Origin of the sequence: Acinetobacter sp. YH12068_T (assembly GCF_024606005.1) — a bacterium.
Lineage (GTDB): Bacteria > Pseudomonadota > Gammaproteobacteria > Pseudomonadales > Moraxellaceae > Acinetobacter > Acinetobacter amyesii.
Window position 1 is genome coordinate 230,686 of sequence record NZ_CP094555.1, and the last position, 57,671, is coordinate 288,356.

General features: G+C 42.4%; 53 protein-coding genes, 5 tRNA genes and 1 riboswitch (2 of these 59 only partly in view). Of the genes, 31 read left to right on the forward strand and 27 right to left on the reverse strand.

Annotation, left to right across the window (positions count from 1 at the left end; all coding sequences use genetic code 11):
* On the forward strand, window positions 1-423 hold the 3' portion of the coding sequence (locus MST18_RS01085; protein ID WP_078192597.1) for a VTT domain-containing protein. Its footprint begins 123 nt before the window's first position; only the last 423 of its 546 coding nucleotides appear in the window; its start codon lies beyond the left edge, outside the window; the stop codon is at window positions 421-423.
* Between the two features lie 62 nt (window positions 424-485).
* On the opposite strand, the gene MST18_RS01090 is transcribed toward MST18_RS01085, so the two are convergent.
* The 4 genes from MST18_RS01090 to MST18_RS01105 form a co-directional block, all read right to left on the reverse strand.
* Window positions 486-704 carry a hypothetical protein gene (locus MST18_RS01090; RefSeq protein ID WP_078192596.1) on the reverse strand — a complete coding sequence of 73 codons (219 nt, stop codon included), beginning with the start codon at window positions 702-704 and terminating at the stop codon, window positions 486-488.
* A 142-nt stretch (window positions 705-846) separates the two neighbouring features.
* The gene (locus MST18_RS01095; RefSeq protein ID WP_180133265.1) at window positions 847-1,485 is read right to left on the reverse strand and encodes a hypothetical protein; all 639 of its coding nucleotides are present in this window, start codon (window positions 1,483-1,485) and stop codon (window positions 847-849) included.
* Window positions 1,486-1,524: 39 nt separating this feature from the next.
* Window positions 1,525-1,932, reverse strand: a complete 408-nt coding sequence (locus MST18_RS01100; RefSeq protein ID WP_180133264.1) for a DNA polymerase III subunit chi — start codon at window positions 1,930-1,932, stop codon at window positions 1,525-1,527.
* Entirely contained in the window at window positions 1,925-3,373 is a 1,449-nt protein-coding gene (locus MST18_RS01105) for a leucyl aminopeptidase (RefSeq protein WP_180133263.1), read from the reverse strand. Before MST18_RS01105 ends, MST18_RS01100 begins: the two co-directional genes overlap by 8 nt.
* 159 nt (window positions 3,374-3,532) lie before the next feature.
* Here MST18_RS01105 and lptF point away from each other — a divergent pair, with 159 nt between their 5' ends.
* The 4 genes from lptF (at window position 3,533) to MST18_RS01125 (ending at window position 8,568) form a co-directional block, all read left to right on the forward strand.
* On the forward strand, window positions 3,533-4,633 hold the full coding sequence (gene lptF / locus MST18_RS01110) for an LPS export ABC transporter permease LptF (RefSeq protein WP_180133262.1): 1,101 nt from the start codon (window positions 3,533-3,535) through the stop codon (window positions 4,631-4,633).
* A 1-nt stretch (window position 4,634) separates the two neighbouring features.
* Window positions 4,635-5,705 (forward strand): LPS export ABC transporter permease LptG, encoded by a 1,071-nt coding sequence (gene lptG / locus MST18_RS01115; protein ID WP_180077180.1) that lies wholly within the window; start codon window positions 4,635-4,637, stop codon window positions 5,703-5,705.
* A gap of 122 nt (window positions 5,706-5,827) precedes the next feature.
* A complete protein-coding gene (gene gpmI / locus MST18_RS01120) occupies window positions 5,828-7,375 on the forward strand; it encodes a 2,3-bisphosphoglycerate-independent phosphoglycerate mutase (RefSeq protein WP_180133261.1) in 1,548 nt (515 codons plus the stop codon).
* A gap of 17 nt (window positions 7,376-7,392) precedes the next feature.
* Window positions 7,393-8,568, forward strand: a complete 1,176-nt coding sequence (locus MST18_RS01125; RefSeq protein ID WP_180126981.1) for a S41 family peptidase — start codon at window positions 7,393-7,395, stop codon at window positions 8,566-8,568.
* Between the two features lie 22 nt (window positions 8,569-8,590).
* Here MST18_RS01125 and MST18_RS01130 read toward each other — a convergent pair whose 3' ends face one another.
* From MST18_RS01130 to MST18_RS01140, 3 genes are read right to left on the reverse strand one after another with little or no spacing between them, the layout of a single operon-like run.
* Window positions 8,591-10,018: a sigma-54 dependent transcriptional regulator gene (locus tag MST18_RS01130; RefSeq protein WP_180133260.1), complete on the reverse strand. Its 1,428-nt coding sequence runs from the start codon at window positions 10,016-10,018 to the stop codon at window positions 8,591-8,593.
* Between the two features lie 19 nt (window positions 10,019-10,037).
* Window positions 10,038-11,603, reverse strand: coding sequence for a PAS domain-containing sensor histidine kinase (locus tag MST18_RS01135; RefSeq protein ID WP_180133259.1), 1,566 nt, complete (start codon window positions 11,601-11,603; stop codon window positions 10,038-10,040).
* 22 nt (window positions 11,604-11,625) lie between these two features.
* Window positions 11,626-12,261, reverse strand: a complete 636-nt coding sequence (locus MST18_RS01140) for a response regulator (RefSeq protein ID WP_180024243.1) — start codon at window positions 12,259-12,261, stop codon at window positions 11,626-11,628.
* A gap of 212 nt (window positions 12,262-12,473) precedes the next feature.
* On the opposite strand from MST18_RS01140, the gene MST18_RS01145 reads away from it, so the two are divergent.
* Entirely contained in the window at window positions 12,474-13,523 is a 1,050-nt protein-coding gene (locus MST18_RS01145; protein WP_143221671.1) for a serine hydrolase, read from the forward strand.
* Window positions 13,524-13,647: 124 nt separating this feature from the next.
* On the opposite strand, the gene thrC is transcribed toward MST18_RS01145, so the two are convergent.
* The 4 genes from thrC to xerD form a co-directional block, all read right to left on the reverse strand.
* Window positions 13,648-14,787 (reverse strand): threonine synthase, encoded by a 1,140-nt coding sequence (gene thrC / locus MST18_RS01150; RefSeq protein ID WP_078192584.1) that lies wholly within the window; start codon window positions 14,785-14,787, stop codon window positions 13,648-13,650.
* 62 nt (window positions 14,788-14,849) lie between these two features.
* Window positions 14,850-16,154 (reverse strand): homoserine dehydrogenase, encoded by a 1,305-nt coding sequence (locus MST18_RS01155; RefSeq protein WP_078192857.1) that lies wholly within the window; start codon window positions 16,152-16,154, stop codon window positions 14,850-14,852.
* Between the two features lie 130 nt (window positions 16,155-16,284).
* Window positions 16,285-17,097 (reverse strand): DsbC family protein, encoded by an 813-nt coding sequence (locus MST18_RS01160; protein WP_180133258.1) that lies wholly within the window; start codon window positions 17,095-17,097, stop codon window positions 16,285-16,287.
* Between the two features lie 96 nt (window positions 17,098-17,193).
* On the reverse strand, window positions 17,194-18,111 hold the full coding sequence (gene xerD, locus MST18_RS01165; RefSeq protein WP_180133257.1) for a site-specific tyrosine recombinase XerD: 918 nt from the start codon (window positions 18,109-18,111) through the stop codon (window positions 17,194-17,196).
* Window positions 18,112-18,283: 172 nt separating this feature from the next.
* Between xerD and MST18_RS01170 the strand changes: the two genes are divergently transcribed.
* From MST18_RS01170 to ftsW, 5 genes are all read left to right on the forward strand, one after another.
* Window positions 18,284-18,547, forward strand: coding sequence for a FeoA family protein (locus MST18_RS01170; protein WP_078189444.1), 264 nt, complete (start codon window positions 18,284-18,286; stop codon window positions 18,545-18,547).
* Window positions 18,544-20,406 (forward strand): ferrous iron transport protein B, encoded by a 1,863-nt coding sequence (gene feoB / locus MST18_RS01175; RefSeq protein WP_180093144.1) that lies wholly within the window; start codon window positions 18,544-18,546, stop codon window positions 20,404-20,406. The genes MST18_RS01170 and feoB overlap by 4 nt, the downstream gene beginning before the upstream one ends.
* A 39-nt stretch (window positions 20,407-20,445) precedes the next feature.
* Entirely contained in the window at window positions 20,446-20,697 is a 252-nt protein-coding gene (locus MST18_RS01180) for a DUF6587 family protein (protein WP_180133256.1), read from the forward strand.
* 159 nt (window positions 20,698-20,856) lie between these two features.
* Window positions 20,857-22,203, forward strand: a complete 1,347-nt coding sequence (gene murD / locus MST18_RS01185) for a UDP-N-acetylmuramoyl-L-alanine--D-glutamate ligase (protein WP_180049850.1) — start codon at window positions 20,857-20,859, stop codon at window positions 22,201-22,203.
* A 21-nt stretch (window positions 22,204-22,224) separates the two neighbouring features.
* Window positions 22,225-23,421: a putative lipid II flippase FtsW gene (ftsW, locus tag MST18_RS01190; protein WP_078192579.1), complete on the forward strand. Its 1,197-nt coding sequence runs from the start codon at window positions 22,225-22,227 to the stop codon at window positions 23,419-23,421.
* On the opposite strand, the gene MST18_RS01195 is transcribed toward ftsW, so the two are convergent.
* The 7 genes from MST18_RS01195 to MST18_RS01225 form a co-directional block, all read right to left on the reverse strand.
* Entirely contained in the window at window positions 23,410-23,670 is a 261-nt protein-coding gene (locus MST18_RS01195; protein WP_078189439.1) for a zinc-ribbon domain-containing protein, read from the reverse strand. The genes ftsW and MST18_RS01195 overlap by 12 nt on opposite strands.
* An 85-nt stretch (window positions 23,671-23,755) precedes the next feature.
* On the reverse strand, window positions 23,756-24,673 hold the full coding sequence (gene gluQRS / locus MST18_RS01200; protein WP_373683684.1) for a tRNA glutamyl-Q(34) synthetase GluQRS: 918 nt from the start codon (window positions 24,671-24,673) through the stop codon (window positions 23,756-23,758).
* A 4-nt stretch (window positions 24,674-24,677) separates the two neighbouring features.
* On the reverse strand, window positions 24,678-25,205 hold the full coding sequence (gene dksA / locus MST18_RS01205; RefSeq protein WP_078189438.1) for an RNA polymerase-binding protein DksA: 528 nt from the start codon (window positions 25,203-25,205) through the stop codon (window positions 24,678-24,680).
* A gap of 209 nt (window positions 25,206-25,414) precedes the next feature.
* Window positions 25,415-26,218: a 3',5'-cyclic-AMP phosphodiesterase gene (gene cpdA / locus MST18_RS01210; protein WP_180024249.1), complete on the reverse strand. Its 804-nt coding sequence runs from the start codon at window positions 26,216-26,218 to the stop codon at window positions 25,415-25,417.
* Window positions 26,219-26,228: 10 nt separating this feature from the next.
* Entirely contained in the window at window positions 26,229-26,849 is a 621-nt protein-coding gene (locus MST18_RS01215; RefSeq protein WP_078192575.1) for an NUDIX domain-containing protein, read from the reverse strand.
* A gap of 76 nt (window positions 26,850-26,925) precedes the next feature.
* Window positions 26,926-28,821 carry a phosphomethylpyrimidine synthase ThiC gene (gene thiC, locus MST18_RS01220; protein ID WP_078189435.1) on the reverse strand — a complete coding sequence of 632 codons (1,896 nt, stop codon included), beginning with the start codon at window positions 28,819-28,821 and terminating at the stop codon, window positions 26,926-26,928.
* A 116-nt stretch (window positions 28,822-28,937) separates the two neighbouring features.
* A riboswitch (TPP riboswitch) is annotated at window positions 28,938-29,064 on the reverse strand.
* Between the two features lie 102 nt (window positions 29,065-29,166).
* The gene (locus MST18_RS01225; RefSeq protein ID WP_180004716.1) at window positions 29,167-30,153 is read right to left on the reverse strand and encodes a hypothetical protein; all 987 of its coding nucleotides are present in this window, start codon (window positions 30,151-30,153) and stop codon (window positions 29,167-29,169) included.
* Window positions 30,154-30,467: 314 nt separating this feature from the next.
* Here MST18_RS01225 and MST18_RS01230 point away from each other — a divergent pair, with 314 nt between their 5' ends.
* Together MST18_RS01230 and phoU are read left to right on the forward strand one after the other, a co-directional pair.
* The gene (locus MST18_RS01230) at window positions 30,468-31,823 is read left to right on the forward strand and encodes a TolC family outer membrane protein (RefSeq protein ID WP_180133255.1); all 1,356 of its coding nucleotides are present in this window, start codon (window positions 30,468-30,470) and stop codon (window positions 31,821-31,823) included.
* A gap of 83 nt (window positions 31,824-31,906) precedes the next feature.
* Window positions 31,907-32,623, forward strand: coding sequence for a phosphate signaling complex protein PhoU (gene phoU, locus MST18_RS01235; RefSeq protein WP_078189433.1), 717 nt, complete (start codon window positions 31,907-31,909; stop codon window positions 32,621-32,623).
* 58 nt (window positions 32,624-32,681) lie between these two features.
* On the opposite strand, the gene MST18_RS01240 is transcribed toward phoU, so the two are convergent.
* Window positions 32,682-34,478, reverse strand: coding sequence for an ABC transporter ATP-binding protein (locus MST18_RS01240; RefSeq protein ID WP_180133254.1), 1,797 nt, complete (start codon window positions 34,476-34,478; stop codon window positions 32,682-32,684).
* Between the two features lie 172 nt (window positions 34,479-34,650).
* On the opposite strand from MST18_RS01240, the gene MST18_RS01245 reads away from it, so the two are divergent.
* Complete coding sequence (locus MST18_RS01245) at window positions 34,651-35,277, forward strand: alpha-ketoglutarate-dependent dioxygenase AlkB (protein ID WP_180026531.1); 627 nt, start codon at window positions 34,651-34,653, stop codon at window positions 35,275-35,277.
* 230 nt (window positions 35,278-35,507) lie between these two features.
* Here the strand turns inward: MST18_RS01245 and MST18_RS01250 are convergent, their stop codons facing one another.
* Window positions 35,508-36,284, reverse strand: a complete 777-nt coding sequence (locus tag MST18_RS01250; RefSeq protein ID WP_180062785.1) for an IclR family transcriptional regulator — start codon at window positions 36,282-36,284, stop codon at window positions 35,508-35,510.
* A gap of 463 nt (window positions 36,285-36,747) precedes the next feature.
* Here MST18_RS01250 and MST18_RS01255 point away from each other — a divergent pair, with 463 nt between their 5' ends.
* Genes MST18_RS01255 through MST18_RS01265 form a run of 3 tightly spaced genes read left to right on the forward strand, consistent with a single transcriptional unit; the run spans window position 36,748 to window position 40,084 of the window.
* Complete coding sequence (locus MST18_RS01255; protein ID WP_180133253.1) at window positions 36,748-38,847, forward strand: FUSC family protein; 2,100 nt, start codon at window positions 36,748-36,750, stop codon at window positions 38,845-38,847.
* Window positions 38,840-39,046: a DUF1656 domain-containing protein gene (locus MST18_RS01260; protein WP_168378210.1), complete on the forward strand. Its 207-nt coding sequence runs from the start codon at window positions 38,840-38,842 to the stop codon at window positions 39,044-39,046. Before MST18_RS01255 ends, MST18_RS01260 begins: the two co-directional genes overlap by 8 nt.
* 33 nt (window positions 39,047-39,079) lie before the next feature.
* Complete coding sequence (locus tag MST18_RS01265) at window positions 39,080-40,084, forward strand: HlyD family secretion protein (protein WP_180133252.1); 1,005 nt, start codon at window positions 39,080-39,082, stop codon at window positions 40,082-40,084.
* A gap of 105 nt (window positions 40,085-40,189) precedes the next feature.
* Here MST18_RS01265 and ruvX read toward each other — a convergent pair whose 3' ends face one another.
* Both ruvX and MST18_RS01275 read right to left on the reverse strand, forming a co-directional pair.
* Window positions 40,190-40,633, reverse strand: a complete 444-nt coding sequence (ruvX, locus tag MST18_RS01270; protein WP_078192570.1) for a Holliday junction resolvase RuvX — start codon at window positions 40,631-40,633, stop codon at window positions 40,190-40,192.
* A complete protein-coding gene (locus MST18_RS01275; RefSeq protein ID WP_180022050.1) occupies window positions 40,626-41,180 on the reverse strand; it encodes a YqgE/AlgH family protein in 555 nt (184 codons plus the stop codon). The genes ruvX and MST18_RS01275 overlap by 8 nt, the downstream gene beginning before the upstream one ends.
* Before the next feature lie 307 nt (window positions 41,181-41,487).
* Between MST18_RS01275 and MST18_RS01280 the strand changes: the two genes are divergently transcribed.
* Window positions 41,488-42,213: a hypothetical protein gene (locus MST18_RS01280; protein ID WP_180126959.1), complete on the forward strand. Its 726-nt coding sequence runs from the start codon at window positions 41,488-41,490 to the stop codon at window positions 42,211-42,213.
* A gap of 94 nt (window positions 42,214-42,307) precedes the next feature.
* Here the strand turns inward: MST18_RS01280 and recN are convergent, their stop codons facing one another.
* The gene (gene recN / locus MST18_RS01285; RefSeq protein ID WP_180133251.1) at window positions 42,308-43,969 is read right to left on the reverse strand and encodes a DNA repair protein RecN; all 1,662 of its coding nucleotides are present in this window, start codon (window positions 43,967-43,969) and stop codon (window positions 42,308-42,310) included.
* A 599-nt stretch (window positions 43,970-44,568) separates the two neighbouring features.
* Between recN and MST18_RS01290 the strand changes: the two genes are divergently transcribed.
* The 3 genes from MST18_RS01290 to MST18_RS01300 all read left to right on the forward strand — a co-directional run bounded on the left by MST18_RS01290 (window position 44,569) and on the right by MST18_RS01300 (window position 46,755).
* Entirely contained in the window at window positions 44,569-44,892 is a 324-nt protein-coding gene (locus tag MST18_RS01290) for a pyrimidine/purine nucleoside phosphorylase (RefSeq protein ID WP_067763086.1), read from the forward strand.
* A gap of 175 nt (window positions 44,893-45,067) precedes the next feature.
* A complete protein-coding gene (gene rlmB / locus MST18_RS01295; RefSeq protein ID WP_180133250.1) occupies window positions 45,068-45,826 on the forward strand; it encodes a 23S rRNA (guanosine(2251)-2'-O)-methyltransferase RlmB in 759 nt (252 codons plus the stop codon).
* 8 nt (window positions 45,827-45,834) lie between these two features.
* Window positions 45,835-46,755: a DMT family transporter gene (locus tag MST18_RS01300; RefSeq protein WP_373686666.1), complete on the forward strand. Its 921-nt coding sequence runs from the start codon at window positions 45,835-45,837 to the stop codon at window positions 46,753-46,755.
* 14 nt (window positions 46,756-46,769) lie between these two features.
* Here the strand turns inward: MST18_RS01300 and coaE are convergent, their stop codons facing one another.
* The 4 genes from coaE to pilB are packed head-to-tail and all read right to left on the reverse strand — an operon-like array spanning window position 46,770 to window position 51,210.
* A complete protein-coding gene (coaE, locus tag MST18_RS01305; RefSeq protein ID WP_180133248.1) occupies window positions 46,770-47,372 on the reverse strand; it encodes a dephospho-CoA kinase in 603 nt (200 codons plus the stop codon).
* Window positions 47,373-47,381: 9 nt separating this feature from the next.
* Window positions 47,382-48,242, reverse strand: coding sequence for an A24 family peptidase (locus MST18_RS01310; RefSeq protein WP_180133247.1), 861 nt, complete (start codon window positions 48,240-48,242; stop codon window positions 47,382-47,384).
* Window positions 48,242-49,468, reverse strand: coding sequence for a type II secretion system F family protein (locus MST18_RS01315; RefSeq protein WP_078192563.1), 1,227 nt, complete (start codon window positions 49,466-49,468; stop codon window positions 48,242-48,244). Before MST18_RS01315 ends, MST18_RS01310 begins: the two co-directional genes overlap by 1 nt.
* 32 nt (window positions 49,469-49,500) lie before the next feature.
* Window positions 49,501-51,210, reverse strand: a complete 1,710-nt coding sequence (gene pilB / locus MST18_RS01320; protein ID WP_180133246.1) for a type IV-A pilus assembly ATPase PilB — start codon at window positions 51,208-51,210, stop codon at window positions 49,501-49,503.
* Between the two features lie 275 nt (window positions 51,211-51,485).
* Here pilB and tpiA point away from each other — a divergent pair, with 275 nt between their 5' ends.
* The 10 genes from tpiA to infB all read left to right on the forward strand — a co-directional run.
* The gene (gene tpiA, locus MST18_RS01325) at window positions 51,486-52,277 is read left to right on the forward strand and encodes a triose-phosphate isomerase (RefSeq protein WP_180133245.1); all 792 of its coding nucleotides are present in this window, start codon (window positions 51,486-51,488) and stop codon (window positions 52,275-52,277) included.
* A gap of 13 nt (window positions 52,278-52,290) precedes the next feature.
* Window positions 52,291-52,620, forward strand: coding sequence for a preprotein translocase subunit SecG (gene secG / locus MST18_RS01330; RefSeq protein ID WP_078192560.1), 330 nt, complete (start codon window positions 52,291-52,293; stop codon window positions 52,618-52,620).
* 52 nt (window positions 52,621-52,672) lie between these two features.
* Window positions 52,673-52,757 (forward strand) — tRNA-Leu (locus MST18_RS01335).
* Between the two features lie 48 nt (window positions 52,758-52,805).
* A tRNA-Met gene (locus tag MST18_RS01340) sits at window positions 52,806-52,882 on the forward strand.
* Between the two features lie 73 nt (window positions 52,883-52,955).
* A tRNA-Met gene (locus MST18_RS01345) sits at window positions 52,956-53,032 on the forward strand.
* A gap of 58 nt (window positions 53,033-53,090) precedes the next feature.
* Window positions 53,091-53,167, forward strand: a tRNA-Met gene (locus MST18_RS01350).
* 90 nt (window positions 53,168-53,257) lie between these two features.
* Window positions 53,258-53,334, forward strand: a tRNA-Met gene (locus MST18_RS01355).
* Between the two features lie 216 nt (window positions 53,335-53,550).
* Window positions 53,551-54,075: a ribosome maturation factor RimP gene (gene rimP / locus MST18_RS01360; protein ID WP_078192559.1), complete on the forward strand. Its 525-nt coding sequence runs from the start codon at window positions 53,551-53,553 to the stop codon at window positions 54,073-54,075.
* A gap of 35 nt (window positions 54,076-54,110) precedes the next feature.
* Window positions 54,111-55,595, forward strand: a complete 1,485-nt coding sequence (nusA, locus tag MST18_RS01365) for a transcription termination factor NusA (protein WP_078192558.1) — start codon at window positions 54,111-54,113, stop codon at window positions 55,593-55,595.
* Between the two features lie 10 nt (window positions 55,596-55,605).
* Window positions 55,606-57,671, forward strand: partial view of a translation initiation factor IF-2 gene (gene infB, locus MST18_RS01370; RefSeq protein WP_111884116.1) — the 5' portion only. It continues 628 nt past the right edge of the window; 2,066 of the gene's 2,694 nt are visible here — the first part of the coding sequence; its start codon is at window positions 55,606-55,608; its stop codon lies off the right edge, out of view.

Consider the following 57,671-nt stretch of genomic DNA (forward strand, 5'->3'; position numbering starts at 1 on the left):
TTCCTGCCAGGAGACAGCCTGTTGCTTGCCATCGGCGCATTATGCTCAACGACGGAAGTGGTGCATTTACACACTATGGGGCTGCTGTTATTTGTCGCATCGGTCTTGGGCTACTGCGTCAATTACTACACGGGCAGCGTGCTAGGCATTAAGTACTTTAATAAGCACACACGTTACTTTAAGCCCGAATATATGGTCAAAACCAATAAATATTTTATGAAGCATGGTGGTAAAACGATTTTAGTCGCACGCTTTGTACCCTTTGTACGTTCTTTTGCGCCTTTTGCTGCTGGGTCTGCACGCATGAACCTTGGCACATTTATGTTCTATAACGTGCTAGGTGGTTTCATCTGGATTGGATTATTACTCGGTATCGGTTATTTCCTAGGACATACCGTTTCTGCAGTTGCAGATTTGGTCTAAGCCAAACTTAGACATAAAAAAAGCCCACAGTTGTGGGCTTTTTTTATGGAGTAGATGACCACTTAGTGTTTTGTAACGGTCACTACATCAAGGGTTTGAAAAATCGAGCTGTGGGGCGGTTGCTGAATGCTAAAACCACCTTTTTCTGATTCACGGCTGAGATAAACCGAAATACTGTGAAAGTCTGAATGACTCAGCCAAAGATCTTTGGCACGAATGTCCCATTGTTCTCCAGCAGATAGAGAGGATATTTTCTGGGTAATCTGGTGAATGATGTCCATATTGAATTCCCATCTGGATGCATGATTATATTTTTAGGATGCCTGAAGCATTGTGTTCTGAGGGACAATGCTTGAGCCATATGAACATCATGTTGCAAATACATGTCAGTTTAATGACAGTGACCAGATTTCGATGGACGGCTTAAGATGCTTGGGACGATGTAGATTCTGTCGAAAAATTGGAGTTTTCTAAGATATAGTCAATTTCCTCTTGTGCGGCAGCTTTCAATTTTGCACGGAAATCACTGACTGCCATTTCGATTTGCGTTTCTGCCTCAAGTTCCAAGCGCACGCGTACACTTTCAAGTTCTGACAACATTTGTCCTTCGCTGACCGATAAGCTTTGGCTTAATCCCGCTAAACCCGTTTCAGGATTTTTATGATAGCGAGCGGCATAGTGTTGTACTTCACGATTAAGATTATGCTGCATCATGGTGAGCGCTTGCGTTTGTACAGCAAAGCGTAACTCTTCGTCACGTTTCAGTTGTTCTGCATAGGCCTGTTCAGCTTCACGTTTTTCTTCTAAGGCTTTTTCTAAAGCCAGTTGTTTACGTATACGAGCATCTTCTATCAACTGTGCTTTTAAATCTGCATAGGCAGACTCAATTTTGTCAAAAGACACTTGCTGCTGCTGTTGGTCATTGACCAGCCATTGTTGAATGTCTGTACTGGGATTGAGTACATCGCAAACGCGACCAAGGTCATCAATAAAGGTCTGACGAATAGCTTCAGGTACTTTTAACCAGCGCTGTTTAAAGTCTGGACCGACATTCAATGCCATGGTGCATCTCCTTGCAAATAGGGTAAAACCAATATCACGTTAAAGTTTATGGGTCTGTGGTTGAACGCCCAAACGTCGATATTGTTTATATTTTTCACGCCCGGTAATTTTAGCGGGTTCGTTATTTTCAATAATTTCGATAATGTGACTAAAACTTGCGAACTGTTCAAGTGCTTGAACGTTAAAATTAAACACAATCCAGTCGGCTTGCTCAGGCAATTGGGCAGAAATACAGACCGTTGCCTCGGGTTGATCGATACCATGGGGAATGAAACCTGTGTGATCGAAACTCCACAGGCGTTCATCAAGTTGTTGCTGTAAGTCTGGGTCAGCACAATGTAGCCAAATACGTACAGGCTGACGCAGGATCTTACGGCATAAACGACAAGTGCTTTCGACTTGTCGTTCAGGACTTTTTTCAAATAAATAAAAGCTAACTTTAGCCATTCGCTTGAGCACGATTCGCTAAGAATTGCATTAATAATGGTACAGGACGACCTGTTGCGCCTTTATTTGCACCAGAGTTCCATGCAGTCCCAGCAATGTCTAAATGCGCCCAACGGTATTCACGCGTAAAGCGTTGAAGGAAACATGCAGCGGTCACAGAGCCTGCTTTTGGACCACCAATGTTGGCAATATCTGCAAATGGAGAATCAAGTTGTTCTTGATAATCTTCAATCACTGGCATGCGCCATACGCGGTCAAAGCTATGTTGACCCGCAGCAGTCAATTCAGCCGCAAGTTCATCATCAGGGGTGAACATACCGGTAAGGACTGAACCTAATGCCACAACACATGCACCAGTGAGGGTTGCAATATCAATCACCAGTGCAGGGTTAAAGCGTTTTACATAGGTCAAGGTATCGCACAGAACCAAACGACCTTCGGCATCGGTATTTAAAATTTCAACGGTTTGACCGCTCATGGTTGTCACGATGTCGCCCGGGCGAGTGGCATGACCAGACGGCATGTTTTCTGCAGCAGCAATTGCGCCGACCACATGAATCGGCAATTTCGCTTCACACAGCGCACGGATGGTACCCAAAACTGATGCAGAACCGCACATGTCGAATTTCATTTCGTCCATGCCTGCACCCGGTTTAAGTGAGATACCACCAGTATCAAAAGTCACGCCTTTACCAACAAGCACTACAGGGGCTTCTTCACGATTTGAAAGGTATTCGATGGTAATAATACGGCCTGGACGGTCAGAACCTTTACTCACAGCAAGGAAAGCACCCATACCGAGATCAGCCATTTGCTGTTCATCGAGTACAGTCACTTTGAGTTGATCTGGGAATTCAGCTGCAAGTGCTTGAGCTTGTTCGGCTAAATATTCAGGGAAACAGATATTGCCCGGACGGTTACCTAAGTCACGAGTAAAACTTTGACCTGATTGCACTGCAGAAATTAATTCAAGCTGTGCAGTGGTTAATGGACTTTCAGCAGCGATTAAATGGATCTGCTCCAAAACAAATTCATTTTTCTTAGACTTGTATTCATCAAATGCATAAGCCGCTTGGGTCAGGCTAAGTGCAAATAAATAATGTTGTTCTTGTGGTAGGGCAGAGATATCGACACTGATCTGTTTGAATTTTTTTTGTGACGCTTTAATAATGGTTTGTGCAATTTTTGCAAATTTATTGACCTGTAATTCAGCAACTTTGCCGAGGCCTAAAAGTGTGCTGTTACGACAAGCGGCAATGTTCGCCACCAAAGGCAGGCTTTCATTGAGTGCTGCTTTAAATTGAGTCGCGTCAATTAAATTATCTAAATCATTGATTTGATATGAAGTAGCTGCATTTGTAACGTGCTCAGAATCTACTAATATCAATAAATATTGGCTGGACGCATTCGCTTGGAATGACGTATTAATAGAAAGTTTCATGTGCGGTATTTATGCCTTTTTAAATTTATAAACCATTAAACCATTGAAACATTTATATGAATAGAGTTTCAATGAGCAACAAGGGTATAGGTTTTATATTTTCTACATTCGGGTAAACTAACGCTAGTTTTTATTGGCCCTATTTTTGGAAGAATTAATTTGATTATTCGGCGTTATCTGGTCAAGCAAGTGGTGTCGACATCACTGGTTGTGATTGCCTTATTGACCTTGATCATGATGGGTGGTCGGTTGATCAAGTACTTTGGTGTGGCGGCACAGGGTCGTTTAGATGCAAGTATTTTATTTAGCATCATTGGCTACCGTTTGCCTGAGTTTTTAACCTTAATTCTTCCGCTCGGTTTTTTTATTGGTCTGATGTTGGTCTTTGGTCGTCTGTATGTCGATCATGAAATGGCTGTGCTCAATGGTAGTGGTGTCAGTCGAAATCAATTGTCACGTTTATTGGTGCCGATGACTGTGGTCTTTATGGCTGTTCAAGCATTTTTGATGCTGTGGGCTTCGCCTTGGGGCATCCGTCAGTTTGAAGCATTAACGACTTCGCAAGCGGTACGAACAGGCTTTGACTTGGTTCGACCAAAAGAGTTTATTTCCTCTGGGCCCTATACCATTTATGCAGGGGACTTGTCAGAAGACCGTAAAAACTTAAAAGATATTTTCTTTTATCAGCGTGCAGAAAAGGAGGGTAAGCCTGATGTCATTATTTTGGCAAAAGAAGCGACCCGCGTCGAAGTGCCAGATGACAATGCCAATGTCGTTGATTTAGTTGAAGGCCGCCGTTACGAAATCTATCCAGGGCAACCGCGTTATTCTCAAGCTGAATTCCAAAGTTATCGTTTACGTTTAGAAAATGATAAAGAAGCAAAATTTGAAAGTACCGAAGTAGAAGCTTTACCTACCTCGAAGTTATGGGATAACCGTAACGATCCTGTGGTTGCCAGCGAACTCGGTTGGCGGATGTTTGTGCCGTTCGCTATTTTGGTGGCGTTATTACTCGCTACCGCTTTGTCTGAAGTGAGTCCTCGTCAAGGGCGTTACCTGAAACTGTTCCCAGCTTTACTTATTTTTGCCAGTTTAATCGTAGCCTTAATGGCGATCAAAACGCGGATCAGTAAAGATGAAATGGGCATCTGGGCTTATCCACTGGTCTTAGTGATTTACGGCATTGCAGCAGCATTGTTCTCGCGTAAACAAAAATTAGCGCCCAAAATTAAGAAACAAATTCAGCGAGTGAGGTCTTAAAATGTTGGCACGTCGTATAGTTGCAAAACATGTGACCAAAACTACTGCTTTAGCCATGCTTGGTGCGACAGCGGTATTGGCTGGCTTACAAGTGCTTTTTACTTATTTAGGTGAATTGGGCTCGCTGAAAGAAGGCTATAACGCATGGAATGCTTTGCAGTATGTGTTATGGAGTTCACCGAATTATTTATATGAAATTTTACCGATTTCAGCCTTGATTGGCGCGGTACTGGGTTTAGGGACTCTAGCTTCAAACAGTGAATTGATTGTCATGCGTTCGGTCGGCATCAGCCTTTGGCGGATTGTGGGCTGGGTGATTCGTTCGGCACTCATTTTGGTGGTTTTATCCTTTGCATTAAGCGAATGGGTCATTCCCTATACTAATGAACAAGCCAAAAGCGTCAAAAGTCACCGCACTGCGGCTGAGTTGGGTGAAGTCAAAGGCTATTGGTCGCGTGAAGGTCAGCGCTTTATTTATATTGACTATGCCAATTCGCAAGGTCAAATTAAAGATGTTCAGGTTGTTGATTTTGATGAAAAATATCGTTTGCGAGGCACTTTGGATGCGGAGCAAGGGAATTTTGTCCAAAATGGTTCTTGGTCGCTACAAAATTCAACCCAAGTGGATCTATTAGCGACGGGTGATGCTGTAGCGAAGCAAAATGCTGAACAACCGCTTTCATTGGCCTTGCAACCCAAATATGTGCATATGGTTACCATTGACCCTGAAGACCTATCACCGAGTCAATTGGTGAGCTTTATGAGCTATATGCATGAATATAGCCAAGTCCCGAAAACTTACCAATTGGCGTTTTGGCAAAAGTTTGGTTCGCCCTTTGCTTTAATTGCCTTGGTGGTAATTGCGTGTTCATTTATTTTTGGACCTTTACGTCAACAGTCGATGGGTTTCCGCTTGGTGATTGCCTTATTTGCTGGACTGGGCTTTTACTACTTACAAGATTTCTTAGGTTATGCAAGTTTGGTGTACGCACCATCGCCTGCATGGTTCGTCTTTATACCAATTATTTTGATGTTTGTAGCGGGTGGCTATCTGCTGCACCGCGCACGTTAACTGCATGCAAGATTGAGTAAAACAATGTTGATGACCTAGATAAACCATGGTTGTCACATAGAGTCTTCACCGAAAATTCGGTAAGATAGTATGATTAATTTATAAACGAAAGAGTGTTCATTATGACGGATGCAACTGCTGGCAAAATCCCACACGTATTGGTAATTATGGATGGTGTGGGTCATCGCGAAGCGGTCGAGGACAATGCCTTTTTAGCAGCAAAACGACCTAACTTGACTGCAATGCAGGAAAAGCATCCGCATGGATTGATTTCAGGCTCTGGCGAAGACGTTGGTTTACCTGATGGACAAATGGGTAACTCTGAAGTGGGCCACATGAACCTTGGTGCAGGACGTGTGCTGTATCAAGACTTTACTCGTATTACCAAAGATATTCGTACCGGTGCATTCTTTGAACATGATGTTTTAGTTGATGCGGTTGAAAAAGCCAAAGCTGCCAATGGTGCAGTGCACATCATGGGCTTGTTGTCTGAAGGTGGTGTGCATTCACATGAAGATCACATTGTCGCGATGGCTGAATTGGCATTAAAACGCGGTGCAAAAGTTTATCTTCATGCATTCCTTGATGGTCGTGATACACCGCCAAAAAGCGCACAACCTTCGCTTGAAAAGTTAGATGCGCTGTTTGCTCAGTATCCGGGTCAAGGTCGTATTGCCACCATGATTGGTCGCTACTTTGCAATGGATCGTGACAACCGTTGGGATCGTATTGAGCAAGCCTATCGTCTTTTAACTGAAGGTGAAGCTGTGCGTACAGCAGCGACTGCTGTTGAAGGTTTAGAGCAGGCTTATGCTGCTGAAGAATCAGATGAATTTGTGAAAGCGACGCGTATTGGTGATTTAGCACCGATTCAAGATGGTGATAGCGTTGTCTTTATGAACTTCCGTGCTGACCGTGCGCGTGAAATTACCAAAGCATTTGTGGAAAAAGATTTTGCAGGTTTTGAACGTAAAGTGGTTCCCGCTTTATCAAAATTTGTCATGTTGACACGTTACCAAGCGACAATTGATGCACCTGTGGCCTATATGCCAGAAGCGTTGCATAACTCGATTGGTGAATACCTGTCTAATTTGGGTAAAACACAACTGCGTATTGCTGAAACTGAAAAATATGCACACGTGACTTTCTTCTTCAGTGGTGGTCGTGAAGATGAATATCCGGGTGAAAAACGTATTTTAATTCCATCACCAAACGTTGCGACTTATGACTTAAAACCAGAAATGAGTGCTTATGAAGTCACTGATGAGTTGGTTGCCGCAATTAACTCAGGTGAGTACGACTTACTGGTTGTGAACTATGCCAATGGTGATATGGTTGGCCATACTGGTGTGTTTGATGCAGCAGTCAAAGCAGTTGAGGCCGTAGACACGTGCTTAGGTCGTGTATATGAAGCTGTGATGGCAAATAAAGGTCACATGCTCGTGACCGCCGATCATGGTAACGTAGAGCAAATGCAGGATTACCAAAGTGGTCAGGTGCATACTCAACATACCACTGAACTTGTGCCATTTATCTATGTTGGTCCGACCAATGCAACAATTGCAGAAGGTGGTGTTTTGGCTGACGTAGCGCCGACACTGTTAACGCTTATGCACATTCCTGTACCAACAGAAATGCAAGGTCGTAACTTGATTACTCTTGAAGCTTAAAATGTAAGGAAGCATGAATGACTAAAGCACACTGGACGTCAGTTGTAAGCCTTACAGCCTTGCTGCTGTGTTTTAGTCATTCGACATGGGGAGCCGACAAAGCAAAGTCGGCTTTCGATGAATTTGATGGCAGCTATGAACAAAGTTATGCCGAAGTACCTGTCGAATCGATCCAACAATTTGTTCAAATCTATGGCATTGTCAAAGAAAATTATGTAGTTGAAAAAAATGACGATGCATTATTCCAACAAGCCATCAAAGGCATGGTCAGTGGTTTAGACCGCTATTCACGATATCTTTCACCTGAAGATTATAAGCAGCTTTTGCAATACACTGAAGGGGATATTGCGAGTGTCGATTTCAATTTGCGCTTTGATGCAGGTCTACAGCAATGGGTCATCACCAATTTAAAGCCTGATGCAGATTCTGCAAAGCTAGGTCTGAAAAATGGCGCGGCGGTGTTTAAAATTGATGATCAAGAACTCAAAAAACTCAATCAAGATCAAGTGCGACACCTGCTTACCGGCAGTATAGGCTCGACGCTGAATCTACAGCTGATAACTGCAAGTCAACCGGTCAATTTGGTCAGAAACACTAAAGTTGAAACAGATATAGAATCTAAATTATTAAATAATCAGGTTTTAGTTTTACACGTTAAAGTTTTTCAACAAGATACAGCCAATGAAATTAAGCGTTTAATTGAAAGTCATGGTTCACGTGTCAAAGCTGTATTGTTTGATTTAAGAAATAACCCCGGCGGGTTATTGTCCGCAGCAGTGGAGTCTGCCGATTTATTTTTGAATCAGGGCATTATTGTGTCGACTCGAAGTCGATCTGAGGGTGACCAACAGTTTCAGGCTTTACCGAGTTTTGAATTTCAAAATATGAAAGTTGGTATTTTAATCAACAATCGTTCTGCTTCTGCCGCAGAGGTCTTTACCGCAGCATTAAAAGAGCATAAACGTGCATGGGTAGCGGGTGAGAAAAGTTATGGTAAAGGTGTGGTTCAAAAACTATTTCCATTGAGTAATGGTGCAGCTTTACAAATGACGGTGTCGCAATATCTGACACCGAATGGCAAAATGATTGAAGGAATTGGGGTGCAGCCAGACTATAACTATCCGCTGCAACATGATGCACGTGAAGATCACTATGTCGATCATGTTGCAGAGTTATTGCTGAATCAAAAATAAACAGCAATACGCTGGAAAACTTTTACTCTTCGTCTTCGGTATCTAAGCCGAATTTTTTCAAACGATAGCGCAATGAACGGAATGACATACCTAATTTTTTGGCGGCAAGTGTTCTGTTCCAGTGGGTGAGATTCAACGCATTCATGAGCACTTCTTTTTCGATATTTTCTAAAAAGAGTTCTAAACCTTCTTCAGGTAGTTTACGAGGAACCACACTCTGTTCGTTGCTGTTTGCAGCAAGCTGTGCAGAATCATTCGTTGTTGGAGCGGAATTGAACTGAGTACTCGGTTGTCTTAATGGCGCACTTTGCAGATGTTGAAGATCAATTTGCTCATCATCGCAGAGGGTCATGGCACGTTCGATAATATTGCGGAGTTCACGGACATTACCCGGATAATATTGGTTGAGTAGGAAGTTTTTCGCTCGTTCAGTCAGAGGCTTAGTGGCAATTTCCCATTCATGGCTAATTTTTTGAATAAAATGTTGTGCCAATAAGAGGATATCTTCGCCACGTTCACGTAAGGCAGGCAACACTAAATCCATCACATGGATACGGAAGAATAAATCTTGGCGGAATCGACCTTGTTGGACGAGAGCTTCTAAGTCCTGATGACTGGCACTGATCACACGGAAATCAACATCAATTTCACAGTCTGAACCTACAGGACGAATACGTTTTTCCTGTACTGCCCGTAGCAATTTAACTTGCATGGCTAAAGGTAGTTCGGCAATTTCGTCCAGAAATAAGCTACCGCCATGTGCAGATTGAATCAGACCTTGCTTGTCTTGGGTGGCACCACTAAAGCTGCCTTTTTTATGGCCAAAAAGTTCACTTTCCATTAACTCGGTCGGAATTGCCCCACAGTTAATAGCAATAAAGGGCCCTTCATTACGGTTGCTTAAACGGTGAACCAGATTGGCTACGACCTCTTTACCCGTACCAGATTCACCCGTAATAAAAACTGGTGCTTGTGAACGTGCAATTTTCTTTAATGTTCGACGCAATTGCTGGATTGGAAGTGATTCACCAATCAACATTTTATGTTCTAAAGCATCTTGCGAAGTAATGTCTTCGGCCAAAGGCTTATTCAGGGCTTTTTGTAGCAGTTGTTCAAGATGTTTTGGATTGATCGGTTTGCTGACAAAATCGAATGCTCCCGCCTTTAATGCGGCAATGGCAATGTCCATGTTGCCATAGGCTGTTAGCACAGCAACAGGCAGGGCAGGACAGTGTTCATTCATCCAATCTAAGAGCTGTAGACCATTACCATCGGGTAAGTTGAGATCGGTTAGACAGGCATCGTAGCTATAGGTAGACAAGGCTTTTTTAGCTTCATCGAGGCGATGTGCAACATGCGTTTTAACCCCCATCCTTGATAAAGACATTTGCATCAGCATACATAAGTCTTCTTCGTCATCAACTAATAATACCAGTGGTTGTGAATCCACAGTTTTCCCCTAAAAACAATTAAATAACAGCTTGTAAGCACTCAATCCTAAAGCAAGCTCCCTGTTTTTGTTCTACATAGGAAAGCTGTGCTTGATTCGCTTCACAGAAGCTATGAGCAAGATATAATCCTAAACCAGTTCCGGTAATTTCGGTACTAAAAAATGGTTGAAATAACTGTGCGCGGTTTTGTAAAGCAACCCCATGACCGAAATCTCGGACATCGATCTGGACTTTTTTCTGATCCGTACGCGCCACCACTTCGATATACGACATGTCCGGATTGTTATGGCGAATCGCATTACGAATCAGGTTGATTAAAATTTGTCTGAACTGTGCCTCATCAAAATCGATAAAGGTTTTGGCTTGTACATTGAGTCGAATGTTCTGTTGAATGTCTGCCAGATCTTCTTGAAGGAACAACGGTAAAAATTGTTCTAGATTTAGACGAGTCGGATGGGTTTCCTTATTGCGCACCATATTTAGGGTGTCTTGAATAATTCGGTCAATCCGCACTGCTTGACGTGAAATCATATGATTCAACATGTGCTGTTGTTCGGTATCACTTTGCGGATATAAATCATTGGCATGCACAATTGCGGCTAAAGGATTGCGAATTTCGTGGGCAATACTGGCGGAGAGTTGACCTAAAGCGGCTAATTTTAGTTGTTGCACTTGCTGATTGAGTTTTTGTGCATCTTGTAAAATCAGCAAGGTCAGCATTTGATGCGGCACAACGAGTTTTTGTACCAGTACCTGAATGTGGTATTGGCTTTGTTGGGATTCAAATTGGAATTTTTCACCGCTTTTTAAATCTTCAAATTTGAGTAATTCAAATAAATCGGGCTGCGTGGTATACAGTGGATATTGATCATGATGATAAAAATTTGGCATGCCGAGTAAATGGCAAGCAGCAGGATTACTCAGCACCACATGACAGTTTTCATCCAACACCAAATAGCCCGTATCAATCTGCTCCAAGATATAGCGGTTAATGTTTTGTAGCCGATGGAGCTCTAAGGATTGCGAAAAATTCAGATTTTCCAATAACTGGAAACGTTTCACGGCAATTTGCGCACTGCCATACACTACACAAAATAAAAAAGCCAAAATCGCACTGTTGGTTAAATTTTTGAGTGAGGTAAATTCAAGAATTGAACCTAAAAACAGTTGATACACCACGCAAATCACAGCGATGAGGGTAATGACCAAAGCTTTTTGGGCATCTAATAATAGGGACGCTGCAAAAATCGTAATCACAAACAGCAAACTCAAATGTAAATTGGGTCCATCGATGGCTAAGGTCAGTAAGCTCAGCGAAATGACATCTACAATGAATAACAGTAGTAACTGGTTTGGAATACGGACTTTGAAACGTCCAAGTGACATGAATTGAATGCTGGTAAACAGCAAATAAATCGTCAATACATATAGGTATAAACGTGGGTATTCATAATCTGAAGTGAATTGAGTGTAGGTCAGTAAAAAGACCAGTAACAGACAGGCACTGATGATAAAGCGATAAGCACTGTACCAAAGACCCAAATGATACTGGTTCAATTCACTATGAATTGAACGCTGTGTCATAAGTAACAGGATGTACGTTGTGTTAAGGTTTGATTAACCCGTAGCGAATCGCCAAGTGAGTTAGTTTGACATCACTATCAATATTCAGTTTTTCAAAAATGCGGTAACGGTAGGTATTCACTGTTTTAACACTAACGAATAATTTATCGGAAATTTCTTGTGCACTTATACAATTGACCACCATCATGGCAACTTGCATTTCACGCTCAGACAGGGCGTCAAAAGGCGATTGTTGTGTATCAGACAAATATGAGCTGGCCAGTTGTTCTGCAATGTCTGCACTGAAATATTTGCCGCCTTGCATCACTTTATTAATCGCACGGACCATTTCAGTAACTGGTGCACCTTTGGTGATATAGCCTTTGGCACCTGCTTTTAACAATAAAGACGGGTAGGGTTCTTCAGCAAGTCCACTGACGGCGAGGACTTTTGTATCTGGCGCTGTTTGAAGTAGGCGACGTGTGGTTTCTACCCCCCCGATCCCCGGCATATTGACATCTAATAAAACAACATTTGGATGGTGTTGGCGAACAAGTGTAATCGCATCTTCACCAGATTCGGCTTGTCCAATGACTTGGATATCTGCATGGTCTTCGAGCATACGGCAAATACCAGTACGGACTAATTCATGGTCATCTACCACCAAAACTGTGATCACCTACACTCTCCCTCAAATCAAAATCTGTTTTTTTTGTTACATAAAGCAAAATAAGCTTGCAATGAAACGACAAAATTAGCAATCCTATTCTTATATGAAATGAAAAACTTCATACACAATGTGTGAGCAAAAAATGTTCGTAGTTGTGACCAATGTACGGCATATTGCTGGTCTTGCGCAAATGTTTAGTATCCTGAGTTGAGTGAGCAATGGTGAAAAAATTAAATAAATCCTTCATGCACGTTTTGGGCATGTCAATTTTATTCAGTATGAGCAGTTTCAGTTCTGCTGAGATTGTGATGAATAGTGCTGCAAATCAGCAGTCAAATATTAGCTGGTCATCTGAAGATGCAAACCAGTTACTCAACGGTGACGTGTCTTATAGCGCTGAAGAGCCATCTCCTCAAGGGTCAACGAAAGTGACTACTTCTGTACGTAGTACAGGCGGCGTGGTACAGACAGCACCATCGAAAACGGTCCGTATTATTGATACCAATCAATACGCAGGACAGCCCTCTGTAAATGCGCGTGCAGCACTGGTTATGGATGGTCAAACTGGTGAAGTGCTATATAGCAAAAATAGCAATACCGCTTTACCGATTGCATCAATTACCAAACTCATGACAGCAGTAGTGATTTCAGATGCCCGATTAAACATGTCTGAAAAGATTACCTTACAACAGTCTGATTTCTCATGTTCAGGTTGTAAAAGCTCAAGTTCAACGCTGCGTGCTGGCGACAGTATGAATCGTGCAGAAGCATTGCTGTTTGCTTTGATGAAATCTGAAAACCCAGCTGCTTCGGCATTAGCACGTACTTATCCAGGTGGTCGTTCTGCATTTATTGCAGCGATGAATGCGAAAGCACGCTCATTAGGGATGAACTCGACTCATTATGTGGAATCGACTGGCTTGCACCCAGGCAATGTCGCTTCGGCACGTGACTTAGGTATTTTGGTGAATACCGCTTCGCAGTATGGTTTGATTCGTCAATTTTCAACCACACCAAGTTATGACTTTAATTTGGGCTACCGCGTATTGAAATCAAACAATACTAATGCTTTAGTGCGTAATGGTGGTTGGAATATTAATATTTCAAAAACTGGATTTATTAATGAAGCAGGGCGCTGTGTAGTGATGCATACCACATTGAATAACCGTCCAGCGGTAGTGGTGTTATTGGGTGCGGATTCTTCAGTTGCACGAACCAATGATGCGACACGTTTAATGAATTGGGCGAGCCAGTTACCAAAACGTATTTAATAAGATTTCAGATTTTTCATTCTTTCAGTATTTGGATTTACTCAACGTTTAAATGCTGAAGTGGATGCAAGATATAAAAAAAGCCCTGCAAGAGCAGGGCTTTTTTATTTAGTCAGCATATGAATTACATATTTGACAGAATTGAATCGCGAACTTGATCCATAGTTGCATCAATCGACAACATCACGGCGTCTTGGCATTGCTTGATGGCAGTGTCAGGATCTTTTAAACCGTTACCTGTTACAGTACATACGATCACAGAACCTTCAGCAATTTTACCTGCTTTAATGTCACGAATCGCACCACCGATAGACGCTGCAGAAGCAGGTTCTACGAATACACCTTCGTACATAGACAGTAGACGCTGTGCTTCTAAGATTTCAGCATCTTGGAGTTCATCGAACCAGCCTTCTGAATCGCGGACTACTGCTTTAGCATGGTTCCAGCTTTGTGGGTTACCGATACGGATTGCAGTTGCTACTGTTTCAGGGTTTTCTACAGGTGCGCCGCGTAGGAATGGTGCCGCGCCAGCAGCTTGGTAACCCACCATTGTTGGTAGACCCGCAGGTTTTGGACCTGTGAATTGATCAGTTTCAGGATCATAAACCACTTGTACAAATTCTTCTTTAGGCTGATTCGCCACAGCTTCGGTATAACCCATCCAGTGTGCTGTGATGTTACCCGCATTACCTACAGGTAGGCAGTGGTAATCTGGCGCACGACCTAATTCGTCAACGATTTCGTAAGCAATGGTTTTTTGACCTTGCAGACGGTATGGGTTGATTGAGTTTACAATCGTAACTGGTGCTTGATCTGCAACTTCTTTTACAAGACGCATACCGTCATCGAAGTTACCGTGAATTTGCATCGTTACCGCGCCATACATCATCGCTTGTGCCATTTTACCCATGGCAATTTTGCCTTCTGGGATGAGCACAAATGCTTTAATGCCTGCACGTGCAGCATAAGCAGCCGCTGCAGCAGATGTATTACCTGTAGATGCACAGATAATTGCTTTAGAGCCTTCTTCAACTGCTTTTGTTACAGCCATGGTCATACCACGGTCTTTAAATGAACCAGTCGGGTTTAAGCCCTCGTACTTCACATAAATTTCAACATTTTTGCCAATAATGCGTGGAATATTCTCAAGCTTAATCAGTGGCGTATTACCTTCGCCCAAAGAAATTGCGCGAGTAGTTGCAGATACGGGTAAACGGTCGCGATAGCGGTCAACTAAACCAGTATAACGATTGGCATTAGACATGATGATGTTCCAATTGTGTGTAGAGCTTGGCGAGAGGAACTGAAATATTCCCCTCGACCCGATTAATTATCAAGCGATTCTAAACGAATTCGTACAATTTCGCCATGAATGACAGGCAATGCTTGAATTTGTTGAAGTGCTTCATCCATTTTAGATTCTTTGACTGGATCAGTCAGAATCACGATAGGAATAAGGTCTTTTAAGCGCGGCTGTTGCATGATCGCATCGATGCTGATTCCTGCACGGCTTAAAATAGTCGTGACATCAGCAAGAACGCCAGTTTGATCTTCGGCATTAATACGGATGTAATATCCAGTGGTCATTTCTTCACGTGGAAGAATTGGTAAATCGGTCAGTGCTTCAAAAGCAAGCTGTGGAATTGTACCTGCGCCATCTTCGGTATATGAGATGTCACGGACAATATCGACAACATCAGCAACCACCGCTGATGCGGTCGGACCTGCACCTGCACCTGCGCCATAGTAAAGCGTTGGACCAACGGCATTGGCTTGAACCAACACAGCATTTTTAACGCCATTTACATTGGCAATCAGTTGGTCTTCAGGAATCAGCGTTGGATGCACACGAAGTTCAATACCCGTTGCAGCACGACGTGCAATACCTAAATGTTTAATACGGAAACCGAGGTCTTCTGCATATTTGACATCTTGCGCAGTAACTTTGCTGATGCCTTCAGTGAAGACTTTGTCAAATTGGAGTGGGATACCAAAAGCAATAGAAGCCAGCAATGTTAACTTGTGCGCCGCATCGATCCCTTCGACGTCGAATGTTGGATCTGCTTCGGCATAACCGAGTTCTTGCGCTTCTTTGAGAACGTCTGCAAAGGCACGACCTTTTTCACGCATTTCAGTCAGGATAAAGTTACCAGTACCGTTAATGATACCTGCAAGCCAGTCAATTTTATTGGCTGCCAAACCCTCACGGAGGACTTTAATAATTGGGATACCACCTGCGACAGCTGCTTCATAAGCAATCTGAACGTGATGATCATCGGCCAATTTAAATAATTCATTACCGTGTTCAGCTAATAAAGCTTTATTGGCTGTGACCACTTGTTTGCCATGAACGATTGCTTCACGAATCACTTCATACGCAGGGTGAATGCCGCCCATAACTTCAACCACAACGTCTACATCGGGTTGACGGACGATATCCAATAAATCAGCACTTTGCTTCACTGAAGCAGGCAGTTCTAAATCAGGACGAGGGCGACGCGTACCCACATGGGTAATTTCAATTTCACGACCGGTGCGACGTTTAATCTCAGCAGCATTTTCTTTTAGTAGTTTAAGGGCACCACCACCCACAGTACCAAGACCGAGGATTGCCAGACGAACTGGTTTCACGTCACACTCCATTTATTTCATCATTGCTTTAAGTGAGTTTAGATCATAGCTAAAAAAACGTTCGGACTCTAGGGTAGAAATCACTTTATTCCCACCCATAAAAAACATTCATTTAGCCTATAAAAATTAGTTATTTAAGCGCACTTTCAAGTTCGGAAGCCGACATGTAAGCACCGATGTGTTTGCCTTCTGCGTTATAGATCGCTGGCGTACCATTCACACCAATATTTAGACCCATTTCATACATGCTGCGCACAGGGTTTTGACATGATGCAGGCTCGATTTGCTCACCGGCAATGGCTTTATCAAATGCGGCACGACGGTCTTTGCTACACCAGATAGTTTCCATCATTGGCATGTGTTGTTCACCACGTGGCCAAGCGATATAACGGACTTCAATGCCACGGGCATTAATATCATCCATTTGTTCATGTAATTTGTGGCAATAAGGACAGCTGACATCGGTAAACACATAAACCACGTGTTTGGTTTTACCTTTGGCTTTATAAATCAGTAGGTCTTCAGTTTTTAATTGATCAAATAATTTTTTGTTGGCCTCTGCTTGTAGTGTATCGCCTACATTAAAGAGTTGTTTTTCACCTAAACGAACCACGTCGCCTTGGAAAATGTATTTACCATCAGCTGTAGCATAGACCGCAGGCATGCCTTCAAAGCTTACCCAAAACAAATTAGGAACTTCAGTCGCTTTCACCCCAGTGACTTTGGCATTGATATTGGCTTTTTGCAGATTGGATTGCAAAGTATCAATTAAACGCTGCTGAGCATTACGTTCAGATAAATTCGAAGCTTCACCAGTTGCAGGCGTACTTGCCGTTAATGTCGCATCTTTCTTTTCGTCATTATTTGAATTAGAACAAGCCACTAACGCCAAACTGGCAACAAGTGTCGATGCGAGAAAAATTTTTGAACGGGTAAATAACATAAACAACCCTTTTCTTTTAGCTTTATCAAACAGGTGAGTAAGCATAGCAAAAAATATCGGGCACAATAGAACTTCTTGGTCTGATATTTCCTGCCGTTAAGCTCTCGGATGATAATCTGAATGTAATTTTTGCATACGAACCTGCGCGACATGGGTATAAATTTGCGTGGTAGACAAGTCACTGTGGCCGAGCAGCATCTGCACGACACGTAAGTCGGCACCGTGGTTGAGCAAATGCGTGGCAAAGGCGTGGCGTAAGGTATGTGGTGATAATTCGGCTTGAATGCCTGCAATGAGCGCATAGCGTTTAATCGCGTACCAAAAGTTTTGGCGACTCATCATTCCACCGAGTTGAGTGAGAAATAAAGCATCGGTTGCGCTTTTGTATAAGACGGGACGTGCTTCAGCTAAATACTTCTCGATCCATTCCACCGCCATTTGACCTAAAGGAACTAAGCGTTCTTTATTGCCTTTACCGGTAATTCGTAAATAGCCTTGTTTAAGATTGATCAGTTCTAATCTTAAATTTAATAACTCAGAGACACGTAAACCACAGGCATACAGCACTTCGAGCATGGCACGATCACGTAGACCCAATGCGGTGTTGAGGTCTGGGGCATTAATCAGGGCTTCAACATCTGCTTCAGATAAATCCTTTGGTAGGGCACGACCCAATTTGGGTGTTTTATGGATTGCAACAGGATTGTCACTGCGTATTTTTTGTTCACGCAAGAACTTGAAAAATGAACGCAGTGCAGAAAGTGAGCGGGCGATCGAGCGAGGGCTTTTTCCTTGTTTCGTCAGGCTAAGCAAGACATCTGAAATGTCGTCACTGCTCCAATCAGTCATGACACGCGTATGACACTCACTGCATTGAATTAAATCAGATAAATATGCATTTCGAGTGTGTGGACTGACGGTTTGAGCTATTAAATCATCACGATATCCGTGTAAAAAACTGAGTGTTTCTGGAATTTGGACTGGGGTAGGAATACGTGGTTTTTTATTTAACATGTGCCGCTCATTTTCGAAATTAAACCAAGAAATCACAATGGTTTAATGCAATGTAATTTAAAAAAATAGTCGTGTCGATGCTAGATTGTTAAATGAGAATTGAAATCGAATCCGATTTGTTAATTATTCTCATTTGTTTGTATAATGTTCAAAATTTTTTAGGGTTAGTTGCGTGCGATTATCTGATTTGAAAGTGAAACAAAGCGCAGTCATTCATAAGGTACATCGTAACCAGAATGGCAACAATGCTCCGGCTGATTTAGTCGCTAGCCGTTTAGAGACTTTGGGTTTTGTTCCCGGAACAAAAGTACAGGTGATTACCAAAGGTATTTTTGGTGGTGACCCGATTTTAATTCAAGTTGGGTTTACTCGCTTCGCACTGCGAAAAGTAGAAGCTGAAAAAGTGGAAATAGCAATGGAAGGGGCATCAGCATGAGTGATGCGTTACGTATTGCCCTCGTTGGTAATCCAAACTGTGGTAAAACTTCATTATTCAATCATTTAACGGGTACACGTCAGAAAGTTGCGAACTATGCTGGGGTAACGGTTGAGCGTAAAGTTGGTCAATTTACGTTGCCATCGGGTAAATCTGTTCGAGTTTTGGATTTGCCGGGGACGTATAGCTTAGAAGCGACGAGTCCTGATGAAGCCATTACGCGTGATGTCGTGCAAGGTAAAATTGCAGAAGAAGGGCATCAAGATGTCTTTTTATGTGTAGTTGATGCGACAAACTTAAAATTGCACCTCGGTTTGGTCATGGAAATGATCGATTTGGGTCGTCCAATTTTACTTGTCCTCAACATGATGGATGAAGCACGCCGTCGTGGCATGCAAATCAATACCCAAAAGCTGTCTCAGCGTTTGGGTGTGCCTGTTGTAGAAACCGTTGCTGTACGTAATGCGGGTATTGAAAACTTAATGGGTGCTTTGGATGCTGAAGGTTTCAGAAAACCAGATGCGTCATTAAGTGATACCAATCTTTCTGGGACTAACCACGAAAAAATTGAACAAATTTTAAAAGACGTGGTGGTGTTTGTTGATCATGAAGATAAACGCTCAGACTTCCTCGATAAAATTTTTCTACATCCAGTCTTTGGTTTAATTACCTTAGCGGTGATGATGTTTATTATCTTCCAAGCGGTGTTTGCATGGGCTGCGCCGTTTATGGATGGTATTGAAACCTTCTTCGGTTGGTTCGGTGAATTGGTCGGTGAACACATTTCACATCCACTCCTGAACAGCTTGGTGGTTGATGGGATCATTGCGGGTGCAGGCGGCGTGGTGGTGTTTTTACCGCAGATTTTAATTTTATTCTTCTTTATTTTGGTTTTAGAAGAATCAGGTTATTTACCACGTGCAGCATTCTTGCTAGATAAGCTGATGTTTAAAGCGGGTTTGAGTGGACGTGCTTTTATTCCTTTGCTGTCGAGCTTTGCCTGTGCTGTACCGGGCATTATGGCAACCCGGAGTATTCAAGACCCCCGAGATCGTCTGGTAACGATTTTAGTTGCGCCATTGATGACCTGTTCGGCACGTTTACCGGTTTATGCCTTGCTGATCTCAGCATTTATTCCACAGCAAATGGTCTGGGGCGTCTTTAACTTACAAGGCTTGGTGTTATTTGCATTATATGCAGCAGGGATTGTGAGTGCCTTAATTGTGGCAACAGTGCTGAAATTCTTCCAAAAAGATAAATCACAGCATGCCTTATTGATGGAACTTCCAAGCTACCGTTTCCCAGATATTAAGAGTGTTTGGATTGGTTTACTGGACCGTGCCAAGATCTTCTTGAAGCGTGTTGGTGGCATCATCTTCGCTTTATCAATTTTATTATGGTTCTTGTGTACTTTCCCGCAACCGCCAGAAGGCGCAACTTTGCCGGATATTGATTATTCATTGGCAGGTATGCTTGGGCATGTATTACAACCGATCTTTGCACCATTAGGTTTTAATTGGCAGATCTGTATTGCCTTAATTCCAGCGATGGCGGCACGTGAAGTCGTTGTGGCGGCATTGGGTACGGTGTATGCCTTGTCTGCAACAGATGAAGATGCCATGTCTCAAGGTCTGGCAAATTTAATTAGTAGCGATGGGTCATTGGGTTGGTCATTGGCAACCGGTCTATCATTATTGGTGTGGTTTATTTATGCGCCACATTGCTTGGCGACACTGGCGACAGTTAAACGTGAAACTGGCTCCTTGAAAACGGTGAGTTTCATGACTATCTATTTATTTGGTTTGGCTTATCTAATGGCATTCATCACGTATCAAATTGCAACACGCTATTTTGGATAGTGAATCTTGAATGGCAAAAGCTGAACAAAGGAGAGAGACATGCTTGAATCAATAATTATTGCGGTATTGGTGATTTGGAGTGCTGTCGTGGTGTTTAAGAAGGTATTTCCAAAAACATCAAACTCAGTCTTCACAACTTTTTCTGAGCACTGTGCAAACCGTGGTTGGAATAGTTTAGCCAAATGGTTAAAGCCCAAAATGGCCGCAGGCTGTGCAGGCGGTTGTGGATGTTCAACTTCGGATAATCCATCTGCAAAAAAAGCTGAAGTACAAGCGGTGAAATGGAAATAAACTCACCATCAATTGCTTGAAGAAACCGCCCAAGATGGGCGGTTTTTTTACGAGCGGACACAAAAAAACTGCGAGAAAGTGAAAACATAAAAAGCATTCAAAACAGCAAAGTGCTAACATTTTGTCAGATTTAAAAACCGACCAAAAAATGGGGCGAAAATGTTAATACAGCGTGGTGGATTGAAGGTTGTTGCCGGATTAGGGATTTCTGGTGTCTCCGCAGTGAATTTCTTACATAGCCATGGCTACCGCGTTGCAGTCACCGATTCACGAGCAGTTCCACCGGGTCATGATCAAATTCCAAGTGATGTACAAACCAGTTTCGGTCAGTTGGATCAAGATTTATTACTCCAAGCAGAAGAAATTATTATCAGCCCGGGGCTAGATCCAAAATTACCGCAAATTCAGGCGGCCATTGCAGCCAACATTCCTGTGGTTTCAGAAATTCAAATTTTACGTCGTGCGACAGATAAGCCGATTGTCGCAATTACAGGTTCGAATGCGAAAAGTACCGTAACAACTTTATTTGGTCTTATGGCAGCAGATGCAGGCAAAAAAGTGGCAGTGGGTGGTAACTTGGGTCGTCCAGCTTTGGATCTCACCAAAGATGATCCTGAACTTTATGTTTTAGAGCTTTCAAGTTTTCAATTAGAAACCACGTCGAACTTGGCAGCAGAAGTGGCTGTGGTGTTGAACATGAGTGAAGACCATTTGGACCGTCATGGCGATATGATGGGCTATCACACTGCGAAGCATCGTATTTTCCAAGCGGTGAAAAAAGTGGTGTATAACCGTGATGATTCATTAACACGCCCATTGGTTCCAGATGTCACCCCAATGCAAAGCTTTGGCCTAAATGCACCAGATATGAATCAGTTCGGTATTTTACGCGATACTGATGGCACAATTTGGTTGGCACGTGGTCGTGAGCGTTTACTGAAAAGTGCAGACATGTATATTCAAGGGACACATAATGTGGCAAACGCCTTGGCATGTTTAGCTTTGGGTGAAGCGATTGGTTTGCCACTAGCAGGCATGTTGGAAACTTTGAAAACCTTTAAAGGTTTAGAGCACCGCTGTGAATTTGTCAAAGAAGTGCATGGTGTTCGTTATTATAACGACTCTAAAGGTACCAATATTGGTGCGACTTTAGCTGCGATTGATGGCCTAGGTGCTGCGATTGAAGCCAAAGGCGGTAAAGTGGCGATTATTTTAGGTGGTCAAGGCAAAGGGCAGGACTTTACTGCCCTGCGTGATTCACTTTCAAAATATGCCAAAGTTGCGGTATTGATTGGTGAAGATCGTCCAATTATTGAAAAAGCGATTGAAGGGACAACCACGCTGATTCATGCTGAAAGTTTGAAACAAGCGGTTGAGCTGTGCCAACAAAATGCGGTAGCCAATGATGTGGTGTTATTGTCTCCAGCGTGCGCAAGTTTTGATATGTTTAAAGGCTACAGTGAGCGTGGACACCAATTTGTTGATTGTGTGAATGCACTCGTTTAAAAGAACGATAAGGAAAGTTGTATGGCTGGGTTGGCTCAGACGACCATAAATAGAATAAATGAAGTTGTAGAGCGTTGGCTTCCTCGGTTACCTGCCGAGGTCAACGTGCGCAATGTTCTGGTGTTCTGTGTTTTGGCATTGTTGTGTATTGGTTCGATCATGGTGGCATCTGCATCTATGCCTTATGCAGAACGCATGCATGAAAATGCCTTTCATTACATTTCACGACACGGTATTTCGATTGCCGCCGCCGCCGCCGCCGCCTATATCGCCTATAAAGTGCCGTTGAATGTTTGGTTTAATAACACCTTCTTTTTATGGATTATCACGATTATCTTACTGGCTGCTGTATTGGCTGTCGGGACAGAGGTCAATGGTTCTAAACGTTGGATTCGTATTGCTGGTTTCACCTTACAGGCTTCGGAAGTCGCCAAAGTCATGATGGCGATATTTACCGCGGACTATGTGGTACGGCGTGCCGAAGAAGTCCGTAATAATATTAAGGGCTTGGTGCGTTTGGCAGTGATTATGGCTGCAACTGTCGGTTTGGTCATGGCAGAGCCCGATTTAGGGGCGACGGTGGTGATTGCCTTAACCATGCTAGGGGTATTCTTCCTCGCAGGTGCACCGTTGATTCAGTTCGCAATTGCCTTTGGTGCGATCATCATGGCCTTTGTGTTCTTGATTTTATTTGAACCTTATCGTTTAGAACGTTTGATGTCCTTCTCAAATCCATGGAATGATCCATTAGGCGCAGGCTACCAGTTGTCGAATGCATTAATGGCTTTTGGTCGCGGTGAATGGTTTGGTGTCGGCTTGGGTCATAGTATTCAAAAAATGTCGTATTTACCTGAGGCTCATACCGACTTCATGTTGGCGGTTTTGGGCGAAGAATTTGGCTTCTTTGGGATTTTGACCGTATTGACGCTGTCATTTGTGATGTTGATCTGCTGTATTCGCATTGGTCATCGTGCTTTACGTCATCAATACTTACGTGCAGGCTACTTGGCTTATGGCATTAGTATTATCTTCTTGCTGCAAATTTTGGTGAATGCCGGCATGAACATGGGCATGCTTCCTACCAAGGGTTTGACCTTACCGTTTATTAGTTATGGGGGGTCTTCTCTGATTATCTGTGCGGTTATGGTGAGTCTGATCTTAAAGATCGATGCGACGACCAAAGAAGTAAACCCAAGTAAAGAAGAATCAAGCTTCTAAATTGGTATCTCGTTGCGGATCGGGAGATGCATGGTGCAGTACACTCGCCGGCATCTCCGTTCCACAATGGAGACATTTGACCAAGCTCGCCTTGGCTTTAGATAGTGGAATCAATGGAATAAAAAATAAAGAAAAATAATTACGTTGCTGTTTCAACTCATACTGAGTTCTGCTGCGGCACACAGGGCAAGTAAATTGGCTCTTTTCAATGACTTTGGTTTTCGGACCAACTCCAAAAATAAAAAACATTAGACTCTCCAATGGTCGATTGATCACTTTATTAAAGCATAATTCAATTGAATATCGAGTGATTGGCTCAGATAGGGATGTGGGTTTATTGATAGATTTGAGGCAATGCTGTGCCATGGGGAATTTGTTGAATATCCCACTGCGCAATCGCCTGTTGTAGCATAATACGTGGCGTATCCAAGTCGACTGGCGGTTGGTGTAGGGCTTGTAATGCTTGTTGTAATAAAGGTGCCGCTTGGCTTAAATCAAGAGCTTGAGCCATATTCTGTTTTGACAGTTTTTGTCCCTGATCATTCATTGCCAATGGCAAGTGCATGTATTCAAGGCGCGGATAACCCAAAACTTGTCCGAGCCAAATTTGACGTTCGGTATTGTCCAAAAGATCAGCCCCACGTACAACATGGGTCATCCCTTGTAGGTAGTCATCAACCACGACAGCAAGTTGATAATTGATAATGCCATCACGGCGTTTTAAGACAAAGTCACCCAAATCCTGTTGCAGATTGGAGCAATGCATCCCTTGTAAGCGGTCGGTAAAACAAATGTTCTGTGCATCGACTTTGATTCGAATGGCCTGATCCTGAAGAGGAAGGCCAAGATTACGACATGTACCTTGATAGATATGATTCGAACCGAGCATTTTTCGGGTGCATTGACAAGCATAGACCAAGTCTTGGGCATGCAAATGCGTAATGACTTGCTCATAAATTTCGAGGCGGTCTTTTTGGAAAATGATCTCGGTATCTGGTTCGAATTGAAATGCATCAATACAACGTAAGATATGTTCTTCGCTGCCGGGAAATATACGTGGAATGTCGGTATCTTCGATACGAACGACCCATTGCCCTTGATGGGCACGGGCATCGCAGTAGCTTGCGACTGCTGTAATTAAAGAGCCAAAATGCAAAGGGCCGGTTGGCGATGGCGCAAACCGACCCACGTAATGCTCTGCAGCTTTCCCTCCCTTATCTAAAGGGAGGGCTAGAGAGGAATTACTCAACACAGAATTAACCGTTATTTTGCTTCTCTTTGATCTCTGCAAGTGTTTTGCAGTCGATACATAAAGTTGCTGTTGGACGTGCTTCTAGGCGACGTAAGCCAATTTCGATACCACACGTTTCACAGAAACCGTAGTCATCATTTTTAATCGCTTCAATTGATTGTTCAATTTTACGGATCAGTTTACGTTCACGGTCACGTGTACGAAGTTCAATCGCAAATTCTTCTTCTTGCGTTGCACGGTCGTTCACATCTGGAAGCGCAGTATTTTCGTCTTGCATGGTATTCAAAGTACGGTCTACTTCAGACATTAACTCAGCTTTCCACGCCAATAAGATGTGACGGAAATGCTCAAGTTGCCCTTCAGACATGTATTCTTCATTCTTTTTAGGCTGATAAGGTTCAATACCAAATAAGCTTGCAGTAGAACCACCTTCAGTCGCCTTTGGCTTTGATTTGCGCACGCGTTTGGTAGACTTTTCGTCTACTACATCAGTTTGTTCGTCTAAGACTTGATTTTGGTTGTCATTCGCCATGTAGGGCATTCCTCATCATATGCATATATCTATACGCAAAAAATATGGTGATATGCAAGTTTTTTATCCACCCAACACAGAGTTTCCTTCTGTGGGGGTCGTCATCATATAGACTTTTTCTGCTTATTGATAGTCTTTGATGTTTGGATTCTAACTATCACTTTTCCTTTAGAAGCCATAAAGTAAAGCAAAAAAATCAAATTGAAAAGTTAATAACCTGAAATTTCAACATTAATTTGAGGTTGTTTTAATTTGACCCGAACAACTTCAGTTTTAAATTCACCATTATCATTCAGATAGAGTGCACGATACCCTGGTAAAGCCTCATCTAAGGCAAAATTTTCACTATGCGGTTTGAACTGAACACTGGTCGAAGGCGTCGATAAAAACTGAATATTGCGCCATTGATTAGACGAGTCTTGATGTACGTGTCCGCATAGTACAATTTTGACATTGTCATGGCGTGAAAGCACATCCATCAGATGTTCAGCATTCTTTAATTTGTGCTGATCAATCCAATGCGATTGCATGGCAAAAGGGTGGTGGTGGCATGCCACAATGATATGTTGCTGTGGGTGTGCTGTGAGCAACTGATCTAATTGTTCCAACTGCTGTTGTGATACCCAACCATCGACTTTTCCTTTGACCGCACTGTTCAGTAAAATCAGACACCAATTGCCTAATGCGATGCAGTGAGCACGATCTTTCTGTTGATGAAATGGGAAGCAAGACGCTTCGTCATGGTTCCCCGGAATCTGATAAAACGGAAACGGCTGCTGTTGCATATATTCGAGATAACGCGCATAGGTACGCTCTACCGGCACTTGTGCAAGATCGCCAGTATGGACAAGCGTATCGATGTGATGATGGTTCAACTGAATTTGTTGAATCACATCGTGAAAACTCTGCTCTGGATTCATGCGGACAAATTCAAGATCTTCCTGATCCATTAAATGTGTGTCCGAGATCTGGATCAGTGTCCAGTCGTATTGTGGTGTATCCCTTAAAGTCATGTCCTTCCCCTTAGACATTCCTTGTAGTATGTATTTGTTGTTGTAACCATTGCAAGGCCATAATGACAGGTGCATTTTTTAGCCGACCATTGGTTAATAATTCAGGAATATCAGCATAATCTAAGATATGCAATTGAATATTCTCTCCTTCATCAGGCATGCCAAAGACTCCGCCATGTTCAGGAAGTTCAGCTTCAGCACTATAAAGGTGGAATAATTCCGCGCAGGCACCCGCAGAGGGATAAAAACTAAATAAATGCTGTAGTGCATCTAATTCACAGCCTGATTCTTCCAAACTTTCACGGCGGATGCAGCTTTCAGCAGATTCATCACCATCGAGCACGCCGGCAATAATCTCTAGTTGCCATGGCGAAGTTTCATCATCAATCGCCCCAATGCGGAATTGTTCAATTAAGGCAAATTTTTGTTGTTGATGACTATAGATCAGCACACCTGCTGCTTCAGGACGATGAATCAATTCACGCTGAATGGTTGGAATCATGCTGTCTTGATGGAATAAGCGGTGTCGAAGCTGAACTTTTTCAACTTGAATAAAGCCTTTATAAAGATGTTCACGCCCTTCAATGCTGTAATCTTTTTTGTTATATGTGGCCTGTTTAATAATATTCATAAGCGCTAATTAGGATGAAATCTTCCATTTCATCCTAACCGAGATTTTGTTGAATACAAAAGATTTTTTTTAAGCTTTACACTTTGTGGTACAACTTTTGACCATGTTCATGATAGGCCGCTTTCATGCTTTGTAAACCTGTTTCAATTTCAGGATTAGATTCTGAAGAAAGCTGCATATCTTGCTGATTTTTTGCATAATCTCTCACATTTTGTGTGATTTTCATCGAGCAAAATTTAGGTCCACACATCGAACAAAAATGGGCTGATTTATGTGCTTCTTTCGGCATAGTTTCATCATGCATGCTACGCGCTGTATCAGGGTCTAAGCTCAGATTAAATTGGTCTTCCCAGCGGAATTCAAAGCGTGCTTTGGATAATGCATTATCACGAGCCTGCGCACCGGGATGACCTTTGGCAAGGTCTGCCGCATGGGCTGCAATTTTGTAGGTGATAATGCCATCTTTGACGTCTTTTTTATCTGGTAGACCAAGGTGCTCTTTCGGGGTCACATAACACAGCATCGCGGTGCCGTACCAACCAATCATTGCTGCACCTATCGCAGAGGTAATGTGGTCATAGCCCGGGGCAATATCGGTGGTGAGTGGTCCAAGGGTATAGAAAGGCGCTTCTTTGCATACCTCGAGTTGTAGATCCATATTTTCTTTGATCATATGCATTGGGACATGGCCCGGGCCTTCAATCATGACTTGTACATCATGTTCCCATGCCCGGTGAGTCAATTCACCTAAGGTGCGTAATTCACTAAATTGAGCTTCATCGTTGGCATCTTGAATACACCCTGGACGTAAACCATCACCTAAACTGAATGACACATCATAGGCTTTCATGATTTCGCAGATTTCATCAAAATGCGTATACAGGAAGTTTTCTTCATGATGCGCTAAGCACCACTGCGCCATGATGGATCCGCCACGTGACACAATCCCTGTTAAACGGTTGGCGGTGAGTGGAACATAACGAAGCAGTACGCCTGCGTGAATCGTAAAATAATCGACACCTTGCTCGGCTTGTTCAATCAGTGTGTCTTTGAAAATTTCCCAGGTTAAGTCCTCTGCGACACCATCAACTTTTTCTAAAGCTTGGTAAATTGGCACGGTGCCAATCGGTACAGGGGAGTTGCGAATAATCCATTCGCGGGTTTCATGGATATTTTTACCTGTCGATAAATCCATGATGGTGTCAGCGCCCCAACGAGTTGCCCAAGTCATTTTTGCCACTTCTTCATCAATGCTTGAACCAAGTGCTGAGTTACCAATGTTGGCATTGATTTTCACCAAGAAGTTACGACCAATAATCATCGGTTCACATTCAGGGTGGTTAATGTTGGCAGGGATAATGGCACGACCTTCAGCCACTTCTTGACGTACAAATTCTGGGGTGATTTCAGTTAAATTGCGTGCGCCAAAATTTTGACCGGCATGTTGGCGCATATCAACACCTTCACGCTGGCGCTGATTTTCACGAATCGCAATGTATTCCATTTCAGGGGTGATGATGCCTTGTTTGGCATAATGCATTTGAGAGACATTGTGTCCACGACGAGCGCGACGCGGTTTTGAAATATGCGCAAAACGAATCTCTGCAGTACGAATATCTCGAAGACGCTCTTGTCCAAATTTTGAAGTTAAGGTATCGAGTATTTCCGTATCATTTCGAGACTCAATCCAAGATTCACGGACATTAGGTAGACCTTGATTCAGGTCAATTTGAATATTGGGGTCGGTATAAGCACCAGAGGTGTCATAGACCATAATGGGTAGATTTTTTTCTCCACCCAGACCTGTAGGCGTATCTGTAAGGCTGATCTCACGCATTGGTACGCGAATATCAGGACGTGAGCCTTGGATATAGACTTTCTTTGACGCGGGGAGAATACGAGTGAGATCTTTAGCATCTTGTTCATGCTGAGCAGCGCGATCTGAAGCGGTGAGATTCGTTAATTGGTTCATTGCAATGATCCTTATGAATGACATCAACGAATCAAGCACGACCAAAAACGTGGCAGTTTATCTGATGGATTCACCTGAAAATAAAGGCGTAAAACCAAGAGATAAGAAGGGCTTAAGTTTTTAGATGGCTTGATTCCTACGCAGGTATTAACCTGATCAGGTTCAACGGTACTCATCCTTAAATTTAGCGAACTAAATTTAGATGATCTCAGCAGGAAATTACCTGCGCTCCGTCAAGCTTTGTGCGGATATTAGCATGAAGGCTGTTTTAAAACAGTGTTATTTTTCATCGATTTTCAAGTGCAGAATTTTGGCAAGGCCCGTGTGCAATTGAACTTGCATTGGCTAAGTAGAGGACTGATTTACACAGATGGCGTCACTAAAACAGTCTTTCTTATAATGCGGATCAGGATTGCGGACACCAATTAAATTCAACAGCTGCGCTTCTGATCGCTGATTAGATGCAGCAGTATTTTGATCTAATAATTTTAAAAATAAACGCGCCTGATCTGCCAATTTGGAGTTTTTTAATTGAGCCAAGCGTTCAATTTCTTCTAAAGAACTGGCTTGAATACTGAGGCGGTCTGAAAAATCATTAGAAACGGGACTATGTGCCGAACCAATAAATAACAACTGGCTATATTGATATAGCAATTGTTGTGCATCTTTTTTGTAGGGGCTATCTGGATATTGTTTCAGATAGTCTTCCCAAAAAATAGCACGTGTCGCAATCTCTTGCGGCTCAATGGCTAAACTTTGTTGCAGCAAGGCGGGTTGTGCATTTTGTTCAGCCAGTTTTTCAATAAAGACTTGCTCAGATTCTTCCATATAAGGCGCAAAAATTTTGGCTAAATATTCAGGACTGCGGCGATAGCGTAATTGTCCTTCACCTGCATCGAACAACTCCACATAAGCTTGGCCTTTATGTTTCAGTAAATACTGATCGCGGGCAGTGAGCTGTTCATAATGATTTTGTTGAATGGTGGGATGCTGAGCCATATCAAAGGCAAATTGTTCGAACGCCATTTGCTGTTGAGCTGTACGTTCAACATGTAAAAAGTTGCGATACATTTGATTGGACAAACGCAGTAATTTTTTTTGTTCGTCCGCTTTTAACAGCGGCAAGCAGACTTTGAGATCTTGGTTGATTTGTTCTAAAGCGAAAGTTGTTCGTTGATCGTCTATTTCCAGCATGTTTTTTTCAAGTTTTTTGCACAACAAAGACAAATCGACTGCTTCTTTTTGAACAGTCTTATTGTTGGGAAACTCTGGTGCAGGTTGTGGTTCAGGCTGTTGTTGGCATCCATTCAACATACTGAAACATAAAAACATTGCACTAAACTTTGCAGGCAGCTGAAAAAATTTTGACACAGGAACTCGATGCGCTATAGAAGTGGTATTGTCCGATGGAATGTCGACTATTTTATAGATGAAACACGTGCAATATGTGTACTATTGTACAGTTCTTTGTTATAGCGTTGTGAGTAGTGTCCGAAAACGACTGAAATTATCCGGTTTTGTCGCATTTGATATAAAAAATTAATAAAAATCATACGGAAATTTGCAAGGATATGATTAGTATCTGCTTAGTTTTAGGCTTGAATATTCAATCTCGGGTATTTGAATATTAGGAATTTACAAAAAAAATGAACAAAAAAGTTGTGGTGGGTCTTTGTTTGCTTTTCACGAGTCAATGGGCGTGTGCGCTAGACCTTGTGCAAGCTTATGAACGTGCAAAACAAGAAGACCCCAATTGGCAAGCCAATAAACTACAATATGAAGCGGATAAATTGAATTTGGGGATTGCCAATGGGAACTTACTCCCGACGGTAACAATCTCCGGAAATGTGACCCGAAAAAATCAAAATTCCAACCAAAGCGGCGCTCAAGCCGGGCTGATCATGCCAGACAGCACCACAACAAGACAAATTGCGCTCACTGCCCGTCAGCCCATTTTTCGTTGGGATGCATGGGAAGGGCTGAAGCAAGTCAAGACCTCGATTAATTTAAGTGAAATCAATCTGCGAATTCAAAAACAAGATCATATTTTAAATGTCTCTGAAGCTTATTTTAATGTCCTACGTCAGCAAGTATTGACGGTTGCCAATTTACAAGAAGAACAGGCGCTATCGGAACAGATGCGCATGATGAATGCTAAATTAAAAGAAGGTTTGGTGGCAAAAAGTGATGTCAGCGAAGCCAATGCTCAATATCAAAATGCTCGGGCCAACCGCATGGCGACTAATGTTCAATTGGTTTTGGCGCAGGAACAATTACAACAGTTGATTGGGCCATATCGAGAAAATTTGGCGGTGTTACGTGATGATTTTCAGTTTGAAAAACCGATTCCAAACAATGTACAAGCGTGGGAAGAACTGGCTCAGGAGCAGAACCTAGGCATTTTACAAGCGCGTATGCAACAACGTTATGCGGAAGATGGCAAACGCGTCGAAAAAGCTGCTTTATATCCTCAGATTGAAGCGGTAGGGACCTATGGTTATAACAAGCAAAGTCCACAATCCATCATGTCGCAAGATGGTCAATTTGATCAGGTGGGGATTGAAATGAACTGGAATGTGTTTAATGGTGGACGGACACAGAAATCCATTAAGCAAGCGGCGATCAATGTTGAAAAAAGCCAAGCACAGGTAGATGCAGCAATTCGAAAAGCACAAACCGATGTAAAAAAATCTTATATGCAAGTCGAAACGGATCAAAGTAAATTACAGGCACGTAAAGCCGCGATGGATTCTTCCGCGCAAGTGTCGTTGGCCTCACAAGCCCAGTATCAGGAAGGTCTGAAAACCATGGTTGATGTGCTACTGGCACAGCGTAATGCCTTTTCAGCCCGTCAAGATTATCTGAATTCTAAGTACGATTATTTAATTCATGTTCTACAACTTAAAGCCTCAGTTGGGAAATTAACGGAAGCTGATTTAGTGGAAATGAATGCGTGGTTGGTCGATCAGAAAAATCAGCCATCGATCCTACTAAAGAAATAGGCCATGGTCATAAAAGTTTCACAATCAATATGCTTTAATATGGCACTAAAATCTGCCGATTCACGTTGTAGTGGAGACTCGCTTTGCCTAATAATCCTGTTTTAAACCATCACATTTCTTCGCAATTCAATGAAGAGTTGCAGGATGTGCATACCAAATTTATGACCATGGGTGGTTTGGTGGAGCAGCAGGTTGCAAATGCCATTCATGCCTTATTGGATACGGATGCAACAATGGCGATTGATGTTCAATTTCAAGACAATACGGTGAACCGTATGGAAACTGAAATTGATGAAGCGCTTACCCTAATTTTGGCGCGTCGTCATCCTGCTGCGATTGATCTACGCATGGTGATTGCGATGTCGAAAGCCAACACCGATTTAGAACGGATTGGTGATGAAGCGGCAAAAATTGCCCGTATTGCACAAAGCTTGTGTGAAGAGGGTGGTTCACCGCGTGGTTATATGGAAACACGTCATATTGGCAACCAAGTCCGCGTGATGATTCATGATGCGCTTGATGCCTTTGCACGTTTGGATGTAGATCAGGCTTTACGTGTTCTTTTGGCCGATGCTGATATTGACCGCGAGTACCAATCGGCAACCCGTACCCTCATGACGTATATGATAGAAGATCCACGGCACATTACTCGGGTCATGAATGTGCTTTGGGTGCTGCGTTCACTTGAACGTATTGGTGACCATGCACGAAATATCTCTGAACAAGTGATTTATATGGTGAAAGGTCTAGATGTCCGTCACACCAGTGTTGAAGAAATTGAGCAAAAAGTTCAGCGTTAATTGAATAAAACCAATATGAATGAAGCCCATCAAACGATGGGCTTTTTTCGATCTAAAATTAACTATGTGTTTCTTCGTCTTCTTCAAAAGTACGGGCAATTTTGTCAATATTTAAACTTTTCGCCATCGCATCGAAGATTTGCTTATAGGCACCTTCTTGATGGTACAAATCGTGATGCTCCCCGTGTTCTACGATTTGTCCGTCTTTCATGACATAGGTGTAATCGGCATCGATAATTTGCGACAAACTATGCGAAATCATGATGACGGTACGCCCTTGCTTAATTTGATCCAGACTGTTTTTAATTTGTTCAGCCGCGATAGCATCTAAACTTGCAGTCGGTTCATCCAAGAAAATAATCGGCGGATTTTTTAGAAACATACGTGCCAAGGCAATGCGCTGTTGCTGTCCACCTGAGAGCAGTAAGGCATCTGCTTCATAGGCATGTGGTAGTTTTAAAATCTGATCATGGATCGAGGCTTTCCGTGCTGCATCAAAGACTTCTTGCTCTGTGGCTGTACTTTTGCCATAGCGAATATTTTCAAAAATTGAACCTGGGAAAATATGATTTTTTTGCAATACCAAACCAATATTTTCACGTAAATACTGTGTATCAATCTGTTCTAAATCGATGCCATCGAGTTTGATATTGCCCGCTTGAGGATGATAAAACTTATCCAGTAAGCTAATTAATGTCGATTTTCCAGCCCCAGATAAACCAACCAAGGCGGTGATTTTGTTCGGTTGGATGGTCATGTTGATGCGGTGCAATGCCTGAAAGCCATTGGGATAGCTAAAGTCGACATTGCTCAATTCAAATTGACCTTGAATCGGAGGCTGGGCAGTGCCACTGGTTTCAATTTCATGATCCGCTTCTAAGATGTTAAAGAAGCTTTCCGAATAAATCATCGCAGAGTTAATTTCATCATAGATACGATGCAGCGAGCGAATCGGGGCAGAGACATTATTAAATAACAACACGTGATACATAATCATCCCGATACTCATTTGCCCATCCAAAACAAAATAGGCTGTCAGAATGATGATCAGTACCACACCGACCTGTTCAATAAAGGTTTTGAGTCCGTCAAAGATATAACTGGTTTGCCGTGTCTGCATCTGGTTTTCAGTCAGTGACTTTTGCAGATTTAATTGCTTTTTCGATTCGACGGCTTCTTTGTTAAAAGATTTAATGACCGTTATCGAATTGATAATACTCAGAATACCCTGATTTTTCTTTTCAAAATTATCGCGTAGGACACGGCGTTTGCCTGCCAGTTTTTGTGATTGTTTGAAAGTTAGCCAAAAATAAATCGGCACGATAATTGTGGCCACCACGCCAACCCAAACATTGGCATAATACATTAAGCCCAGTGCAATAATCGCACTGGTAAAAAGCGGTAAAATATCAATAAAAAAGATTTGAACCAGTCGTGTGAGCGAGCTGACACCCCGATCAATTCGAGTTTGGAGCTTACCTGCTTGGTTGTCTTGTTGATCGAAGAATGCCAATCGATAGGTGATAAATTTTTCAATAATGCCTTGGGACAAATCCTGAGAAATTAAAATACGTAACTTTTCACCAAACGATTTTTGTCCAAATTGCACGATGGCATTGATGACTTCTTTTCCCAGTAAGACTACGGTGATGGTGATTAATATATGCCAACCATTGGCTAGACCGAGGCCTTGTTGTAAAAGCTGATTGATGCTGTCTACGGCATATTTGAGTGTCAGGGCATTCACCTGTGCCGTGAGTGAGCCAATTAAGGTCAAGATCAGCGTCACGACTACCAGCCAGCGGTATGGCTGTACGAATGGACGTAATTTTTGGAAAAGCTGCCACAGGTTCATAAGCAATTATTTTTATTGTGAATATGAGCTTTAGTCTAAGACTGAAAATTCTATGCGACAAGTAATGACAATGTTTTGATTTGTGACGAGAGTTTTTCGGCTAAGATATTTTTTTAATGTGCTCACGACATCAGCATCACGCTGCTGTGCCAAACAGTGTTGAGTTGAACCGATGAATTTTGAATTATTTACGCCTGAACCGCATGCAAATCTGTTGCCCTATGATGGTGAAGTTGAAGATTATGGATTGATCTTCAACGCCGAAGAGAGTGAAAAATATTTACGCTATTTCCTCACGCAGTTGGCTTGGCAGCATGATGAAGTCATTTTGCATGGACAGTATTTTCAAACGGAACGAAAAGTGGTTTGGTATGGAGATGCTCATTATGAGTATCACTATTCAGGCATGCAAAAGCAGGCATTGATCTGGAATCCAGCTTTACTGCGCTTAAAGCAACATATTGAGCAACGGGTGGGTCAGACGTTTAATTCCTGTTTGGCCAATTTATACGAAAATGGTACGCAAGCGGTGGGGTGGCATAGTGATGATGAGCCATCTTTGCTTTCACCCACACAGCAGGTGGTGATCGCATCTTTGAGTTTTGGGGCAAGCCGTAAGTTTTGCTTTAAACATAAAAGCACTCAAGAGAAAGTACAGCTTTTACTGCAAAGTGGACAGTTGATCGTGATGCGTGGGCAAACCCAACGATATTGGAAGCATGCCCTAATGAAGTCGATGAAAGTGACCGAGCCGAGGGTGAATTTAACCTTTCGTTATTTCTATGATCAACAGCCGTAAAAAAAGCCCATATATAGATGAGCTTTTTTCTTTCTCTGAGGAAGAGTATAGCGACAATCAACTGAAATCATGGAACACATGGTTAAGATGACTGCTAAAGAACAATAATCATATTATGATAATTTATCTAATATTTATAATTAATAAATTCAATTAATAATATAAATTTATCAGATTAATTAAATATCATCTTTACAACATCGCATCAGTTGTGCGCAATCTGATCAGATTTAAATGGCGTCCGATTCTTCCATCATACTGCTGTATTTTTTCTCAATACGCGCTGTACAGTCTTGCATCATTTCTACGACTTTTTGAAAATTCATAAATTCAAAACGATTTTTAGACGCCAATAGGGTCAAAGCAAGCGGGGGTTCTTTACTGGAAAATTTAATCGGAATCGATAAGCTCGACATATTCGGGTCAACTTCACCATTGGAAAAATAATAACCCTGCTTTTTAATCTTTTTCATTTGCAGCATAAATTCTTCTTCATTATGCGCAAAACCAACTTGAGATAACTCGTCCGCAAAACGGTGGTAATAATCTAAAATCCGTTGCTTAGGTAACTGCGACAAAATCACTTTAGACGATGAGCCTTTGTACATTGGACGTGGGCTACCTCGACCATATGCCAAGGCAGTATAGTCCTTATACAGTTCATGATGTACATCAATACATGAGTCGATATTCAGATGCGTCAATAAGCAACAAGACTCTGTGCGTTCCACAATTTCTTTCATGAAGGGAATGCTAATTTGCACCAATGGATCGGTGGTGCGAGAAATAAAATCAAGCACAGCAATTTTTGAACCCAGTGTGTAATCGCCAGAAGTCCCACTGAGGCGCTGCAATAATTCAGCAGAAACCAGTTCTTTTAAATAGCGATAGCTCGTTGGTTTAGATAAGCCTAATTCTTCACTAATAATGTCGACATTGATGATGGGACGAGCAACTGAAAATAAGTCGAGTACGGTGAGAATTTTACCAAAACTGGAAAGCGCCATAAGAACCTGCTTGGTCACAATAAAAATGAATCGTTAAGTTACTTTATAACAAATTGCTCGGCCTGATGTTGCGCTTTTCTACACTGGAAATGAAACAAATCTGAAATATCACAGGGTTTCTTGGGTTATTCTGATAAAAGCATAATAAAAAATTGAAATACGCATTTAAAATATAGGTCAATTATCAAAATAAGATATTAATATTGACTTTAATTTGTTTTTTTAGCAAAATTGCTATGAAAATATCCTATATTGAATAAATATTGCCCATATGTTCGATGCGCAGGGAATATTGCACACTACTTTTTGTATTCAAATGGTTTGAAACACGATTTGAATCGCTTCTTTACTTATTGAAATTTCTAGTCATTCCTGTGCCGTGATACAGGTTGTGCTGTCGAATGTTTAAGCATTCGATACGAGGCCGTTTTCACTAAAAAGAAGCAAACCGACGAGATCAATCATGCTGCTGACGAAACAAATACTCGCTTTTCGGCCCAATAAAATGGACTGGATTTTTGCGACCAAAACGTTCATCGCGGGCATATTGGCATTGTATGTGGCCTTTGTACTGAATTTGGCTTATCCGATTTGGGCAATTGGCACCGTTTTCGTGATCGCGAATCCATATTCAGGGATGACGTCTTCAAAAAGTTTGTATCGTGTATTAGGAACATTCTTAGGGGCGGCTGTGTCAGTGGTGGCACTGCCACATCTTATTCATATGCCAGTACTGTTTACGGTTTTTTTGGCTGTTTGGGTTGGGTTTTGCTTGTATTTGTCACTGCTAGACCGTACGCCTCGTAGTTATGTTTCCATGTTGGCGGGTTATACCACGGTCATTATCTGTTTTAACGTGGTGTATTTTATTGATACCGCTTCGATCTTCGATATGGCCTTGGGGCGTTTTCTGGAAATTACGGTGGGTGTGGTATGTAGTGCCATCGTGACCACGACGTTATTTCCAATGCATATTGGCCCTGCAGTCGAAACACGGGTGAGTAAAACCTTTGCCGATACCAAAGAAATCTTTGATCAGATTTTATTAGAGCCGGCCGAACTAGAAAATTATTCTAAAAATCTTGGCAATATTGCACGAGATATCGCGGATATACATGTCATGGCGGTGCATTTGTCTTATGAAAAATCTACCCTAAAAGGCATGACACGTCCATTGCAGGAAATCTTGCATCAGTTGAGTTTGTTGGTCAGTAACTTGGTGGCCATGTCTGAACGGATGAAACAATTAGACGGTCTGGACACACATTATCGGACGGCACTCAAGCAAGCCCATGAACATATTGCCGCGTTTTTATTAGATCAACATCAGATTAAGGAAAGTGAACTTAATCAATTGCCTGAACAGTTTGAGCAAGATTTTCAACACATTCAGGCACAGGCATTGCCGTCACAGCAGGTGATTTTGGGCAGTCTAAAAATGGATATTCGCCATTTTATTCAGAATATTCGTGCGATTCGTCTGCTTTGGCAGCGGGTACAACAAGGCGACTCCACTTTACCAGCCACACTGACCGCCTTGAGCAATAGTCATTATCCGACTTTGCACCGAGATGCGGGGGTTGCTATTCGTGGCGGAGTGTCTGCTTGTCTAATTATTTTAATTTCCACGGGTTTTTGGATCGTTAGTGGTTGGAAAGCTGGATTTATGATGGCTGAAATGGCTGCGATCAGTGCCTGTATTTTAACGGCAATGGATAATCCTGTTCCTGCATTGAAAATGTTTATTCGCGCCAATATGTATGCAGCGGTCGTGGTCTTTATCTACGCCTATGGCATTTTCCCGCATGTGACCGCCTTTTGGCAGTTGATCGTGGTGTTAGCACCGTTTGTGATGTTCTGTTTGATGCTGTTTTTACATCCGCCTTTGATTGGGATCAGCTTGCCACTTTTGATGGGCACCATCATGGGACTGAATTTTCAAAACCGCTTTAGCCTCGATCAGGTGTTTTTCTTTGATGCATCGATTGGGACGGTTTTGGGACCCATTATTTCGGTGTTTATTATTCATCTAGTGCGTGCAATGTCACCAGATATGACGGCCCAACGCATACTTTCACAGCATTACAAGGCACTGCGTCAGGCTTTATATCTGCCATACGGCTTACCGTTTCGGGTGCATTTACGCAGTATGTTGGACCGAATCGGCATCCTAAATAGCAAAATGGTGCAATCAGGGAACTTGAAACAACAGATCGAGTGGGCTTTGGTGGAAGCCAGTGCGGTGATTGATTTGACCCGCTTGCAAGAACTCATGAATAAACTCGATCCGAATGATGCACTGCTCAGCGAACTCGAAGAGTTACAACAAGATTTAGATGACTATTTTCGTGCCATGGAACAAGGGCAAAAGAATGTCTTTATGAGCTTCAAACAGCAAATTGTAGAGCGAGTTCAACGATTGAATCAGGCCGTTCAGGGTGTGGAAAACGACGATGTTATGCATCGAATTCTGTATTCACTGAACAATATTCAAAGCAGTTTGTGTCATGTTCTAACACAGCAGACTCCAAATCATTTACAGGTCGAGGCACAACATGGGTGAGCTAAATGTATATGGCGTCTATGTGCCCATTCTATTGATTCAAGCGGTATTGGCCTATCTGTTATTGCGGGTCATCATGCGTTTGCTTGACCGATGGATGGCGCAAGATTGGGTGCCGATGCCCAATATTTTTTATTTGGGTGTATTTGTGATGTTGCTTTGGCTGGTGCATGAAATCTTTATTTTCTGCCAGTTCTAAGCCCCTAAAAAATGAAATGATTGAGGTAATCGTATGACCAATTTGAATGTCCGAAAATATGTTCGGCCTGTATTGTTGATAATCGTGCTATGTGGCGCATTACTTGCGCTGAAACATATTTGGGGCTACTACAATTCGGAACCATGGACGCGTGATGGACGGGTACGTGGTGACGTGATTCAAGTGTCATCGGATGTTTCAGGTTTGGTCACAGACGTTTTAGTTCAAGACAACCAACAAGTGAAAAAAGGCCAAGTGCTGTTTCGTATAGATGTGGCACGTCAAGCTTTGGATGTTGAGCAAGCCAAATCTGACCTGGCGAAAGCCAAAGCAGGACTGGCAGGGGCTGAAGCGCAGCTTGCTGAAGCCAAAGCCAATCTAGTGAAGTCACAAGCCAATATTAATCTTGCAGATAAAAATGCAAATCGTTATGCAAGTTTGATGGACGGTGCGATTTCAAAACAAGAACAAGATCAAATGTTTGCAGTACGTGATCAATCACATGCAGAGCATGAACAAACTCAGGCAGCGATTGAACAAGCCAAAGCCAGTATGGTGCAGCAAAAAGCCCTGATTGAAGCGGCCAATAGCAGTTTGCATTTGGCAGAATTGAATTTAAAACGTTCGGAAGTGGTTGCACCAACAGATGGAACATTGTCTAACTTTGAACTCAAAGCAGGGAATTACGTCAAAGTCGGACAAGCCGTAGCGGCCTTAATTGACCGTCAACAGTTATATGTTGTGGGATATTTTGAAGAAACTAAACTGGATAAAATCTATGTTGGCGCTCCAGCAACAATCCAACTGATGGGAAGTTCTGATGTTTATAAAGGCCATGTACAAGGCGTTGCCACAGGGATTGAAGACCGTGAACGTACCTCGACTGATGGCTTACTTGCCAATGTTAATCCAACCTTTAGCTGGGTCCGTTTGGCACAGCGTGTACCAGTGAAAATTGTACTGGATGAAGTACCGCATGATCAGTTGGCTTTTGTCGCGGGTCGAACCACCACGATTCATATTGTGGATAAAAACTAAGTTATCCCCAATCATTTCATTTGCGCAGCATTGAGTGATCAATCTTGCGCATAAAAAAGCATCCTCTTTTGGATGCTTTTTTATTTGCCTGTTTGTTGAAAGCGCTTAAGGTTTCAGTCCAACTGGATTTCGATACCAACTTTCAATAAACAATGCTGCAGCAAGGCTGTCGGCAGAAAGATTCTTCGCACGGCCTTGGGCTTGATAATGATCTAATTCATCACGCGCTTCACGTGTCGTTAAGCGTTCATCGACCATCAAGGTTTCAATATTGGTTTGGTGGCGAAGGCGTCGTGCAAATTTACGCGCACGTGTGGAGAGTTCAGATTCGCTATCATCCATATTGAGCGGTAGACCCACGATGAACAAATCCGGCTGATACTGTTTCACAATCTTGAGTAGATTATCCCAATTGGGAATGCCATCTTTCATGGGAAAGAGTGGCAGGGGATTTGCACTTTCAATCAAGGCTTGTCCCACAGCCATTCCTGTTTTTTGTGTGCCAAAGTCAAAGGCCATAATCATTTGATATTGTGGTAAATCAGGCATGTCCAATCTCAGATGATAACCACGTGCGGTCTACGCCCATTTTTTTATAGGCAGCGTCCCAGCGGTCGTCATAAGGTAAGTTAAATATTAAATCCATGTCTGAGTCACAAATGAGCCAATCACCCCGAGCAATTTCTTCTTCTAATTGGCTTTTACCCCAACTGGCATAGCCTAGAGCCACCTGATAACGACCCACACCTTCATTGTGTGCAATCGCATCTAAAATATCTTTAGACGTGGTAATGCAGACATTTTCACCTACAGCAATAGACGAATGCCATGTCGGTTGACCGGTATGAAGAACAAAACCTGCCTCTGGGCGCAAAGGACCACCTTGCAACACTTCATGAGGATGCACATTATCTGCCTCAATTTCTAAATCATTCAATAGTTCTTTGATCTGCAAGCCCGAAGGACGATTAATAATGATGCCTTGAGCGCCATCTTCATCATGTCGCGCTAAATAAATCACCGTATTGGCAAAGAATTCATCGTTCATTTCGGGTGGAGCAATCAGGCAGCGGTGTGTGAGGTATTGTTTAGTCACCTAATGGCTTCTCCTTATTGGGGTAAGTTTCATTCTTGGGGGAATTGCATTCGAATAACGTTGTATTTATCAACATACTAGACTCACAAGTTTTCAACAATGAGTTTTTCTGCAAATTCAATATTTGTCATGCTCGACCAGTGAGGGACATGCTAAAAATCTTCATCGTGCAGGCGGGTCTGCAATGTGGTGAATTGTGAAGCGATGATTGGTGATTTGAACAACAGCAGTACAAAAGTGAGGAGAAGATATACGTGATGGATGACTGAGATTGCTTAAAATAGCAGGATAAACTGAGGGTAAAACAATGACACATTATTCAAAAATAATAGGGATGGCACTCTGTGCAAGCCTACCTATTTCAGGCTTTGCAGGAAGCGCTGACTTACAAAAACATGAATCTCAGGTGATTAAAAAATATAAAAACTTAAATTTTTATGAGGTCAATGAAGCGATAGAACGTGAAATTGTGGATGTCATTGCGGCAGATCCGAGCAGTTTTCACTACGGATTTACGCAACTTGAAAAGCAAGGTTTTGTTCATGTGCAATATTCACCAGATAAAAAACTTAAATTTTATAGTTTTGATGTGTCTGGCGGAGGCACCATGGGGGAGTGGAGCAGCTATGTGCAATATGCAACGGGAAAAACGCAACATTTAGATCAATTTGACTCAGGCTATATCAATCAAATTTTGCCGGTCAACATCCAAAATAAAACCGTATATTTGGTGAAGAGTTATTATAAAGGTGATAATTGCAGTGGACTACATCATCTAAGAGCTGTTGAAGTTGGACCAAAACAGTTACTTAAATCTTATGTATTTCAAACTAAGCAAAAGAAACTAGATCAAATCTCGGTAGATTATGACTGCCATTATGAAACCGATCGTCGTAGCGGTAATGAATATCTCAAAATCAGTCCGAAACACGTGGATGTTATGTTACTCAATCAACAACATCAGCCGCAGTATAAATATTTACGCTATAGCTTGGGCTCAAAAGGCTTTGTCTATCAAGGCATTATTAAATAGAAGTCGTAATTAAATAGAAGTTGTATCACAAGTGATAAAAAAAGCCTTAGTCAAAGTGAACTAAGGCTTTTTTATTTAAGACATTTACGGTGATTTAGCTGTGCTGAAACTTTAATTGTCGTAATTGTTTTGCGTGTTGTAAGGTCGTTTGACTAATCTCCACACCACCAGTCATTCGAGCCAGCTCTTGAATCCGATCATCTTCTTCTAATTCGATAATGGTACTGCTTGCAGGATCCGTTTGACGTTTTTTCACCAACAAGTGCTGATCGGATTGTGCTGCAACTTGCGCTTGATGCGTGATACATAGAATTTGAACATGCTGCGCCAAATCAGCCAACAAACGCCCCACAATTTCTGCCGTTCCGCCACTGATCCCGACATCAATTTCATCAAAGACTAACACTTCGGATTCGGTTTTTTCAGCATTCATCACTTGCATGACTAAGGCGATACGTGACAATTCACCCCCCGATGCCACGCGTGCTAGAGGCTGAGCAGGAATCCCTTTGTTGGCTGTGAATAACAGCTGAATAAAGCTTAAACCTTCACTTGAAGCTTGTTCTAGAGGCTCAAATTTAAATTCAAAATGAGCCTCTGGGAGCGCGAGCTGCTTCACTTGTTCAGTCAACTGCTTCGCCAATGGGGTAGATGCTTCACGACGAATATCATCCAAATGCTGTGCTTTGGTTAAAAAGTCTTGATGAGACACTTCCACTTGTTCTGCCAACGTTTCAGGATCTTCCAGCTGATGCAGTTGCTCTAACTCAAGTTGCCACGCTTCGTATTCTTGTTTTAAATCTTCAGGCTGAGTACGATATTTACGCGCTAAGCGATGAAAAACTTCCAGTTTGGTATTTAATTCGTCCATACGTTCAGGATCGAAACTTTGACGATCAATAAACTGACGTAAATTTGCGGTGGCATCTTCAATTTCACTTTGAGCGTTCAGTAGCGACGTATAAATTTCAGAAAGTTGTTCACTACGTCCTGCATGCGATTCAATTCGACGAATGATCGCGCCCATTTCTTGATTGATATTTTGCTCGGCGTCATCGAGGGCATTTAGACCATAGCTACAATCCTGCATGATATGTTCATGATGACTGAGACGGTCAAATTCTTGCTCGATTTCTTTGTAGTCCGTTTGCACAAGGTCTTCAAGTTCTTCCAATTGAAGTTCAAGCGTTTCTATCCGTTGCTTACGTGTGGCTTGGGCGTCGAGTGCTGCTTGGTGCTGTCGAATGTCCTTTTGCCACTTGCTATAGGCATCACGAACGGCTTGAGCCGGCTGATAAAAATTGTAATAGCGATCTAGCCAATGTTTTGGATAGGGCGGTTCTAAGAGTTGTTGTTGGCTGTGTTGGCTATAGAGTTGTACCAATAAGCGGCCAATTTCTTTTAACTCAGATAAGCTGCTCGGACGTCCATTAATCCATGCTTTGCTGCGACCTGTTGCAAAAATCACGCGACGTAAATGAATTTCTCCAGACTCATCATCCAGCTCATGTTCTTTGAGCCACAGTGCTTCAGGACTGTACTCTTGGTAGCTAAAGGTCGCTGTCACATCGGCTTTGTCTGATCCATAGCGCACATAGTTGGTGTCTGTTCGTTCACCTAAACATGCTGATAGTGCGTCTAGCAGCAAAGATTTACCAGCACCTGTTTCACCCGTCAGGACGTTAAAGCCTTGTTCAATGTCGATGGCTAAATGGTCGGCTAATGCAAAATTGATCAGAGTTAAATGTGTCAGCATAAACGCATCCGAGCTGCGAAAAGTTCTAGTTAAAGATAATTAAGTTTTGTTTTGGTCACAAGATAAGTTTTATTTTAAGATGACGAAAAACCTCATAATTCTATCCTAAATTTCAGTTTAATAAGAAATTAGTTTCGTATCTGCCGTAAGCACGCAGTGTAGTGATGCAAAGAGTAAATGATCTTGCATAACGTGAGCTTAAACCATCCAACATTTTGCTAAGTTCTCACAAAACACGTTTGTGTATGTATTCTTGTATCTAATCTAAAGTGTTATTGCCTTAAAACGTCATGATTTGGTCTCTTAAATCCGTCCATATAATTCATTATCCATATATATCTGTGAAATGATTTTGCAGCGTTTCTATAGACCCTAACTAGGACTTTAGTGGATGAAATAAAAAAAGTATTTTGTACAAAAGTACAGTTTGTTTTAGATTCTCAATGTCAAGATAGTGAGATGGTATTGGGACATATCCACTTCTCAGATTTTTGTAATTATCTATCTCAAAATTTTCAACACTGATTGATTAGTTTTTGCAGCACAATTAAACTACTTCGATCAAAATATTATAAATATGCTTTATCTGGAGAAAACGCATGTCAGCACAGTTTGATCATGTATCAGTCATCAAAAAATCAAATGTTTATTTTGGCGGTCTATGTATCAGCCACACTGTGCAATTTGAAGATGGAACCAAGAAAACACTGGGTGTGTTGCTTCCAACTGAACAAGCGCTGACTTTTGAAACCCATGTACCTGAACGTATGGAAATTATTTCAGGTGAATGTCGTGTTCAAATTGCTGATAGCGAAGAAAGCGAACTATTCCGTGCGGGTCAATCATTCTACGTGCCAGGTAATAGCCGTTTTAAAATTGAAACAGATGAAGTCCTGGATTATGTGTGCCACTTAGAAGGCTAATAATTCAATCCATTTAGGCACAGTTTTTTAACTTCAAATCGGTTAAACTATGTGTCATAGCATAAATCCTGTAAAGCTTGCTTTGCAGGATTTTTCTTTTTGATAACCTAAGCTGTGCGCTGGGTGATCATACCCTGTTTAAAAGTTTTCGAAGTTTGCAAATTAGAGGTCGTTCATGGCGAAACCGGAATATTATTATGGCGTTCATTCAGTGGAGTCATTACTGGAACTTGAGCCAGAACGCGTATTAACTTTATTTGCGTTAAAAGGACGTGATGATCAGCGTTTAAAACGTATTTTTGAGTTGGCAGAACCGTTTGGTGTCAGCATTCAAAAAGCTAGCCGTGATAGTTTGGAAAAACTTGCGGGACAACCGTTCCATCAAGGTGTGGTCGCGGCTGTACGCCCCCATCCAGTCTTAAACGAAAAAGATTTAGAGGCTTTATTACAAGCCAATCCCAGTGCTTTGCTATTGGCTTTAGATCATATTACAGACCCACATAACCTTGGTGCATGTATCCGTACAGCGGCAGCTATGGGCGTTGAAGCCGTGATTGCACCGCGTGATCGTTCAGCGACGCTTACCCCAACAGCCCGTAAAGTTGCTGCTGGTGGTGCTGAAAAAGTGAAGTTTATTCAGGTGACCAACTTGGCGCGTACATTGGCTCAAATCAAAGACGACTTTAATGTACGCGTGGTCGGCACCATGCTAGATGAAAAAGCTTTGCCGATTCAAAAATTTGACTTCACTGGTACGGGTGTATGTGTGGTGATGGGCGCTGAAGATACAGGTTTGCGTCCTATTACGCAGGCGCAATGTGATCAAACTGTTTACATTCCAATGGCTGGTAACTTGCAAAGCTTAAATGTCAGTGTCGCAACCGGTATGGCATTGTATGAAGCATGTCGTCAACGTAACAATGAATTGAAATAGAAGTGATGATGTCTCCCCAAAAGCAAGGTTATTTATATGTTTTCATTACCATGTGTATTTGGGGTGGATTCACCTTAACGGCGCGTTTAAGCGCCAATTGGGGAATCAGTGCTTGGGACATTACCGCACTTCGGTTTGCTTTGGCATTTTGCATCTTAATGCCAATTTTGATTTATAAAAAAGATACGGCTTTTTTATGGAAGAAAGAGCCTTTTATCCTCGCCATGCTCGGCGGGGTGACCTATTGTTTAACAGCCTATAGCGCATTTCATTATGCTCCTGCGGCCCATGCTGCAATTTTCCTCAATGGTTGTATTCCCTTATGTACAGCCATAGCCGCGTTTCTGATCTTCAAACAGCCGATCGATAAGCATACGTGGATCAGTGTGGTGATTATGGTCTCTGCCATTAGCTTAATGAGCTATTTAATGTACGTCGAGACTGGTGTGGCATTTGGTTTAGGTGATTTGCTGTTTTTTATCAGTGCCATTTGGTGGGGAATATTTACGGTATTGCTTAAGCAATGGAAGCTCTCTGCTTGGCATGCCATGGCGGGGGTTGCGGTTTGGTCTGCCGTGGTATTCGTGCCTATTTATCTACTATTTTTCCCTAAACATTGGTCTGACCCAGAGCCATTGCAACTCATTGGACAAGTTATCTTTCACGGTATTTTTGTGGTGATTATTGCGACTTTAACGTATGTAGAGGCGATCAAGCGTCTGGGTGCATTTAAAGCCGGAAGTATCGTAACTTTGGCACCTTTTATTGCTGCAATTTTAGCGGTACCGCTGCTGAATGAACCCTTAAGTTTTGCAATTGTGTGTGGATTGGTCGGGATGGGGATTGGAGCGATTCAACCGTGGAAATGGTTGGGACGAAAGGACAGTCTAGAGCAGCAACTCGAACAACAAAAAAAGCAGTCTGAGTAAGACTGCTTTTTTATTTAGCTTTTTTCAGCGTACCCTAAGTACTTGAGATGCAACGGCCGAAGCTGTGCATAAAGATGATCTAAATGACCATCATTCAGCACGATATCATCTGCAATTTTTTGCTTTTCCTGACGCGACATTTGCACTTGAATGATTTTTTGGATTTGCTCGATATTTTGACCATCGCGCTGTGATGCACGCTGAATTTGCAATTGTTCTGTGGCATCAATAAGTAAGGTGTGATTGGTTAATTCATGTTGATTGGTTTCAAATAACAGCGGCGAAACCAAGATGACATAGGGGCTGGTGGCTTCATTTAACTGTTGGATAATGGACTGACGTATTGCAGGATGGGTAATGGCTTCAAGTGCTTGACGTGCTGTAGGATCTTTAAAGATATATTCACGTAAAGCGCGCCGATTTAACTCACCATTCGCAAGTAAAACCCAATCACCAAATTGTTGTTGAATCTGAATCAGTGCGGGTTGCCCCGGTTCGACAACCTCGCGAGCAACGATATCAGCATCGACGACTTGAATGCCTTGGAGTTCAAACCAATTGCTTGCAGCAGATTTTCCGCTACCGATACCACCTGTTAAACCCAAGACAAATGTCATACAACCACCTTACTGACCCAAATAAATTTTCATAATTTGATCACCCCATAAAAAGGCGATCCATCCAGCGATGGCAATATAGGGACCAAATGCAAAAGGTTGGTTTTCTTTACGAACTTTGAGCAAAATAATGCCAATGATTGCACCTACCAGTGAAGAGAGTAATACAATCAGTGGGAGCAGGAAAGGGCCCATCCATGCACCCAAGGCAGCTAAAAGCTTAAAGTCACCATAGCCCATACCTTCTTTGCCAGTGATGATTTTAAATAAAAAGTAAACAATCCATAGGCATAAGAAGCCGATGATATATCCCCAAATGGCTGAGGTTGCAGAGGTATAAATGGCATAGCTATTCACGCCAAGCCCGAGTGCAGCCAAAGGAAGGGTATAGCGGTCAGGTAAAAGTTGGGTGTCAAAGTCAATAAATGTTAAGGCAATCAATACATAAGTCAGCACCAAACCAAACAGCATCTGGATGGTTGGACCAAAAACTGCAACAACAATCAGCGCACAGATCATGGTGAGTAATTCGATCAGTGGATAACGGCTACTGATCGGGTTTTTGCAACTTCCACATTTTCCGCGTAACACGATCCAACTGATGACTGGAATGTTTTGATACCAACGAATGGGCGTTTTGCATTTTGGGCAGGTTGAAGCAGGTGTGCTCAGTGTGATCTTTGTTTCGTCAATAATCGGTTGATCCGGATGTAAAAACAGTTGGCAATCCGTACGCCATTCTTGTTCCATCATCTTTGGTGTGCGGTAAATTACCACATTCAAAAAACTACCGATGCAAAGACTAAAAATCCCAATTGCGATATATAACGCAATTGGGGTATTAATTAAATATGTTATTAATTCTTGCATTAAACCACAGAACCCATTTGGAAGATTGGAAGATACATTGCAATCACAAGACCACCAACGAGGACACCTAGTACCGCCATAATCAAGGGTTCCATCATCGAAGTTAAGCCATCTACGGCATTATCCACTTCATTTTCATAATGGGTTGCCACTTTGTCTAGCATAGCATCCAAGGCACCGGATTCTTCACCAATAGCCACCATTTGAATCGCCATAGATGGGAATTTATCAGTGACACGCATCGCAAACTGCAGCTGTTGACCAGTCGCCACATCTTCACGAATTTTCATGACTGCTGTTTCATAGACCACGTTGTTGGTTGCACCTGCAGTTGATTCGAGCGCATCGATTAAGGGTACACCCGCGGCAAATGTGGTTGCCAAGGTACGGCTATAGCGGGCAATAATTGCTTTATAAACCAAATCACCAAAAATCGGTGCTTTGAGTGCAGCTTTGTCTAAGAAGTCTCTGAAAGCTTTGCTACGTTTTTTTGCTTCCATGAAACCGGCAATCACAGCGCCAATTCCAATGATGAGGAAGAACCAATATTTTTGCATCCATTCCGACATGTTCACTACCATTTTGGTAAAGGCAGGTAGGTCTGCACCAAACGATGAAAACAAGTCTTGGAATACGGGAACTACTTTCACCATCAAAATGATCGTCACAATAACCGCGACAACAATTACCGCTGCTGGGTATTTCATGGCTTTTTTGATTTTTTGCTTAAGCAATTCACTTTTTTCTTTGTAAATTGCAACACGGTCTAACATGGTTTCAAGTGCACCCGATTGTTCACCTGATTCAACTAATGAGCAAAATAGGTTATCGAAATACTGCGGATATTTTCGCAGCGCACCGGCAAAGGTATTACCGCCTTCAACTTCACCTTTAATCCCCAAGACTACTTCACGCATAGCTGGGTTTTCTAAGCCTTCCGCCACGATTTCGAACCCCTGAACAAGCGGTACACCGGCTTTCATCATGGTTGCAAGTTGGCGCGTGAATACCGTGATATCCAAAGTGGATACTTTCTTTTTCATCAAGCCTTCGAGAATATTTTTACGTTTTTCTCGAATGGTTTTAATGGTGATGCCTTGCTTACGTAAAGTAACTTTGGCTAAAGCCATATTACGCGAAGGCATTTCCCCTTTGATTTTCGCCCCTTTGCGATCCACGCCTTCATAACTGAAGGTTGGCATCATCTGCGCTTTTTTTACAGCCATGAATTTATCCTTATTTTTAAATACTAATTCACTTACTCACTGGTCACACGATTGACTTCTTGAAGTGAAGTCACCCCCTGCATGACCTTAATTAAGCCTGAACGGCGTAAATTGTTGAAACCTGCTTGATTTGAAGCTTCGGCAATTTGTAAGGCATTGCCGTCTTCCATAATAATTCTTGAAATTTCAGGTGTCACTTTCATGACTTCGTAAATACCCACACGACCTTTATAGCCTTCACGGCATTCGGCACAACCCACAGGCTGGTATATTTGGAATTCTGGTGTATTTAAATCATCTTCGGTAAAACCAAGCTCCAATAGACTTTGTTTTGGTACGTCTACTGTTTCTTTACATTGTGAACATAAGCGTCGTGCAAGTCGCTGCGCAATGACAAGGTTTACGGATGTCGCGATGTTAAATGAAGGCACGCCCATATTGCGTAAGCGTGTCAGTGTTTCAGGTGCACTATTGGTGTGCAGTGTAGACATCACCATGTGACCTGTTTGAGCCGCTTTAATTGCTATTTCAGCCGTTTCTAAATCTCGAATCTCACCGACCATCACAATATCAGGGTCTTGACGTAAGAATGATTTTAAGGCTGCAGAGAAGGTGAGGCCGACTTTATTATTTACGTTGACCTGATTGATCCCTTCTAAGTTAATTTCCACAGGATCCTCGGCCGTTGAAATGTTGGTATCTTCACGGTTGAGAATATTTAGACCTGTATATAGAGATACGGTTTTACCGGAACCCGTTGGACCGGTAATGAGCAGCATGCCTTGTGGTTTTTCTAAAGCCTGCATGAACAGTTCTTTTTGATCAGGTTCATAACCCAACGCATCAATTCCTAGCATCGCACTAGATGGATCAAGGATACGTAGAACAAGTTTTTCACCAAACAATGTCGGTAAAGAGTTCACACGGAAGTCGATAGCTTTGTTCTTTGACAGTTTTAACTTGATACGACCGTCTTGAGGTATACGCTTTTCCGAGATGTCCATTTGTGACATGACTTTTAAACGCGAAGCAAGTCGAGTCGCGAGCTGCAAGGGCGGATTAGTAATTGTTCTTAACACGCCATCGACACGGTAGCGGACGCGGTAAGACTTTTCATAGGGTTCGAAATGTAAGTCGGATGCACCCATGCGAATGGCGTCGACTAGTAGTTTATTGATGTACTTAACAATCGGCGCTTCATCACCCGTTACCTCATCTTCATCTTCTTGAGATGGATCGGGTGTTTCACTATCTAAATCAAGATCAAAGTCATCATCAAACTCAAAAGTACTTTCTTCAGCGAAGTTCTGCTCAATTAACTTTTCAAGTTTGTCATGTTCAACAATAATTGTTTCGGTATTTAGCTTACTACCAAATCGGATGGCATCTACTGCTTCAATATTGGTGGGATTACTGATCGCAACGAATAATAAATTGCCATGTTTAAAAATAGGCAAAATACGATGCTTGGTAATGAGTTTATCTTCAAATTCATCACGTATAATTAAAGACGTATCATAAGTTGAAATATCAAAAACCGGTTCACCGAACTCTATCGAGATGGTTTCTGCGATCAGGCGTGCTGAAAGGCGATATTCCTGAATCAAATGCGGCACGATATCTTGATGAGCCTTTTTTGAATTTTGCAGCGCTGCTTGCATTTTTTCGGCAGACAGATGCCCTTCGTCAACTAAGCGACGAATAAACCCCGTAAATCTTGAAGAACCTTGAACTGCTGTCATGCTTTTACTTGCCTATGCTTCAGTCTGTTTATAATTGGTATAGCAAAATTATACTTTTGTTGCACAAAAATACCATATCTTAAAGTGTTGTCACTAGCTAAGAATTGGTAAAAAGCATGAACCAGTCCTTAAATCTGCTTAATTTTTTTACAGAAAAGTGAAGATCTTGGAATGACTGGTGTGCTTCGAAGATGCAAATGTGTTGAAATTTATCTTCAAAATTATGAATTACGTGTAGAATGTGCCCGATTTCATCTTTGTCATGTGGGATAAATATGTCGGGTTCGACGATTACGCCTTGGGTAGTGGGTAACTGGAAAATGAACCCATTGCAAGCCGATGCTGGCGCACTTCTTAAGAATTTTAAGCAATTATTAGATGAACAAAATATTGCTGAAGCGGCATGTCATATTGGGGTTGCACCAACAGCTATTGCTCTGACCACGGTGCAAAATGAATTAACACAAGCTAGCCGTAACATCATAACCGTTGCACAAGACGTTTCTCGCGTTGCAGGTACAGGTGCATATACGGGTGAACTCAGTGCTGAGCTATTAAAAGATTATGGTGTTGAATTTGTACTGATTGGTCATTCGGAACGCCGTGAAATATTCGCTGATCAACCGCATATCATTAATGAAAAAGTAAAAAATGCATTAAACGCAGGTTTGACTGTGATTTATTGTGTGGGTGAAAGCTTAGAACAACGTGAAAGCGGCCAAGCAGAACAGATTGTGTTACAACAAATATGTGATATTGCTGCTGTTGTACAAGCAGAGCAGTGGAAACAAGTTGTGGTAGCTTATGAGCCAATTTGGGCCATTGGCACAGGTAAAACAGCGTCACCTGAAGATGCGCAAGCGATGCACGCTAAAATTCGTGAAGGTTTAAGCCAAATCACCCCAATGGGACTTCATACTGCGATTCTTTATGGTGGTAGTGTAAAACCTGAAAATGCAGTAGAGTTGGCAGCCTGTCCGGATATCAATGGTGCGCTGGTCGGTGGCGCATCATTAAATGCAGAGTCGTTTTATAAAATTGCTCAAGCATTTGCAAATACAAAATAATTAGGAGTTCAGCATGCATACGTTTGTGCTGGTGGTACATATTATCTTAGCGATTTTAATGATCGTGCTGATTTTAGTTCAGCATGGTAAAGGCGCAGATGCGGGTGCATCTTTTGGTGGCGGCGGTGCTGCAACTGTATTTGGTGCATCGGGTTCGGGTAACTTTATGACCCGTTTGACTGCGATTTTAACGGCTTTGTTCTTCGTTACGAGCTTGACACTTGCTGTGTTTGCAAAGAAACAAACGACAGATGCTTATAGTCTGAATGCGATTTCTTCAGTACCGACTGCGCCTGCAAAATCGGCTGAAACTTCGCCAACTGCACCAAAAAGCGCTGAATAATTTATTTAGAGCTTTCTTTTTTGACGTGTTGCGACTAGAATGCGTCACAGCTGCGGTGGTGGTGGAATTGGTAGACACGCTACCTTGAGGTGGTAGTGCTTTCGGGCGTGGGGGTTCAAGTCCCCCCTTCCGCACCAACTTATAATCCAGAACATAAGTTGGTGTATGCAGCAAAACTCTGTTGATGCGGGATGGAGCAGTCTGGTAGCTCGTCGGGCTCATAACCCGAAGGTCGTTGGTTCAAATCCAGCTCCCGCTACCAATCAATTCTATTTTTAAGATGCAAACTTTTAAATGGACAGCTTTTAAAGCTGAGAAAATTATTTGCATATTGATGCGGGGTGGAGCAGTCTGGTAGCTCGTCGGGCTCATAACCCGAAGGTCGTTGGTTCAAATCCAGCCCCCGCTACCAATCTTATATAGCACACAATCTATATAAGCAGTTTATCTGAAAGTCATTGTGATGTTGATGCGGGATGGAGCAGTCTGGTAGCTCGTCGGGCTCATAACCCGAAGGTCGTTGGTTCAAATCCAGCTCCCGCTACCAATCCTCTGAGATGCAACTCAGTAGGGCAATTCTTCAGGTTGTTTTAGATTGAAAATGACCAAGAAATTGTATATAATTTTTGCATGTTGATGCGGGATGGAGCAGTCTGGTAGCTCGTCGGGCTCATAACCCGAAGGTCGTTGGTTCAAATCCAGCTCCCGCTACCAAGTTTCTAAAAGAGGCTCACAACTAGGTGGGCCTTTTTGCACAGTGGACTATGGTTTTCTGTGTAATAATGGGGCGATTTACGCCCTTTTTTATTGGCTATCGTGTAGTGTCGACAGTATTTTGGTCAAACCGTCATGTTTCACTACTACTATAGTTTCGTATTGGTCTGTAGTGGTCATTTCGACCATCGAATCGCACAAATTTGACGAGAGTAAATGAAGCTATCAAATAAAACTCAAGCACTTCAGGACTTAATTGCCCCAGCGGTGCAAGCATGTGATGTAGAACTTTGGGGGATTGATTTCCAACCTCAAGGAAAACGTTCACTGTTACGTATTTATATCGACCGTGAAGTTGATGAAAATGCAGAACCTGTCATCAATGAAGATGGCGAAGTTGAGCAAGGCCGTGGTATCGGCGTGCAGGACTGTGTTCGTGTCACTCAGCAAGTGGGTGCGATGTTGGATGTACATGATCCAATTTCAGGCGAATATGCATTGGAAGTGTCATCTCCAGGTTGGGATCGTCAGTTCTTTAAATTGGAACAAATGACGGCATACATTGGTCAGCAAGTCGCTTTGCGTTTGATCAGTGCTGTAGATAATCGTCGTAAATTCCAAGCCAAACTTGTAAACGTAGACCTTGAGAACGAAATGATTCAGGTTGAAGTTGAAAAGCAACAAGTGTTGGATATTGACAGCCACAATATTGATAAAGCAAATCTGGTTTTCCAAGATTAATTTAATAAATAAGAATCTGAACGAATAGGTGACTTATGGCTCGTGAAATTCTTACCGTAGTAGAAACGGTTAGTAACGAAAAAGGTGTAAGTCGTGATGCAATTTTTGAAGCGCTTGAACAAGCTTTAGTTGCAGCGACTAAGAAGAAATTCTACGAGGGAACTCACTCGGAAGAAGCTCGTCTACGTGTAGAAATCGACCGTCGTACTGGTGATTACCGTACTTTCCGTCAATGGGAAGTGGTTGCCGACGAAGATCACGAAATGCCAGCATGCCAAGATGCGATCTCTGATGTAGATCCTGCAAAATGGGCAATTGGGGATATCCGTGAACTTGAAGTTGAATCGATTGATTTCGGTCGTATTGCGGCACAAATTGCGAAACAAGTGATTGTTCAAAAAATTCGTGAAGCAGAGCGAGCGCTAATTGCAGATGCTTACGAATCTAAAGTTGGTGAACTCATCTACGGTGAAGTGAAAAAACAAACCAAAGATGGCTTTATCATTGATTTAGGTGACAATGCAGAAGCATATCTTGCGCGTGAAGAAATGATCGCTAAAGAAATTCTACGTCCTAAACAACGTGTAAACGCGATTTTGTTTAACGTAAACCGTGAAGGCCGTGGTGCTCAGTTATTACTTTCTCGTTCTAAACCAGAAATGCTTATTGCATTGATGAAGAAAGAAATTCCTGAAATTGCTGAAGAAATCATTGAGATTAAGGCTGCTGCACGCCAACCTGGCGTTCGTGCTAAAATCGCTGTGAAAACAAACGATCACCGTATTGATCCTGTAGGTGCATGTATTGGTATGCGTGGTACACGTATCCAAGCAGTTCAATCAGAGTTAAATGGTGAGCGTATTGATGTAGTCGTTTGGTCTGATGACGCGGCACAGTACATTGCAAGTGCTCTAGAGCCTGCTGATGTATCAGGTATCGTGATTGATGAAGAAGAACGTACTGCAGATATTATTTTTGCAACGAGTGATCAGTTAGCACGTGCAATTGGCTCTCAAGGTCAAAACGTACGCTTAGCATCTGAATTGACTGGTTACAAGCTCAATATGATGCTTGAAGAAGAATATCACGCACGCCAACAAAACGAAGCGCAACAATATTTAGATATGTTTGTTACACGTCTAGATATTGATGAAGACTTAGCGATGGCGTTGGTTGAAATGGGTTTCACATCATTAGAAGAAATCGCGTATGTTCCTGCGGAAACATTCGATGAGATCGAACTTGATGCTGAAACTGTTGAAATGCTACAAGGTCGTGCAAAAGAAATTGCATTGGCTGATGCATTGAAGCAACAAGAAAACATCCAAGAGCCAAGCGAAGAGCTTGCTGCAATGGAAGGCGTGACTAAAGAAATCGCATATGCGCTTGCCGCTCGCGGTGTGGTAACTGTAGATGATCTTGCAGATCAAGCCACTGACGATATCTCTGATATCGAAGGTTTAGGTGCTGAAAAAGCAGGTCAACTTATTATGAAAGCGCGCGAATCATGGTTTAACTAGGAGGTAATATATGACGGACAAGTCGATTAAGGAGTTAGCTCTCAGCGTGGGTCGTCCAGTTGAGAAGCTGCTGGAACAGGTTCGTGATGCGGGTTTACCACAAACTAAACCTGACGATATTATCTCCACTGAACAACAAAATGCCCTCGTTAACCATTTGAAAAAAGTTCATGGTCAGGATGCGGGCAATGCAGGACAAATCACGTTGAAACGTAAAACTACCAGTACTGCTAAAGTGGCGAGTACATCGGGCAAGGCAAAAACGATTAATGTAGAAGTTCGTAAGAAACATACATTTGTTAAACCGGATCCTGAGCAAATTAAAGCTGAAGCATTAGCGAAAGCACAAGCTGACCAACAAGCACGTAAACAGGAACCTAAGGTTGAAGCGAAAGCTGAAGAACCGAAGCAACAACCAGTATCTAAAGCGAAACAAGCTTTAGAAGCAATGCGTGCTGCTGCGAAGCAAGAACATGCGAAGCAAGAAACACCGAAAGCTGCGGTTGTTGTAAAACGTAAGTCAAACAACAAGCCAATTACAAAACCTGTTGAAACTCTAGAACAGAAAAAAGCACGTGAAGCTCAAGCAGCACAATTGAAAGCTGTAGAAGAAGCGGCGCGTCGTAAAGCCGCTGAAGAAGCGCAACAACGTACGCTTGAGCAAATGCGTCAAATGGCGTCTAAGTATTCTAACGAAGACACTACTGCGACCATTCGTGTTGTAGATGATTCTCCGCTTGCTGCCGGCCTTGTAGGTCAGGCATATGAAGATTCATTTGCGAAAGAAGACCGTGAAATTAAACGTGGTACCAATACCAACAATTCACGTTCACCTAAAAAAGGTGGTCGTCGTGGCGAAGAGCAATCTTTCCGTGATAACTCACATAAACGTGGTTTAAAAACAAGTCAAGCGAACAAGCATGGCTTTGAAAAACCAGTTAAAAAACAAGTTTATGATGTTGAAATTGGTGAAACGATTGTTGTTGCTGACTTGGCTGCGAAAATGGCGGTTAAAGTTCGCGAAGTTATCAAATCACTCATGAAAATGGGCGAATTGGTTACTCAAAACCAAGCGATTGATCAAGAAATTGCAGCACTTGTTGTTGAAGAAATGGGTCACAATCCAGTACTTGTTTCGGATACACAAGCAGAAGACAACTTACTTGAAGCAGCTGAAGAAGCGCGTGGTGTCCAAACCACTCGTCCGCCAGTTGTGACAATTATGGGTCACGTTGACCATGGTAAAACATCACTTCTTGACCGTATTCGTCGCTCTAAAGTGGCTGCAGGTGAAGCAGGTGGTATCACACAGCATATTGGTGCTTACCATGTGAAAACTGAAAAAGGTATTATTACTTTCTTAGATACACCGGGACACGCAGCATTTACTGCAATGCGTTCACGTGGTGCGAAATCTACAGATATCGTAGTGTTGGTTGTTGCAGCAGATGATGGTGTTATGCCACAAACTGCGGAAGCGATTGACCATGCACGTGCAGCAGGTACGCCAATTATTGTTGCTATCAACAAAATGGATAAAGAGTCTGCTGATCCAGATCGCGTATTGAATGAGTTGACGACGAAAGAAATCGTACCTGAGCAATGGGGCGGTGACGTTCCAGTAGCAATGGTTTCTGCGCACAGCGGTGCAGGTATCGACGAGCTTCTAGACTTGATCTCAATTCAAGCCGAACTTCTTGAGCTTAAAGCATCTGAAGAGGGTGCAGCACAAGGTGTTGTAATTGAAGCACGTGTAGACAAAGGGCGTGGTGCGGTAACATCGATTCTTGTTCAAAACGGTACATTGAAAGTGGGTGACCTTGTTCTTGCAGGTTCGTCATACGGTCGTGTACGTGCGATGACAGATGAAAATGGTCAACGTATTAAATCTGCTGGTCCTTCGATTCCTGTGGAAATCTTGGGTCTACCAGAAGCGCCAATGGCAGGTGATGAAGTTCTTGTTGTAAATGACGAGAAAAAAGCACGTGAAGTTGCTGATGCGCGTATGGATCGTGAACGTCAAAAACGTCTTGAACGTCAATCTGCGATGCGTCTTGAAAATATCATGGCGTCTAT

Excerpts from the sequence above, each read along its gene's own strand:
- MST18_RS01215 (WP_078192575.1), bottom strand. The coding sequence starts at position 26,849 with ATGAATATTATTAAACAGGCCACATATAACAAAAAAGATTACAGCATT.
- recN (WP_180133251.1), bottom strand. The coding sequence starts at position 43,969 with ATGCTGACACATTTAACTCTGATCAATTTTGCATTAGCCGACCATTTA.
- secG (WP_078192560.1), top strand. The coding sequence starts at position 52,291 with ATGCATACGTTTGTGCTGGTGGTACATATTATCTTAGCGATTTTAATG.
- MST18_RS01230 (WP_180133255.1), top strand. The coding sequence starts at position 30,468 with ATGAACAAAAAAGTTGTGGTGGGTCTTTGTTTGCTTTTCACGAGTCAA.
- thiC (WP_078189435.1), bottom strand. The coding sequence starts at position 28,821 with ATGAACCAATTAACGAATCTCACCGCTTCAGATCGCGCTGCTCAGCAT.
- ruvX (WP_078192570.1), bottom strand. The coding sequence starts at position 40,633 with ATGCCTGATTTACCACAATATCAAATGATTATGGCCTTTGACTTTGGC.
- pilB (WP_180133246.1), bottom strand. The coding sequence starts at position 51,210 with ATGACAGCAGTTCAAGGTTCTTCAAGATTTACGGGGTTTATTCGTCGC.
- MST18_RS01255 (WP_180133253.1), top strand. The coding sequence starts at position 36,748 with ATGCTGCTGACGAAACAAATACTCGCTTTTCGGCCCAATAAAATGGAC.
- MST18_RS01245 (WP_180026531.1), top strand. The coding sequence starts at position 34,651 with ATGAATTTTGAATTATTTACGCCTGAACCGCATGCAAATCTGTTGCCC.
- gpmI (WP_180133261.1), top strand. The coding sequence starts at position 5,828 with ATGACGGATGCAACTGCTGGCAAAATCCCACACGTATTGGTAATTATG.
- MST18_RS01280 (WP_180126959.1), top strand. The coding sequence starts at position 41,488 with ATGACACATTATTCAAAAATAATAGGGATGGCACTCTGTGCAAGCCTA.
- MST18_RS01125 (WP_180126981.1), top strand. The coding sequence starts at position 7,393 with ATGACTAAAGCACACTGGACGTCAGTTGTAAGCCTTACAGCCTTGCTG.
- MST18_RS01315 (WP_078192563.1), bottom strand. The coding sequence starts at position 49,468 with ATGGCTGTAAAAAAAGCGCAGATGATGCCAACCTTCAGTTATGAAGGC.
- MST18_RS01265 (WP_180133252.1), top strand. The coding sequence starts at position 39,080 with ATGACCAATTTGAATGTCCGAAAATATGTTCGGCCTGTATTGTTGATA.
- cpdA (WP_180024249.1), bottom strand. The coding sequence starts at position 26,218 with ATGACTTTAAGGGATACACCACAATACGACTGGACACTGATCCAGATC.
- MST18_RS01290 (WP_067763086.1), top strand. The coding sequence starts at position 44,569 with ATGTCAGCACAGTTTGATCATGTATCAGTCATCAAAAAATCAAATGTT.
- tpiA (WP_180133245.1), top strand. The coding sequence starts at position 51,486 with ATGTCGGGTTCGACGATTACGCCTTGGGTAGTGGGTAACTGGAAAATG.
- coaE (WP_180133248.1), bottom strand. The coding sequence starts at position 47,372 with ATGACATTTGTCTTGGGTTTAACAGGTGGTATCGGTAGCGGAAAATCT.
- MST18_RS01180 (WP_180133256.1), top strand. The coding sequence starts at position 20,446 with ATGCTTGAATCAATAATTATTGCGGTATTGGTGATTTGGAGTGCTGTC.
- MST18_RS01160 (WP_180133258.1), bottom strand. The coding sequence starts at position 17,097 with ATGTTATTTACCCGTTCAAAAATTTTTCTCGCATCGACACTTGTTGCC.
- ftsW (WP_078192579.1), top strand. The coding sequence starts at position 22,225 with ATGGCTGGGTTGGCTCAGACGACCATAAATAGAATAAATGAAGTTGTA.
- MST18_RS01260 (WP_168378210.1), top strand. The coding sequence starts at position 38,840 with ATGGGTGAGCTAAATGTATATGGCGTCTATGTGCCCATTCTATTGATT.
- rimP (WP_078192559.1), top strand. The coding sequence starts at position 53,551 with ATGAAGCTATCAAATAAAACTCAAGCACTTCAGGACTTAATTGCCCCA.
- MST18_RS01105 (WP_180133263.1), bottom strand. The coding sequence starts at position 3,373 with ATGAAACTTTCTATTAATACGTCATTCCAAGCGAATGCGTCCAGCCAA.
- rlmB (WP_180133250.1), top strand. The coding sequence starts at position 45,068 with ATGGCGAAACCGGAATATTATTATGGCGTTCATTCAGTGGAGTCATTA.
- MST18_RS01310 (WP_180133247.1), bottom strand. The coding sequence starts at position 48,242 with ATGCAAGAATTAATAACATATTTAATTAATACCCCAATTGCGTTATAT.
- MST18_RS01100 (WP_180133264.1), bottom strand. The coding sequence starts at position 1,932 with ATGGCTAAAGTTAGCTTTTATTTATTTGAAAAAAGTCCTGAACGACAA.
- xerD (WP_180133257.1), bottom strand. The coding sequence starts at position 18,111 with ATGTTAAATAAAAAACCACGTATTCCTACCCCAGTCCAAATTCCAGAA.
- MST18_RS01250 (WP_180062785.1), bottom strand. The coding sequence starts at position 36,284 with ATGGCGCTTTCCAGTTTTGGTAAAATTCTCACCGTACTCGACTTATTT.
- MST18_RS01225 (WP_180004716.1), bottom strand. The coding sequence starts at position 30,153 with ATGTTTTTATGTTTCAGTATGTTGAATGGATGCCAACAACAGCCTGAA.
- MST18_RS01095 (WP_180133265.1), bottom strand. The coding sequence starts at position 1,485 with ATGGCATTGAATGTCGGTCCAGACTTTAAACAGCGCTGGTTAAAAGTA.
- nusA (WP_078192558.1), top strand. The coding sequence starts at position 54,111 with ATGGCTCGTGAAATTCTTACCGTAGTAGAAACGGTTAGTAACGAAAAA.
- dksA (WP_078189438.1), bottom strand. The coding sequence starts at position 25,205 with ATGGCGAATGACAACCAAAATCAAGTCTTAGACGAACAAACTGATGTA.
- MST18_RS01090 (WP_078192596.1), bottom strand. The coding sequence starts at position 704 with ATGGACATCATTCACCAGATTACCCAGAAAATATCCTCTCTATCTGCT.
- murD (WP_180049850.1), top strand. The coding sequence starts at position 20,857 with ATGTTAATACAGCGTGGTGGATTGAAGGTTGTTGCCGGATTAGGGATT.
- lptG (WP_180077180.1), top strand. The coding sequence starts at position 4,635 with ATGTTGGCACGTCGTATAGTTGCAAAACATGTGACCAAAACTACTGCT.
- MST18_RS01135 (WP_180133259.1), bottom strand. The coding sequence starts at position 11,603 with ATGACACAGCGTTCAATTCATAGTGAATTGAACCAGTATCATTTGGGT.
- MST18_RS01240 (WP_180133254.1), bottom strand. The coding sequence starts at position 34,478 with ATGAACCTGTGGCAGCTTTTCCAAAAATTACGTCCATTCGTACAGCCA.
- feoB (WP_180093144.1), top strand. The coding sequence starts at position 18,544 with ATGAGTGATGCGTTACGTATTGCCCTCGTTGGTAATCCAAACTGTGGT.
- MST18_RS01300 (WP_373686666.1), top strand. The coding sequence starts at position 45,835 with ATGTCTCCCCAAAAGCAAGGTTATTTATATGTTTTCATTACCATGTGT.
- thrC (WP_078192584.1), bottom strand. The coding sequence starts at position 14,787 with ATGTCTAATGCCAATCGTTATACTGGTTTAGTTGACCGCTATCGCGAC.
- MST18_RS01195 (WP_078189439.1), bottom strand. The coding sequence starts at position 23,670 with ATGTTTTTTATTTTTGGAGTTGGTCCGAAAACCAAAGTCATTGAAAAG.